This window comes from Microbacterium sp. ZW T2_14 (genome assembly GCF_044987405.1).
Lineage (GTDB): Bacteria > Actinomycetota > Actinomycetes > Actinomycetales > Microbacteriaceae > Microbacterium.
The window spans coordinates 1-51,947 of the sequence record NZ_JBJDRK010000038.1; the positions used below are offsets into that span (position 1 = coordinate 1).

The window sequence follows — 51,947 nt, forward strand, 5'->3', positions numbered from 1 at the left end:
TCCCCGGCGTCTCGTCTTCCGGCTCCTGCCCGACGCCCCCGGGCGCGGCCACATCACGGTGACCTTCACCCAGCGGCCCGTGGTCACGCCGCTCGCCGTCCTGGCACTGAGCACACCGATCGACCCGGACGACGGCGACGACGCGGGCCGCCCCGCCGGCGACACGCGGCTGGTCGCGGCATCCGTCTCCGCACCGCCGCGCAGCATCGCGGATCTCCCCACGCTCGTGATCGACGAGTCGATCTCGCGCGGCCGCTCCGAGCTGTTCATCACGGCGAAGATCGGCAGAGCCGTCGTCACCCACTCGGTGCGCCTCGACGACAAGAGGGCGTATGTCGAGGGCATCTACGCCGACCTCGCCGCGATCAGATCGGCGTATCGGCAGACCGTGCAGGATGATCCCGACGAGGCCGAGGAGGCGGCCGACACGGTCCGCCGCGACGTGCGCACCCTCGGCGCCCGGATCGCGCAGGATCTGCTGGGCGATGACGTCAACGCCCTGCTGTGGCGTCGACGCCGGAGGATCGCGCAGCTCGTGCTGCAGACGTCCGGGGAGCTCGACATCCCCTGGGAGATCGTGCACCTCGTCCCCGCGCCCCGGCAGCGGCCCGACGCGGAGCGCTACTTCCTCGGCGATCTCGGGCTGACGCGGTGGATGTACGGGACGACGCATCCCACCGTCCTCCCCGTCGACACCGGCCGGGTCGTGGCGGTGGCTCCGGAGTACGTCGATCACAACCTGACCCTGCCGCGCGCTCGGGAAGAGATCCAGACGCTCGGCGACCTGCTGACGCTCACCCCGCGCTCCGCCGCGGACCCGGCCGCGTTCCGCCAGGCGATCGCGGACGGCTTCGACTTGCTCCACTTCGCGGGGCACGGCCGTTGGCGGGATGCCGCCCCGAGCGGCCAGGAGATCGCATTCGCCGCGTTCTCGGCGGACCACGACGACGGCACCGCGTCGTACACCGACTCCGACGCGCGGCGCGACCTGCCCGAACTCGACGAGCCGCAGGCCGCGGCATCCGCACCGTTCGTGTTCCTCAGCGCGTGCGACGTCGGCCGGCTCCGATCGGGGGCAACGGGACTCGGCGGATTCGCCGAGGTGTTCCTCCGTGGCGGAGCAGGAGTGTTCATCGGGTGCTCGTGGGCCGTTCGTGACGACGTGACCGCGTTGTTCGTCCGCACCTTCTACACGCAGACGCTCGGCAAGGGCGCGACCGTCGGCGAAGCGGTGCTCGCTGCGCGGCGGGCTGCCCGGGCGTCCGGCGACCTCACCTCACTCGCCTTCACGGTCTTCGCCGACCCGCGCGCGAAGCTCGTCCCCACCGTCCGCGCCGGCGGCGCCGACCACTGACTCCATCCATCACCAGCAGACAGGACGTGACATCATGCCCGACACCACCGCGACCGCCCGTGGCGCGACGCTCAGCGCGGCGCAGCTCACGGCGCTGCGCAAGCACGTCGTCCACACCGAGGACGGACGCCTCGCCACGGCGGCGAGCGCCCGGCCGCGCACCGTCGACGACTTCAAGACCACCGCCGACGACGTCAAGCGCATGGTCGACGTCGACCTCGCCGCCTTCGTCGACCAGCTCGCGAAGAAGACGCCGGCCGGGGAGTCGACCCCGCCTGTTCCGGTGTTCATCTGGGCGCACGGCGGGCTGACCGACAAGGCCGCGGGGCTGCAGACGGCAGAGCGCCAGGTCGGGTGGTGGAAGAAGAACGGCGTCTACCCGATCCACCTGGTCTGGGAGAGCGGGTTCAAGACCACTCTCGAGGACGTCGTCCGCGGCAAGGCGGGCAAGCGCGGGTTCACCGACCTCACCGATCTCGCGGTGGAAGCGGCGGCCCGCCTGCTCGGCGGGCGGAAGTTCTGGGACGACATGAAGGTCGACTCCGCCGGCGCCTGCCTGCCGAGCGTCGACGGCGGCGATGCCGGCGGCGCCTACGTGCTCGCCGCGGCGCTCCGGGAGTACATGGCGGCCAACGCCGGTGCCATCGAACTGCACATCGCGGGGCACAGCGCCGGGTCGATCTACCACTCGCACTTCGTGCCGCGGCTGTTCGAGGGCGACGACAAGGTCGACAGTGTGAAGAGCGTGACCTTCCTCGCGCCGGCGGTGCGCGTCGACACCTTCGAGGCGACGCTGCTGCCGCTCGCCGAGACCGGCAAGATCGAGAACCTGTCGATCTTCACGATGAACGAGAACCAGGAGAAGCGCGACAACACGGCCGGGGTCTATCGCAAGTCGCTGCTGTATCTGGTCTCGCGGTCGTTCGAGGCGGAGAAGGATGCCGAGATCCTCGGTCTCGAGGAGCATCTGCGCCGCTCCGGACGGACGATGGCGTACCTCGGCGACGCCTCCGAGCGCCTCGTCCTCGGTCCGGTCGCCCGCGGCCGTCGCAGCAGCACACAGGCCACCTCGCACGGCGACTTCGACAACGACGAGGAGACGATGATGAGTCTCGCGCGGCGGGTCGTCGGCGTGCCCGACAGCGGCGAGGCCGACCACGTCGCCGTCTTCCCGAGCCGTGCGCGCGACATCAGCGAGTTCACGCCCGCGCCGCGGCCCGAGCCGACCGGCGCCCGCGGTGCGGCCCCGCGCAAGCTCGCGCTGTGCATCGGCATCGACGCCTACCCGAAGGACCCGCTGAGCGGCTGCGTGGCGGACGCCAAGGCCTGGGCCGAGGCACTCGGCAGCGCCGGCTTCACGGTGGAGTCGATCCACAACGCGGACGCCACCCGCGACGCGATCCTGCGCGCGATGCTCGACAAGGTGTCGTCGGCACGAGACGGCGACATCGTCGCGATCCAGTTCTCGGGGCACGGCACGTTCGTTCCCGACCTCGACGGCGACGAGACCGACGCCTTCGGGCCGAAGGACGAGGCCCTCTGCCCCGTCGACTTCCGAGACGGGCAGCTCATCGTCGATGACGACCTCGGCGCCGTCTGGGACGCGATCCCCGAGGGCGTCTCGGTCACGCTGTTCTTCGACTCCTGCCATTCCGGCTCGGTGAACCGGGAGATCACACCAGCCGAGTTCGAGTCGCGGAAGATCCCCGCCGGGGCGACCCCGCGCATGACGGTGCTCGACGCCGACGAGGAGGCGGCGTTCCGCCGGGAGCGTGCGGCGTCGCCGACGGACGCCTTCCGTTCGGCCGCGTGGAAGCGGGTCGTCGAGGTCGAGACCGATCGCGCCGCGGTGCCCCGGGTGCAGCGGGCGGACGGCCGGGAGGTGCTGATCAGCGCGTGCCAGCCCGACCAGGTGGCCCTCGAGACCAACGGGCACGGCGTGTTCACGTCGGCTGCCCTCCGGGTGTTCGCGCAGACGCCCGCGCTGAGCAACAGCGAGTTCGTCCGCACGGTCATCGACATCCTCGACGACACCTACGAGCAGCGGCCGCTGTTGTCGGCGGCAGGCGACCTGAACGCCCGAGGACTGCTGTCCTCGGTGCGCGACGGGCTTCCGGCCGCGGCATCCGCCGCCATCGAGACGAACGGACACCGCGCACCCGCCGAGCTGCGCACCGCCGCCATCGTGGCGATCCTCCGGGCGACGGCCGACCTGCTCGAGGCCGGCGGCAAGTGAGCCCCGTGCTCCCGCGGTCGGCGGCGCCGGCCGCGGGAGCCGTCACGCCGACGAGCGGGCGTGCCGGAACCGGATGCGGGTTCCCGGCCGGGCCTGCGCGATGAGGTCGAGCGCGGCATCCGCCACCACGGCGATCACGGGGTAGCCGCCTGTCACCGGCCCGTCGGCGAGGAGGATGGTCGGCCGGCCGCTGGGCGGGACCTGCAGGGCCCCCGGGGCCATGCCCTCGCTCGGCAGCTCGCCCGTGCGCACACGGGCCAGCTCGGGGCCGTCGAGGCGCGCGCCGACGCGGTCGGCGTGGTTCGAGACGGTCCACACGGCGTCGTACAGCGTCGACAGCGCGTCCGGGGCGAACCAGTCGGCGCGCGGGCCCGGTGCCAGTTCGAGCTCGAGCTCGTCGTCATGCGGTGCGCCCCACGCGGCGGGGGGTGCCACCGGGATGGGCACGCGTGCGTCGTCGCGGATCCCGACGACGTCACCGGCGCCGAGCGCCGCAGGTCCGAGCCCCGCGAGCAGATCGGTCGCACGAGAGCCGAGCACCGGACGCGCGTCGAGCCCGCCGCGCACCGCCACGTACGCCCGCGCGCCGTGCGAGAACCATTCCAGGTGCAGCTCGGAGCCCTCCGGCCACCGATGCGCCTCGTAGGGGTCGACCTCCCGCCCTCCGATGCGGACGACGCCCCACGCGCCCGTCACCGCCACCCACAGATCGGCCTCGGCCACGGCGCGCAGCCCGCCCATCGTGACCTCGATCGCGGCCGCTCCCTCGGCGTTGCCGAGCAGGCGGTTCGCGGTGCGGAGGGCCGTGCGATCGAGCGCTCCCGAGACGGCGACGCCGACGGATGCCGCGCCCTCGCGGCCGAGATCCTGGACCGTTGCCAGGAGGCCGGGTTCGACGATGCGGATGCTGCTACCGCCGAGGACCGGCCGATCCGCCGCCGAACGTGCGTACTGCGCCGCGGCACCTGTTCCGGGCGACTCGCCGGGAACGGCGGCACCGGCTGCGGTCACCGCACGGAACCGGACCCGCGTTCCCGGTGCGAGGAGCGCGGGGGACGCGGCATCCGGATCGAACAGTGCCGCGCTCGTCGTGCCGATGAGCCGCCAGCCGCCCGGGGTGTCGCGCGGGTAGGCGCCGGAGAATGCGCCGGCGAGCCCCACCGCCCCGGCCGGCACACGGGTGCGGGGCGAGGCCAGCCGCGGCACGTCGTACGGCCAGTCCTCGCTCACGAGGTAGCCGAAGCCCGGCGCGAAGCCCGTGAACGCGACACGCCACCCGGCCGCAACGTGACGACGCACCAGCTCGTCGACGCTCGTGCCGAGCAGGTCGGCGGTCTCGGCGAGATCGGCCCCGTCGTAGACGATGTCGAGCTCGACCAGCGGGCCCGTGGCATCGGCGTCGGGTTCGGCGTCCGTCGCCGCCGCGAGCGCCCAGGCGCGCGCGGCGGTCAGGGGGAGTCGCCCCGGATCGACGCGGACCAGCACCGTTCGGGCTGCCGGAACGAGGTCGACGACGCCCTCCGGCCGGGTGGCGGCGAGCGCCGCGTGCAGCGGCAGCACCTCGTCGAGCGCCTCGACCTCGAGGAGGAACGCCCGCTCCCCCATCGGCCGCACCCGCGGAATCAGCACGGCGACCCCACCGCCGGGCCGGCCGTGATCCGCTCGTATTCGGTGATCCGCCCGGTGTCGGCCGTTCTCGCGGCATCCGTCCGATTTCCGGTAGATCCACGGCGAGCGAGCGGATGCCGCACCTCGGCGATCCGCCGAACGTCGGACTTTCCGGCGCGAAGCGTCCGAGCGCGGGCAGATCTCCGAGTCCGAACCGTCACCACGGCGCCCGCACCTCCACGCCCGCCTCGTCCAGCGCGGCCCGCACGGCGCGTGCCATGGCCACGGCGGCCGGCGAGTCGCCGTGCACGCACAGTGACGCGGCCGCGCCGTCGAGCAGCGTCCCGTCGATCGCCTCGACCACCCCCTCGCGCGCGAGCCGCACCGCCCGCGCGGCGACCTGCGCCGGGTCATCGAGCAACGCCCCCTGCTGCCCCCGCGGCACCAGCGAGCCATCGGGAAGATAGCCGCGGTCGAGGAAGGCCTCGTGCACGAAGGGAAGACCCACGGATGCCGCGGCCGCCGCGACCTCGCCGGGCAGCCCCAGCACGGGCAGCGGCCGGCCGAGCTGCTCGGAGAATCCGGCGACGGCGCGGGCGACGGCATCCGCCTGCTCCCGGTCGTCGATGACGGCGTGGTAGAGCGCGCCGTGCGGCTTGACGTAGCGGAGGTCGGCGCCCGCGAGGTGCAGGCGCTCGAGCTGCTCGCCGACCGTCGCGGCGAGGTCGGCGGCGCTCATCACGACCGGCACGCGGCCGAAGTTCGCCGGATCGGGGTACGCGGGGTGCGCGCCCACCGCCACCCCGAACCGCTCCGCGCGCGCGACCGACGCCCGCATCGACGTGGCATCGCCCGCATGCCCGCCGCACGCGATGCTCGCGCTCGAGATGACCGCGAACATCGCCTCGTCGTCGGCCGTCGGCACGCCGCCCACCGTCTCGCCGAGGTCTGCGTTGAGGTCGATCGCCGTCACGGATCCCACGGTACGCCCGCCCGGCCCGCGCCCCCTCGCTCGTCCCGCACGTTCCGGCGAGGCGGGATCCCCTTCCCCACCAGTGTTCGTCCGTCGTATATGTACGCGAAACGGCAGGATCCGCGTACATATACGACGGACGAGCGCGGGGTGTGGGTTACGGATGCGTAAAGGCTGGGCGCCACCCGTGCACGACGGGCATGCGGCGGGGCAGGATGGAGCCCATGGCCCGAACCCATGAACGTCTCGCGGCCGGGGCGCCGCTGCTCCAGGTGCGCGACATCGCCGTCGAGTTCCAGACCATCGACGGCCCCGTGCACGCCGTCGAGGGCGTCGACCTCGACCTCGCCGCCGGTGAGACGCTCGCCATCGTCGGCGAATCGGGCTCGGGCAAGTCCACCACCGCGATGGCGATCATCGGCCTGCTGCCGGGCAACGGCAAGGTCACCCAGGGCAGCATCCTCTTCGAGGGGGAGAACCTCGTGGGCGCGCCCGAGAGCGTGCTGCGCACGATCCGCGGTCGCTCCATCGGCCTGGTGCCGCAGGACCCGATGTCGAACCTCAACCCGGTCGCCCGGATCGGCAGCCAGATCGCCGAGACGCTGCTCGCACACGGGCTCGCGACCCGGAGGGACGTCGACCGCAAGGTCGTCGAGACCCTCGCTGCGGCAGGGCTGCCCGATGCGGCCGACCGGGCCCGGCAGTACCCGCACGAGTTCTCAGGCGGCATGCGTCAGCGCGCGCTCATCGCCATCGGTCTCGCCTGCGACCCCAAGCTGCTCATCGCCGACGAGCCGACGAGCGCGCTCGATGTGACGGTGCAGAAGACCATCCTCGACCAGCTCGAGCGCATGACGAGCGAACGCGGCACCGCCGTGATGCTCATCACGCACGATCTCGGCCTCGCCGCCGAACGCGCGTCGCGCGTCGTGGTCATGAACCGCGGACGCATCGTCGAGCAGGGTCCGGCGCGGCAGATCCTCGAGGATCCGCAGCATCCGTACACCCAGGCGCTGGTGAAGGCGGCGCCGTCGGTCGCGGCGGTGCGCCTGCGTCCCGAGGTGTTCCGCACCGCGCCGTCCGAGGCGCCGCAGCCCGACATCGCGCCGGCCCCGCAGGCGTCGACGACGGAGGCGGGAGCGGATGCCGCAGCCCTCCGTCCTGCGGCGGACGCCGGCGCCGAGCCGACCGAGCTCCAGCCCGCGGCGCGCGTCGCCGAGCGGCCGGCAGCCGGGTCCGAGCCCACCGACCACGAAGGCCCGGCTCGCGACTACATCGTCGAGGCGGAGGGGCTGACCAAGGTCTACAAGGTGCGCGGCAGCAAGGAGGACTTCGCGGCCGTGCAGGACGTGTCGTTCGTGATCCCGCGCGGCGAGACTGTCGCGATCGTGGGCGAGTCCGGCTCCGGCAAGACCACGACGGCGCGGATGATGCTGAAGGTCGTCGAGCCGACCGCCGGCACCATCCGCTTCGACGGGCAGGACGTCGCGTCCCTCAAGGGCGCCGACCTCAAGCGATTCCGCCAGCGGGTGCAGCCGATCTTCCAGGACCCGTACTCGTCGCTGAACCCGATGTTCTCGATCGAGCGCATCATCTCCGAGCCCCTCGACTTCTACAAGCGCGGCTCGTCCAAGGAGCGCGCGGCGCGCGTGCGGCAGCTGCTCGACGACGTGGCGCTGCCCGAGTCGATGCTGCGGCGGTATCCGTCCGAGCTGTCGGGCGGGCAGCGCCAGCGCGTGGCGATCGCGCGCGCCCTCGCACTCTCGCCCGACCTCATCGTGTGCGACGAGCCGGTGTCTGCGCTCGACGTGCTGGTGCAGGATCAGGTGCTCACGCTCCTGCGCGACCTGCAGCGCGAGTACGGCCTGAGCTACCTCTTCATCTCGCACGACCTCGCCGTGGTGCGCCTCATCAGCGACTACGTCTGCGTCATGAAGGACGGGCAGCTGGTGGAGGCGGCATCCTCCGAGGAGATCTTCACCAACCCGCGCGACCCCTACACGCGGCGCCTGCTGGCGTCGATCCCCGGCAACGAGCTGGACATCGCCGTCTGACCGGTCGCCGCCCCGCGAGAGTGCTTCTGACGGACGAGGGGTAGGCAAGCTCCCTAGCTCTCGTCCACCAGATGCACTCTCGCGGGAGAGAACTGGCGCCGCGGGAGGGACGCCGCGGGACGGATGCCGCGGGACGGATGCCGCGGGACGGCGCTTCGGAAGGGGTCAGCGCGCCCGAGTGCGGGGGTCCATCGCCTCGCGGAGCGCCTCGCCGAGCAGCGTGAAGCCCAGCGCGGTCACGGTGATGCAGATGCCCGGCAGGATCGCGATCCAGGGGTTGACGGCCAGCTCGAGCTGCGCATACGTGAGCATGCGGCCCCACTCGGCGGTCTGCGGGACGCCGCCGCCCAGGCCGAGGTACGACAGGCCGGCGGCCTCGATGACGGCCGTCGCGAGCGACAGCGTCGCCTGCACGATGACCGGGCCCACCGCGTTGGGCAGCACGTGGCTCATCGTGATCCGTCCGCGACCCAGGCCGAGCGTCGCCGCCGACAGCACATAATCGCTGGAGCGCTGCTGCAGCATCGACGCCCGCAGCAGGCGCGCGAAGATGGGGACCTGCGCGGCACCGATGGCGATCATGATCGCGACCGGGGTCTGCCCCATGAGCGCCGCGATCGAGACCGCGAGCAGCAGCGACGGCACCGACAGCAGGATGTCGACGAAGCGCATGATGAGCGTGTCGACCCAGCCGCCGAACGTGGCGGCGATCAGGCCGAGGATCATGCCGCCGATCAGACCCACCAGCGTCGACACGATGCCGATCACCAGCGAGGCGCGCGCGCCCCAGATGAGCTTGGAGAGCATGTCGCCGCCGAAGCGGTCGAGTCCCAGCGGGAAGCCCTCGACCTCACCGGGCCCGGGGATGTGGCCGGGGGTGATGTACTGCTGACCCGGAAGCTCCTCGGGCCCGTACGGAGCCAGCCACGGGGCGAAGATCGCGACGAGCACGAAGATCCCGATGATGACGCCGCCGACCCACGCGCTCGGGTTGCGGCGCAGCCGCCGGAACACGTCGCGCCAGAATCCGCCGCCACGGGTCTTCGCGGCGAGCAGCTCCTTGTCGTCGACCGCCGTGTCGTCGACGGGTCCGCCGCTCGGGGCGGGGGGAAGCATCGCGGACGTCATGCCGCACCTCCGAAGGGTTCTCCGATGAGCCGAGTGCGCGTCATCACTGCACCCGCACTCTCGGGTCGATGAAGCTGTACGAGACGTCCACCGCGAGGTTGATGAGCGCGTAGATGACGGCGATGAAGAGAATGAACCCCTGCAGCACCGGGTAGTCGCGCGTGAAGATCGCGCGCGACAGGAACGATCCGATGCCGGGGTAGGCGAACACCGACTCGGTGAGGATCGCGCCCGACAGCAGCAGGCCGAACTGCAGGCCGATCGTGGTCACGACCGGCAGCAGCGAGTTGCGCAGGATGAACCGGCCCCGGATGGTGCCCCGCGAGATGCCCTTCGCCATGCCGGTCCGGACGTAGTCCGAGTTCTGCACCTCGAGCACCGAGGCGCGGGTGATGCGCGTGATGATCGCGAGCGGGATCGTCGCCAGCGCGATGCCGGGCAGGATCAGATGCAGGAACGCGTCCCACGCGGCATCCCACTCCCCGGTGATGATGCCGTCGAAGACGTAGAAGTTCGTGTAGTGGGTGGCGTCCAGCCGCGGGTCCTGGCGGCCGTCCGACGGGAGCCAGCCCAGCTGCACCGCGAACACCCACTTGAGGATCACGCCGAGGAAGAAGACCGGGATCGTGATGCCGATGAGGCTCGCGAAGACGGCGAAGTGATCGGCCGGCTTGCCCTGCCTCCGCGCGGCCCAGTATCCGATCGTGATGCCGACGCCCACGGCGAGGACGATCGCGAACATGGTCAGCTCGAGCGTCGCGGGGAAGCGCCGGAGGAACTCCTCGGTCACGGGCCGCTGGGTCTGGATCGACACGCCGAAGTTGCCCTGGAGCAGCTGGCCGAGCCAGGTGAAGTACTGGGCGATCAGCGGCTCGTTGAAGCCGTACAGCTCGTTGATCTCGGCGACCCGCTCGGGTGTCGCGCGTTCGCCCAGGAGGGCGACGGCGGGTCCGCCCGGGAGGGCGCGGACCCAGAAGAACAACAGGAGGGTCAGCCCGAACAGGGTCGGGATGAGCAGGAGAAGACGCCTGCCGATGGTGCGTAGCACGTGGAGATCTCCGGGGACGGCGACCGGCGGTCGCGGGCGAGGGGACGGAGGGAACCGGATGCCCCGCCCCGGCGGACGTCGCCGGGGCGGGGCATCCGATCACAGCGTCACTCGCTGAGTTCCACCATGTTGTACACCTCGTCCTGCACCGGGCTGGCCGGGTAGGACGTGACGCGCGCGTCGAACGCGAGCGTCGGCACCGGGTGCGCGAGAGGCACGCCCGGCAGGAACTCCATGATCTGCTCGTTGATCGCCGCGTAGGCGGTCTCCTGCTCCTCCTCGGTCGCGAGTCCGCGCGCCGCGGTGAGCGCGTCGAACAGCTCGGCGTTGTCGAAGCCCCACTCGTTGGTCGGCAGACCGAAGAACGTGCCCACGAAGTTGTCGGGGTCGTTGTAGTCGCCGGTCCAGCCGAGCAGGTGGATGCCGTGGTCCGTGCCGCCCTGGATCAGGTCGAGGTACTCGACCCACTCGTTCGTGACGGGGTTGAGGACGATGCCGACGGCCTCGAGCTGGCTCTGCAGGTTGGTGAAGATCTGCTCGGGGTTGGGCATGTACGGCCGCGAGATGTTCACGGGGTAGTTGAACGTGATCGTCAGCGGGTTCGCCTCCGTGTAGCCGGCCTCGGCCAGGAGCGCCTTGGCGGCCTCCGGGTCGTAGTCGTACGTGGTGACGTCCTCGTTCCAGCCGATGACGGCCTCGGGCATGAACTGGCTCGCGGCCACGGTGCCCTCGGGGAGCACCTGCGTGATGAGCGCGTCCTTGTCGATCGCGAGCGCGATCGCCTGGCGCACCTTCGGGTCCGAGAGGCCGGGTGCGGCCTGGTTCATGCCGAGGTACAGCACGTTGAACGGGTCGCGGTTCACCAGTGTGAAGCCGGCGTCCTCGAGCGACTTCAGGTCGGCGGGAGCGACGAGGTCGTAGCCGTCGATGCTGCCGGCCTCGAGCGCCTGACGGCGGGCCGTCGTGTCGCCGATCACCCGGAAGATGACCTCCTCGACGACGCCCTGCTCGCCCCAGTAGTCGGGGTTCGCCTTGAGCACCGTCTGCTCGCCGGGCGAGATCGAGTCGAACACGAAGGGGCCGGTGCCGGTGGGGTGACCCTGGCCGTACTCGCTCTGGACGGGCGCCTCCTCGGTGCCGCCGATGTCGTCGGCCCCGTACTCCTCGAGCGCGGTCGGGCTCTGGATCGAGAACGAGGGCAGCGAGAGCGCGGGGATGAAGCCGGCGAACGGCTGCTTCAGCGTGATCGTCGCCTGCGTCTCGCTGTCGGCGGTGCAGCTGTCGTAGATCGAGTCGGCACCGAAGCCGCGCATGATGACGCCCCAGTAGTACGCCATGCTCTGCGAGGCGGCGACGCCGGTGAAGGCGTTCTGGCGGTCGAAGTTGAAGCAGACGGCCTCGGCATTGAAATCGGTGCCGTCATGGAACTTCACGCCCTCTTCGAGCGTGAAGACGTACGTGGTGTCGTCGGGCTGCTCCCAGCTCTTGGCGAGGAGCGGGGCCGGGTCGGCGGTGCCGGGCACGGTGCCGACGAGTCCCTCGAACATCTGGCGGGCGACGCGGAACGTCTCGCCGTCGCTCGCGAAGGCCGGGTCGAGGCTGGCCGGGTCGCCGGACGCGCCGAACACGAAGGTCGTGTCGACGTCACCGGATGCGTCGTCCCCGTCGCCGCCGTCGTCGCGCTGGCTCGCGCAGGCGGTGAGGACGATCGCCCCGACGGCGACCGCGGCGACGCCGGTGAGCCAGCGCCTTCTCGCAGTGTGGAGCATGTGCTGTGCACCTTCCAGATCGTGTGGGCCTCGCTGCACGTCATCGTGAAGCTCGGGTGCGCTCAGCCCTCAGCAGGGTGTGATGGGTCCGACGCTACCTGCGCACGGCCACACCGTCGGTTACACCTGTGTCTCGATTCTGTTTCGGCGCGTTCGGATGCCCCGCAGTGAGCGATCTGCGAGAGGACTCCCCTTCCTCGAGGGCAGAAGTGTCAACCGGGCCGGTCGCGGTCGCGTCCATCGCGCTCCGGGAGCGCCGGACGGGCCGCATCGCTGCGCACCCGTCGCGCATTGTCACCCAGCCCGACGAAGCGTGACAGGCGAGAGCGGACGAGGGCCGGGCTAACGTGGAGCCATGGCACGCGCGCGGGAGGAGACATCCGTTCCCTCCGCGCGCCTGTCGGACGGCACCCTCGCCCGGGTGGTGCCGTCGGCCTTCGGCGGCGGCTGGGAGCTCGACGTCGACGGCACCCCGCAGTCGCACGTCGACCTCGACGATCCGACGCACCTGCACTTCGAGTACGTGGCGCGCATGGGTGCCGTGATCGACCGTCTCCGGATGCCGGGGCAGCCGCTGACCGCGATCCACCTGGGCGCCGGCGCCCTGACGATTCCGCGGTACGTCGAGGCGACCCGGCCCGGCTCGCGGCAGCAGGTCGTCGAACTCGAGCCCGCCCTCTGGGACCTCGTGCGGGAGAACCTGCCGCTGCCGCGCGGCGCCTTGATCCGGGTGCGGATCGGAGACGCCCGCGAGGCGCTGGGGCGGCTCCCCGCCGGACTGGTGGGCGCCGCCGACCTCATCGTGTCGGACGTGTACTCGGGCGCGCAGACACCCGCGCACCTCACCACCGTCGAGTTCTTCACGGCGGCCGCCCGCTTCCTCTCCCCCGACGGCGTGCTGCTGGTGAACGTCGCCGACGGCGCCGGTCTCGCCTTCGCGCGCCGTGAGGTCGCGACAGTGCAGGCGGTGCTCGAGCACGTCATCGTGCTCGCCGAGGTGCAGACGCTCAAGGGCCGGCGATTCGGCAATCTCGTGATCGCCGCGTCCCCGGCGCCGCTGCCGACCGAGTGGCTGCCGCGGCTCATGGCGGCCGGTCCGCACCCCGCCAAGGTGGCAGACGGGCGCGAGCTCGAGGACTTCGCGCGCGGCGCCCGGGTCGCCACCGACGCCGATGCGACACCGTCGCCCAAGCCCTCGGCATCCGTCTTCAGCCGCTGACCGTCACGACTCGGCGTGGCACGTCCGCGAGCATCCGGGCGGCAGGCACACTGGTAAGGCCATCCGCGCGGCGAAGGGAGTCAGACGTGAGCTACATCAGCGGGTACGATCCCGATACTCTCCGCGAACGGGTGAATCCCAGCGAGTGCCGGGAGCGTCTCGAAGAGATCGGCGAGCAGCGCAGCCTGCCGGCGCTGCTCGAGCGGGTGTGGCTCCTCAAGGTGCTCGATCGCCCGGAAGACGCCCTGGTGATCTCGGAGCAGTCCGTGCGCGTCGCGCGCATGGCGGGCACACGCAAAGACCTGCTGCGGGCCCGCATCCTGCACGCGACCGTGCTGCAGGCGCGGGGCGCGTACGCCGCCGCCGAGCAGGAGCTCACGACGTGCGCCGAAGAGGCCGAGGGGCAGGGCTGGGCCGGCATCGGCGCCTTCGCCTGCCAGCACCGCGGCAAGGTGCACTTCGACGCCGGAGACTACGAAGCCGCCCGCAAGGACTTCAAGCGGGCACTGTTCCTCCGCCAGGAGTCCGGGGCGAGCGAGGATCAGCTCGAGTCCGTTCTTCTCGCCATCGACGCCGCCGACCGGCGCCGTGCCGCGGCATCCGTCGCCAGCTGAGGCGGATGCCGGCGCCCTGACTGTCGGAGATATGTTCTAGTCTCGCATCCATGTCGGAACTGCACCGCGTACGGCACTGGGCCGAAGCCCTCATCGCCGCCCATCTCGACTCGTCGTGGACGTTCGCGTTCGACAACGCGAAGCGGCGCGCCGGGCTCTGCGACTACACGCACAAGCGCATCAGCGTCTCGCGGTATCTGGCGGCGCGCTACGACGACGATACGAACCATCAGACCCTGCTGCACGAAGTGGCGCACGCCCTCGCGGGTCCCCGTGCGGGGCACGGTGCGCGATGGAAGGCCGTCGCCCGGGAGCTCGGCTACGTGGGCGGCGCGACGCACAACGGCGAGACCGCGACCGAGCTGGCCCCGTGGATCGGCGTGTGTCCGGCGGGGCACGTCGCCTACCGGCACCGCAAGGCGACCCGTCCGACGTCGTGCGCGAGGTGCGCGCCGCAGTTCGACGAGCGCCACGCGTTCATCTGGACCCGGCGCGAGATCACCCGCGCGACGCGCCTCGCCGCGATGACCCCGCGGGACTGAGAACTGCGCCCGGCGCCCACTGCCGCTACGACGCGTTTCGTCTCGGTCGCCGGCGCTCCCTCGCTCAACGACCGGAACCCCCGTCCCGGTCGCTGAGCGACCGAGGCACGACCGAACTCTGCCCCCGGTCGCTGAGCGAGCGAGGAACGAGCGAGACGAAGCGCGTCAGTACGCGACGAACGAACCGTCGCGCAACACCGGGGCGACGGATGCCGCATCCACCGCGGCGGCGTCGAGCACCTCGTCGCGGGAGTCGCGGTCGAGCAGCTCCTGACCCGAGCCGCTGGCGGTGAGCAGGTGGCGCACGGCGCCGCGCAGGCCGCGGAACGCCTCGCACGCGGCGGCGGACTCCGGCGAGGTGTGGTCGATGCCGAGCGCGCCGAGAGCGTCGACGATCGCGCCGGCCCCGAGGTGATCCTCGACGGCGAACCGGAGCGCGGCGCCGGGCTCGCGGCCGGTCAGCTCGCCGGCGGCGATCACGGCGATGCTCGTCCGCTCTCCACGCCGGTGCTGGATGTCGAGCACGGTCCTCGCCACCGCCGCCGCGTTGCGCAGGCTCCCCAGCAGCACGACGGCCTCGGTCTCCCCCGCAGCCTTCGCGACCGCGGCGCCGTTGAGCGACACCGCGTGCGCGGCGGCGTCGAGCGGCACGCGTTCGCCCCGGGCGACGGCATCCGTCACCGTCGTCGAGAACCGCAGCACATCGACGACCACGACGACGTCGGCCGGGGCGAGGCGGCGGAGGCCCTCGACTCCCCAGTCGTGGCGGATCTGGTAGCGACGCTGGTCGAAGGGACTCTCGGGCATCCGTCCAGCGTAGGCCGCGGCATCCCGCATCGAAGCCGTCGAGCCCGGCCCCACGCGGAAGGGCGGGTGCGACACTGGAGCATGCGGATCCTGCTGAAGTTCGTGATCGACTGCGACCCCGACGCGGCCTGGCGGGCCCTGCACTCGCCGCGTGCGGTGGCCGAGCTCTACGGTCCCGTGGTGGATCTGGCGCCGCTGGTGCCGAGCGGACTTCCGACCTCGTGGACGCCCGGCGACGACGTCCCGGTGCAGCTGTCGGCGTTCGGCTCGGTGCCCATGGGGCGGCAGCTGATCCATGTCAGCGAGCGCTCGGTCGCCGAACCCGGCGGGAAGGTGCGGGTGTTCCGCGACAGCGGCATCCCGCTGACGGGACCGCTCGCGAGCCTCGACGTCTGGGACCACCAGATGGCGATCTCGCCGGCGCCGGGACAGCCGGGCAGGACGCTGTGGCGGGACCGCCTGGTCATCGGCGGTCCGAGCGCACCGTTGCTGTGGCCGGTGCTGTGGGGCGTGTGGCAGTGGCGTGCTGCGCGCGTGAAGGCCCTCGCCCCCGGGTGGGCGCACGACCCCGAGCCCGCCGACGCCTGAGCGGCGGCGAGCGCGCGGATCGCTCGCGGTCAGGCCTGCGGAATCACGGTGAGCACCCTCGCGGTGTACTCGAGGAACCTCACCATGAACGTCCGCAGGAACTCCTCGGTCGCCGCGACGGTGACCTCGCCGTCCGCCTCGATGAGGCCCGGCGTGAAGTGGATGTACGCCTCGGGTGTGGTCATCTGCCGCGCGTTGAGGAAGCTCAGCGTGCTGCGCAGCGACTGCTGGCCGACGGCCGTGCCGATCTGGCCCGCCGAGGCGCCGATGACCGCGGTCGGCTTGTCGGACCACGCGTTCTGGCCCCACGGGCGGCTCCCCCAGTCGATCGCGTTCTTCAGGGGGCCCGGCAGGGAGCGGTTGTACTCGGGCGTCACGAACAGCAGCGCGTCGGCCGAGCGCACCGCCGCCTTGAAGTCGAGCGCGACCTGCGGATAGTCCGCGTCGAGGTCCCGGTTGTACAGCGGCAGGTCGCCGTAGGGGATCTCGAAGAACTCGAGCTCGGGCGGGGCCAGCCGCTGCAGCGCCGTGGCCAGGCGCCGGTTGATGGACTCGCGCGACAGGCTGCCGACGATGACGCCGACGCGGTAAGGCGGTTCGTGCTCCACGATGTCGATCTGCATGACGCCAGCCTGCACCCGGCGCCGACCTGCACACACCCCCATTGACGGACGGATGCCGGCACCGGGCGCGGATACCGAGCCCGACCCCTATCGGTATCACCGGGGCAGGAGCATCCTCATCAACAACGGGACGGATGCCTCAGGCGAACGCCCGCGGACCGCTGGAGGTGCGACATGCCCGAGGGCATCGACTTCGCCGACGACACGGAACAGCCGCGCACCCACATGACGCTGCGCCTCATCGCACAGGACCCGACCGTGCTCGGAGAGGACAAGCAGATCCTCACCGCGAGCGTCAGAGTGCCCTGGTCCCGCACGGAGGAAGGCCCCCGTGGCGCCCGGCTGCAGGTGATCGACTACGACACCGCGACCGGCGAATACACCAGGCACGCCGCCATCGACAGCGAGGACTCGTTCGCGGACGTCCCGACGGCGAAGCTGATGACCGACAAGGCGTTCCACGCGCAGCATGTCTACGGCACGGCCGCGCGAACGCTCGCGGCGTTCGAGACCGCCCTCGGGCGCCGACTGCCCTGGGGTTTCGCCAACCACCAGCTCTCCCTCGTGCCGCATGCGTTCGCCGAGGCGAACGCGTACTACTCGCGCGAAGACGGCGCCCTGCTGTTCGGCTACGTGCCGGCGGATGCCGATCGCGAGGCCGTCTACACCTGCCTGAGCCACGACGTCGTCGTCCACGAGACGACGCACGCGGTGCTCGACGGACTGCGGCGACGCTACCTCGAGCCGGCCCTCCCCGATCAGGCCGCGTTCCACGAGGGCTTCGCCGACATCGTCGCTCTGCTGTCGGTGTTCTCCATGCGTCCGGTGATCGAGCGCGCGCTCGGGCCGGCCGACAAGAACGGCCGCATCAGGCGCGCGCGCGTCGAGCCCGAGGCGCTCCGCAAGAACATCCTCGCGAAGGTCGCCGAGCAGATCGGCGGCGTGCTCACGCAGGGCCGCGGGGCGCTCCGCGAGTCGGCGAGAAAGCCGCCGCCCGCCGATTGGGCCGACTTGTCCGAGTTCGACGAGCCGCATCGGCGCGGCGAAGTGCTCGTGGCGCTCGCGTTCGAACTGCTGGTCCAGATCTGGTGGAAGCGGCTGCAGCCGCTCTTCTCACGCCCGAATCCGGGCGACGACGTCGGTCGCGGCATCACGGTCGACCGCGCCCGGGCCGCCGAGGAGGGCGCGAGGGCGGCATCCCAGCTGCTCACCATGCTCATTCGCGGACTCGACTACCTGCCGCCCGTCGAGTTCGACTACGGCGATCTGCTCAACGCCGTCGTGCTCGCCGACACCGAGGTGGTGCCCGACGACGACCTCGGCTATCGGGACCTGCTCATCGACCGCTTCGAGGCAGCAGGGATCAAGCGTCCGCAGAACCGGGTGACGGACGTGCTCAGCTCCCGCCAGCCGCCGCACTACCTCGGGATCAACTTCGCGGGGCTCCGCAGTGACCGCGACGAGGTGTTCCGCTTCCTCTGGTTGAACGCACTCCGGCTCGGTATCAAGACGGACTACTACACCGTCATCGAGTCCGTGCTGCCGACGCAGCGCATCGGCCCGGACGGCCTCATCGTTCCCGAGTCGGTGGCCACCTACCTGCAGATGGTCAACATGACCGCGCGTGAGTTCACCGCCATTTCAGGGCTGGAGCTCTCATCGCAGATCGATCCCGCCACATCGGTGCAGCTGTTCGGAGGCGGCACTCTCGTCTTCGATCAGTTCGGACGGCTGAAGCTGCACATCTTCAAGCGCCTCACCGACTGGAAGCGCCAGCAGCGTCGTCTCGACTATCTCGCCAAGACGGGCCGCCGGGACGCGCAGCAGCGTCTGGGGTTCTCCGACGGTACGGCCCGCGGCCAGGCGTTCGCCCGGATGCACAGCAGCGACCTGAGTTCCGGGGAGGCATGGTGAGCACTCCGATCCGCGTCCGCGTCCGCATGTACCAGGTGGGCTTCGGCGACTGCTTCCTGGTCTCGGTGGAGTACGACGCTCCCCTGGCCGACGGCCGCGCCGAGCGGCACCTGCTCATCGACTTCGGCACGAGCCACTCCCCACGCGAGGGGATGGCGAGGGGCCGGATGGCAGATGTGGCCGCGCTCATCGAGACGCACACCGGCGGGCAGCTGGACGTGCTCGTGGTGACGCATCGGCACCGCGACCATCTGCGCGGCTTCGAAGTCGCCGCCGGCGGCGCCATCATGAAGAAGCTCGCGCCGAAGCTCGTGCTGCGGTCTTGGACGGAGGATCCGGAGCTGTCGGCGACCGCCGACGGGCCCGGCCGGCCGGGGCTGACCGAGGTCAGGGGTGCCGATGGAGTCGATGGGGCGCCGCAGGACGGCGGGACCGGCCCGATCAGCGCCGCATCCGTCAGGTACGCCGCTCTCATCGCGCAGGCACAGGAGCATGTCGCCCGCCTGAGCGAGCTCGTCGGCCTCGACGACGACATCCGCGCCGCGGTCGAGGACCAGCTCAAGAACGCGGATGCCGTCGCACTGCTGGACGAGCTCTCGCGCGACGGGCGCGGGCGCTACCTGTACGCCGGGATGGATGCGGGTATCGCCGACGTGATCCCGGGGCTCGAGGCGACGGTGCTCGGCCCGCCCACCGTCGACCAGGACGCCCGCGTCGCGAAGCAGCGCGAGAACGACGCCGAGTACTGGCTCACGGCACTGGACGCCTCGCTCCGCGTCGCGGGCTCGGGGGTCGGAGCCGACGCGCCGGCGCCCGTCACGCTGCCGCCCGGCCCCGTGCGCTGGCTGGTCGACCGGCTCGCCGACCAGCGGTCGCATTCGGCGGCCCGGCTGGTGCGCGACCTCGACGACGCGCTCAACAACACGAGCATCATCCTGCTCCTCGAGGTGGGCGGTCTGTCGCTGCTCTTCCCGGGCGACGCGCAGATCGAGAACTGGCAGCACACGCTCGACCAGCTGCCCCGCGACGCGAAGCTGCGCGCACGGCTGGCGGAGGTCGACCTGTACAAGGTGGGGCATCACGGCAGCCGCAACGCCACCCCGCGGTCGCTGCACGCCCTGTGGAAGGCCCGCTCCGCCGACCGACCGCGGATGACCGCGCTGCTCTCCACCCGGCAGGACGTCCACGGCGAGCGCGAAACGGCCGTCCCGCAGGAGCAGTTGCTGACGGCGCTGCGCGGGGTCGCCCAGGTGTTCTCGACCGACGAGCCCGCCACCGGCGGGGACTTCGTCGAGGTGGTCGCAGACGCGGGCCACGGTCCGTTCCGACTCGTCCCTCCCTCGGCATGACGGTTCGCGCCGCCGCGTCTCGGTCGATGTCTCCGCTGCGAAAAGACGGCTCCGGCACGCCGACACGCCGGTGACGGATGCCGCGCACCGGCGTGTCGGGCGACCGGCCCGTCTTTCGCAACTCTCTGCCGCGACGCGAGGCCAGCGCCGCGGCAGGCGTCCGGCACCCGACGGGCCTCAGTCCGACGTCAGTCCGCGAGGGCCTCGACCGGAGCCACCCGGGTCGCGAGGCGCGTCGGCACCACGGCCGCCACGAGCGTGAGCACCGCCGTCGCCACGACGATGATCGCGACCGGGAGCCACGGCACAGCGGGGGCGACGAGGGTCGGCGCCGAGAACGACGGAGGCATCGGCACGGCGCCGAGGAGCGACTGGGCGCCCGCCCACCCGTAGGCGATGCCGAGCACGAGACCGGTCACCGTGGCCGTGATCGTGATGTGGGCCGCCTCGAGCAGCACCAGGCGGCGCACCTGGCCCGTCGACACACCCAGTGCGCGCAGGAGTCCGAGCTCACGCCGCCGCTGCACGACGCCGATGGTCAGCAGGTTCACGAGGCCGACCGCGGCGATGACCGCGGAGACCGCCACCAGCCCCATCATGATGCCCGCGAACGTGTCCATGGCCGTCGTCATGTCGTCCGGCAGGGGTCCGTCGGCGGATGCCGCGAACACCGCCTTCTGGGTCTCGAGGGCGACCGCGAACATGGTCACGAGCGTCACGCCCATGACGACGCCGATGGCCATGCGGCTCGAGCGCTCGGGGTACCGCAGTGCGTTCTCGGCGGCCAGGCGCGCGGTGGCCGACCGGCCGAACAGACGGCCGACCAGCCGCAGGATCGGCGGCATCACGAGCGTCGCGCCGAGCGCCAGCCCCGTGAACGAGAAGACGCCGCCGAAGAAGGCCACGATCACGCCGAGCGGCGACACCAGCCCGATCGCGATGCCGCCCGCGAGCAGTGCGCCGCCGATCGCGAACAGTGCGATCGCCACGCCGTTGCGTCCGCCTTTGCGCACCTGCGCGTCGTGGGATGCCTCGACCGAGCCGCCGAGCGCCTGCAGCGGCGTCACCGTCAGCACGCGACGCGAGCCCGCCCAGGCGGCGACCCACGTGGTCAGCGCGACGACGACCGCGGGGATGAGGAGCACCGCCTGCGCGACCGGGTAGTCCACGCCGTCGATGCCCAGCGCCCACGTCGCCAGCACGACGCCCGCCCACGACACGAGCGTGCCGCCGACGAGTCCCAGCGCGGCGCCGATGACGCCCACGATGAGGCCCTGCCGCGCGACCTCGGACCGCTGCGAACGCGCCGAGGCGCCGATGAGGCGCAGCAGTGCGATGCGCCGCGTTCGCCCGGCGATGACCGTGGCGAACGTGTTCGCGGTGACGATCGCGGCGACGTAGACGGCGACGCCGATGAGCAGGAAGCTCATGATCCCCAGCACGACGGCGAGCATGCTGCTCAGCCCGAGATACGGGTCCGCTCGCAGCACGGCGGCGATGAAGCCGGTCGCGCTCAGCAGGATCGCGCCGAAGGCGCTCGAGATGGCGGCCACCAGGATGCTCGCGCCCATGCCGCGCTCGCGCAGCCACGCCAGGCGCGGGGTCGAGCTCGACGAGCTGGTGACGGATGCCGCGGGCCGCGGCATCCGTGGGGCTTCTGTCACGGTGCTCATGCGTGCACCTCGGCGACCGGGTGGCCGACGGCCGACGAGGCGCGGACGGGTGCGCCCGCCGTCAGCTCGGACGCGAGCATGTACGCCGAGATCTCCTCGGCGCTCTGGCGTGGCTTGTCGGCGACGATGCGGCCGTCGCCGAGGAACAGCACGCGGTCGGCGTGCGACGCGGCGACCGGATCGTGGGTGACCATCGCGATCGACTGGCCGTGCTCGCGCGTGGCGGCGGCGAGAAGCGCGAGCACCTCGCGGCCCGAGCGCGAGTCGAGGTTGCCCGTCGGCTCGTCGGCGAACACCAGATCCGGCGCCGTCGCGAGGGCGCGGGCGATCGCGACGCGCTGCTGCTGGCCGCCCGACAGCTGATGCGGGCGGTGGCCGAGGCGGCTCGTGAGGCCCAGCCGGTCGACGAGCCCATCGATGCGCGACCGCTCGAGTGCCGTGGGCCGGCGCCCGTCGAGGTCGAACGGCAGCAGGATGTTGCCCAGGGCATCGAGTGTGGGCACCAGGTTGAACGCCTGGAACACGAACCCGACACGACGGCGGCGCAGGATCGTGAGCTCGAGGTCGGAGAGGCCCGTGATGTCGGTGTCGCCGATCCACGCACGGCCGGAGCTCGGCGCGTCCAGGCCGGCCATGATGTGCATGAGCGTGGACTTGCCCGAGCCGGACGGGCCCATGATGGCGGTGAACTCGCCGCGGCGGATGCCGACGCTCACCCCGTCCAGTGCGTGCACCGTGCTCTCGCCGGTGCCGTAGGTCTTGCTGAGCTGCTGCACCCGGGCGGCGAGCCCCAGGTCGGTCGATGAGAGTTCCATGACTCCGACGGTATGGACGGCCGGGGTCCGCGCGCGTCGCCCGCACGAGGCATCCGCGTACATCTCCCGGATGATCTTCCCTGCGCCGTCTCGCAGGACTATCGTCGCGTCCAGCCCGACCCCCGCGTCTCGAGGAGCCGCCATGCCCGCTACGCCCCTGCCGCCCAGCGGCGCGCTGCCCGAAGCCCCGAAGACGTGCGACGCGAGTGGGATGGTGGAGATCCATCGCCTCTTCCGCCGCGGGTTCGGCGAGGCGCCCGATCTCATCAGACGGGTGCGCGCGGGCGACACCGTGCACGCAGCGGTCGTCGCGACGCAGCTCGAGACGCTGTCGCTCGGACTGCACGCACACCACGAAGGCGAGGACGAACGGCTCTGGCCGGCGCTCGATGAACGGGCGCCATCCTGCGCCGCGCACGTCGAGCGCATGAAGGCGCAGCACGCCGAGCTGCTCGTGCACCTGAGCGCGATGGACCGGGCGCTGCCGAGATGGCGCGCTTCGGCGAGTGCAGCGGATGCCGAGCCCGTGCTGGCCGCCCTCGACGGCGTCAATGCGGCGATCGCGGTGCACCTCCCGGACGAGGAGACCAACATCGTGCCTGTCATGGAGCACACCATCACCGAGGCCGAGGTCGAGTGGTTCTCCGAGCACGGCCGCAAGTCGATCCCGAAGGGCCAGATGTGGCAGCAGCTGGGCGAGATCCTCGCCGCGCAGCCAGACGGCGGGGACGAGTGGCTGCACAAGCACATGCCCGCGCCCGGCCGGCTCGCCTGGCGCTGGGTCGGCCGACGCAAGTACGCCGCGCACCGCGTCGCGCTCGAGGGCCGCTGACCCCCGCGAGGCACCCCCGCACATCGCAAGGATGACCAGGGGCGCGGGCGAGGAGCGAGGGGATCAGGAGGCGTCGGGGGAAGCGGCCTCGTCGGAGGTGAGGAGGATCGCGTTGCCGTCGGGGTCGTCCACGATCGCGGCGTAGGGGCCGGCGGTCTTGGTCGGGGGCATGCGACCGCGGTACCCCGCCTCGACCAGGTCGGTCCACGTGCTGTCGACGACCGCGTCGTCGCCGACGTAGAACTCCAGCAGCTGCGAATAGCCCCCGCCGGCGGGCGGGGCCCAGGTCGGGTCGTAGCGCGAGGCGAACCCGGTCGTGATCAAGAGCGTGACGCCGCTGCCCATGCGGTGTGCGGCGACGGGACGCTCGGGGTCGGGATCCGGGATGTCGAGCCCGAGCCGGCGGTAGAAGCGCACCGATGCGTCGAGATCCGCCACCTCGAGGACGACCATGCTGAGCTGCAGTTCCATGCGCCCGATTCTGCCGAACAGGGCACGAGTCCGGGCAGGAACTATGCCAGGTCGTGCTCGAAGGCGAACACGACGAGCTGCACGCGGTCGCGCAGTCCGAGCTTCGTGAGGATGCGGCTGATGTGCGTCTTCACGGTGGCCTCCGAGAGGAACTCGCGCGCCGCGATCTCGGCGTTGGAGAGCCCCCGCGCGGCGAGCGCGAAGATCTCGCGCTCGCGGTCGGTGAGGTCACCGAAAGCCGGCGGGATCGGCCGGGGCGCGGCATCCGTGAAGCGCTCGAAGAGCTCGCGGGTGGCGGATGCCGCGATCACGGCGGATCCGGCATGCACCGTGCGGATCGCCGCGAGGAGGAACTCGGGGTCGGCGTCCTTGAGGAGGAAGCCGCTCGCGCCCTGCCGGATGGCGCGGGCCGCCGCCTCGTCGAGGTCGAAAGTCGTGAGCATTACGATCCGCGGCGGGTCGGTGTCGGTGAGCAGCTCGGCGGTGGCGGCGAGGCCGTCCATGACGGGCATGCGGATGTCCATGAGCACGACGTCGGGGCGCGACTGGCGCACCGCGCCGAGCGCCTCGTGCCCATCGGCGGCCTCGGCCACGACCTCGAGGTCGGGCTGCGAATCGATGAGCATGCGGATGCCGGCGCGGAACAGCGCCTGGTCGTCCACGAGCGCGACGCGGATCATGCGAGGTCTCCGATCGGGATGTGCGCGCGCACGGTGAACGCGCCGAACTCGTGGGCGGCGTCGAGGCGACCGCCGGCGAGCTGCGCGCGTTCGCGCATGCCGATGAGGCCGTGGCCGAACCTGCCTGGCGGAGTTCCCGGCAGCATCGGGTTGCTCACGTCGAGCTCGACCCGATCGGGCAGCCAGGCGAGACGCACGTCGACGGGCCCGCCGGGCGCACCGTGGCGCAGCGCGTTGGTCAGCGCCTCCTGCAGGATCCGATAGACGGCGAGCTGAACCGCCGCGGGCGGTTCACCGGAGGCCGACGTCCGGTGCGGAGCGGGGTCGACGTCGACGCGCAGCTCCACGCCGGCGGCGCGCACCTGCGCGTACAGCTCCTCGAGGTCGGCGATGGTCGGCTGCGGCCCGTCACCCTGCTGGTGGCGGAGCTGTCCGAGCAGCAGACGCACGTCGGCGAGCGCGGAACGTGCCGTGCTCGAGATGGTCGCCAGCGCGTCGGTCGCCACCGCCGGATCGGCGGCGGCGGCATAGCGCGCGCCGTCGGCCTGCGCGATCACGACCGCGAGCGAATGGGCGACGACATCGTGCATGTCGCGGGCGATGCGCACCCGCTCCTGCTCGGCGACGGTCTCGGCCTCGGCGCGCTGCTGCGCCTCGCGGTTCTCCCGCGCGCGCACCGCCGTGCGCACGAGCGCGCCGATCGTCCACGCGAGCCCCAGGGCGAACGCGGCGGCGACGAGCACCACGAGAGCCAGCGGCAGTGTCTCCCACGACAGCCCGCCGCCCGCGAACACCGGCCCGACGAACAGGTACACCGTGATCACCAGGGCGCCGACGATCGCCGACGCGAAGCCGGCCCAGTACACCAGCCGCACGCCGTACGCCGCCGTGGCGTACAGCACGGCGAAGATCGCGAGATCCGAGAAGCTCGGCGGGCGGCCGAGCCCGATCTGGACCACGGCGCCCAGCCACGCGAGCCCGAGCGCGAGCGCCGGGGAGAGCCGCCGAACCGCGAGAGCCGCGCTGAAGATGCCGGCGACGAGCAGGGCGAACCCCGTCTGCCCGCCGTCTCCCGGCCGGAACTCCGGGCCCAACGCGCTGGGCGCCAGGACGGCCTCGATGGGCCACGCGACCAGCAGGAAGACCAGCGCGGCCGATAGATCGGCGACGAGCTGGTACGTCTTCAGGCGGCGGAACACCGTTTCACGCTACGGGAAGGGTCGCGCCGCGGCATCCGTCCTGAGATGTACGGCGGATGCCGCGGCATCCGCCTCGCGATCCATCGAAAGGTCTGCCGAACCAACCATTGCGCCGCACCGGGCCAGGCTTTACTGTCGCGTCACAGGCCGAAACCGACGGGAAACGTCGGGTCGACAGGATCGGGGTGCTGGGCCACCGCGGGAGCGGACCCCGCCGGTCCCACCCGAGGGACGAGGAACACGGCATCCGCCGGTTCACGAACGGAGAGACGATGACGACGGTACGCGCGGCGATTTCGCAGACCACCTGGACGGGCGACAAGCAGTCGATGCTCGACAAGCACGAAGGGTTCGCGCGGGACGCCGCGAGCCAGGGCGCGCAGGTGGTGTGCTTCCAGGAGCTGTTCTACGGCCCCTACTTCGGGATCACGCAGGACAAGAAGTACTACCGTTTCGCCGAGCCGGTCGACGGGCCGATCGTGCAGCGCTTCGCCGCCGTCGCCAAGGAGCTCGGCATCGTCATGGTGCTGCCGATCTACGAGGAGGCCGAGACCGGGGTGTACTACAACACCGCGGTGCTGGTCGACGCCGACGGCACGACGCTCGGCACCTACCGCAAGCACCACCTGCCGCACCTCGACCGGTTCTGGGAGAAGTTCTACTTCCGTCCCGGCAACCTCGGCTACCCGGTGTTCGAGACCGCGGTCGGACGGATCGGCATGTACATCTGCTACGACCGCCACTTCCCCGAAGGATGGCGCGAGCTCGGCCTCGCCGACGCGCACATGGTCTTCAACCCCAACGCCACGAAGCCCGGGCTCTCGAACCGGCTGTGGGAGGTCGAAGGCCCCGCCGCGGCCGTCGCCAACGGCTACTTCGTGCTGCAGCCCAACCGGGTCGGTCGCGAGGACAACGAGTACGGCGACCTCGCGGTCGACTTCTACGGCACGAGCCAGGTGATCGACCCGCGGGGCAACTTCGTCGGCGAGCGCGGCTCAGGTGAGCACGAGGAGCTGCTCGTGCGCGATCTCGATCTCGACATGGTGCGTGAGATGCGCGACGACTGGCAGTTCTACCGGGATCGCCGACCCGACTCGTACACGCGGATCGCGCAGCCGTAGGGGGCAGGACATGGCAACCACACTCATCACGGGCGGAACCCTTGTCTCCGCGACGGGTCGCGGCGAAGCTGACGTGCTCATCGACGGCGAGACCATCGCCGCCGTGCTGGCGCCGGGCTCGCACCTTCTCGGGACGGATGTCGCGGCATCCGTCGACACCGTCATCGACGCCACCGGCAAGTACGTGATCCCGGGCGGCATCGACGCGCACACGCACATGGAGCTGCCGTTCGGCGGCACGAACGCGTCCGACACGTTCGAGACCGGCACGCGCGCGGCCGCGTGGGGCGGCACGACCTCGATCATCGACTTCGCGGTGCAGCGCTACGGCGAGCGCGTGCAGGACGGCCTCGCCGCCTGGCACGAGAAGGCCGCCGGCAACTGCGCCATCGACTACGGCTTCCACCAGATCGTCGGCGGCGTCGACGACGACTCGCTCGCCGCGATGCGGGGGCTCCTCGACGAGGGGATCTCGAGCTTCAAGCTCTTCATGGCCTACCCGGGCGTGTTCTACTCCGACGACGCCCAGGTGCTGAAGGCGATGCAGGTGTCGGCCGAGACAGGCCTGCTCACGATGATGCACGCCGAGAACGGCCCGGCGATCGATGTGCTGGCGGCGCAGCTGGCGGATGCCGGCAAGAAGGCGCCGTACTACCACGGCATCGCCCGCGCCTGGCAGATGGAGGAGGAGGCCACGCACCGTGCGATCATGCTGGCGAACCTCACGGGTGCGCCCCTCTACACGGTGCACGTGAGCGCCAAGCAGGCGGTCGACCAGATCGCGTGGGCGCGCGACCAGGGCTGGAACGTCTTCGGCGAGACCTGCCCGCAGTACCTCTACCTGTCGCTGGAGGAGCAGCTCGGCGCGTTCAGCGAGGAGTGGGGGCAGTTCGAGGGCGCCAAGTGGGTGTGCTCGACGCCGCTGCGCAGCAGCAAGGACGGCCACCAGCACCACATGTGGCAGGCGCTGCGCACCAACGACATCCAGATGGTCTCGACGGACCACTGCCCGTTCTGCATGAAGGGGCAGAAGGACCTCGGCCTCGACGACTTCCGCGCGATCCCCAACGGCATCGGCTCGGTCGAACACCGCATGGACCTGATGTACCAGGGGGTCGTCACCGGCAAGATCACGCTCGAGCGGTGGGTCGAGCTCACCTCGACCACGCCCGCGCGCATGTTCGGCCTCTACGGCCGCAAGGGCGTCATCCAGCCGGGCGCCGACGGCGACGTCGTGGTCTACGACCCGAACGGTCACACCACCATCTCCGCGGCATCCCACCACATGAACATGGACCACTCGGCGTGGGAGGGATTCGAGATCGACGGGCACGTCGACACCGTGATCTCGCGCGGCAAGGTCGTGGTCGACGGCGGCACCTACCACGGCTCCAAGGGCGACGGCCGCTTCCTCAAGCGCGGCCTCTCGCAGTACCTCATCTGACCATGGCGCGTTTCGTCTCGCTCACTCACCCGGTCGTCGAGCGAGCGAGGAACGAGCGAGACGAAACGTCGCGAACCTAGGAGTGATCATGGACTTCGGAGTCGTTCTGCAGACCAACCCGCCCGCCGCGCGCACGGTGCAGCTCGCGCGGCTCGCCGAGGCGCACGGGTTCAGCCACGTGTGGACGTTCGACTCGCACCTGCTGTGGCAGGAGCCCTACGTCATCCACTCCGCGATCCTCGCCGAGACCAAGCGGGTCACGGTCGGGCCGTTCGTCACGAACCCCGCGACGCGGGACTGGACGGTCACGGCATCGGTCTTCGCCACCCTCAACGAGATGTACGGCAACCGCACGATCTGCGGCATCGGCCGCGGAGACTCGGCCGTGCGGGTCACGAACGGCAAGCCGGTGACGATGGCGGAACTGCGGGAGTCCATCCACGTGATCCGCGAGCTGGCGAACTCGCGGCCGGTCGAGTACAAGGGCGCGACCCTGCAGTTCCCGTGGAGCCGCGGTTCGCAGCTCGACGTCTGGGTGGCCGCCTACGGGCCTCTCGCACTGAAGCTGACGGGCGAGGTCGGCGACGGCTTCATCCTGCAGCTCGCGGACGTCGACATCGCCGCCTGGATGATCAAGACGGTGAAGGATGCCGCGGCCGCCGCGGGCCGCGACCCCGAGTCGCTGTCCTTCTGCGTGGCGGCGCCCATGTACATCGGCGACGACCGGGAGCACATGCGCGACCAGTGCCGGTGGTTCGGCGGGATGGTCGGCAACCACGTCGCCGACATCGTCGCCAAGTACGGCGAGCACGGGGCCGTTCCCGAGGCGCTGACCGACTACATCGCCGGCCGCCAGGGCTACGACTACAACACCCACGGCAAGGCCGACAACGACCACGTCGACTTCGTGCCCGACGAGATCGTGGAGCGCTTCTGCATCCTCGGTACCGCCGACGAGCACATCGCCAAGCTCGAGCAGCTGCGTGCGATCGGCGTCACGCAGTTCGCCGGCTATCTGCAGCACGACAACAAGGAGGAGACCCTCCGCGTGTACGGCGAGACCGTGATCCCCGCCCTCCAGACCCACGTGGCGGCCCGCTCGTGACCGTGCAGCCCGCCCTGCGCCCGGCCCCGCCCCACGCCGTCTCAACCGCGAGGATGCAGCGGGCGGACGAGAGCGTGGGAACCTGCCTATCCCTCGTCCACCAGCTGCACTCTCGCGGCAGGGCGGGGCGCGCATGAGACCCATAGGCTGGTCGGCCCGGAGGCAGGGAGAGCTCCGCGGCTGGATCGCAGCGGGCTGGGGAGCCCTCGGTGTGCTCGCCGTGCTCGTGCTGTGGGAGGGGTACAAGTTCCTCGGCCCGAGCGAGGGATTCGTGGTCGGGGCGGTGGCCGGCGAGTCGGGCTCGGGGGTCATGATCCTGCCGCGTACGCACGACCGCGCCATGCCGCACGTCTGGGACATGATCGCCCGGCTGTTCGCGCCGACGAGTGGCGGCGACACCCCGCCGCTGTGGGTCTCGGTCGCCGGCGCCGCCCTCGTGACGCTCGGCATCGCTGCCGTCGGCTGGCTGATCGGCGTCGCCGTCGGAGCGGTGCTCGGTCTCGTCATGCAGCGCTGGCGTCTGCTGGAGTGGGGCCTGCTCCCCTGGATCGTCGTCAGCCAGATCGTGCCGCTCATCGCCTTCGCCCCCGTCGTCAACGCGATCGGCAATCAGATCGACCGCGGCGGCGGCTCGTGGCCGCAGTGGCTGTCGGTCGCCGTCATCGCGTCGTACCTGGCGTTCTTCCCGGTCGCCGTCGGCGTGCTCCGCGGCCTGGGCTCACCCGACCGCATCCACCTCGATCTGATGAACAGCTACGCCGCCGGCTACTGGCCGACACTCCTGCGCCTGCGCCTGCCCGCCGCCGTGCCGCACCTGCTGCCCGCGCTCCGGCTCGCCGCCGCGAACGCCGTGCTCGGTGCGGTCGTCGCGGAGGTGTCGATCGGCATGCGCGGAGGCATCGGCCGCATGCTCATCCAGCTCGCGGGCCAGGCCTCGAGCGACCCCGCCGCGCCCTGGGGACCGACGTTCGGATCCATCGCCCTCGGCCTCATCGCCGCCGGCTCGGTCGCGCTGATCGGCCTCGGGCTCGCCAACTACCGCAGAGGAGAGGCCACCGCATGACGGACCTTGCCGTGCACGCCGCCGGAGTCGGGAAGGTGTTCCCGACGAAGACCGGGGAGGTCGTCGCGCTCACCGAGGTCGAGCTCGAGGTCGCCGCCGGCGAGTTCGTGTCGCTCATCGGCCCTTCGGGCTGCGGCAAGTCCACGCTGCTGCGCCTGATCGCCGACCTCGACCAGGCCACCGCCGGCACCCTCGAGATCTTCGGCAAGCCCGCCAAGCGCGCCCGCATAGACCAGGACTACGGCATCGCCTTCCAACAGGCGGGACTGCTGCCGTGGCGCACCGTGGCCGCCAACATCGGTCTTCCGCTCGAGCTGCACGGCTCCGGCAAGGCCGCGCGGGCGGCGCGCGTCGCCGAGCTCGCCGAGCTCGTCGGTCTCTCCGACTTCGTCGACCGGTACCCCGACCAGCTGTCGGGCGGCATGCAGCAGCGCGTCGCCATCGCGCGCGCACTCGCTGCGCGGCCGAGGCTCCTGCTCATGGACGAGCCGTTCGGCGCACTCGACGAGATGACGCGCGAACGGCTGCAGTCCGAGCTCACCCGCATCGCCGCCGAGACCTCGGCCGCCGTGGTGTTCGTCACGCACTCGATCCCGGAGGCGGTCTTCCTGTCCGACCGCGTCGTGGTGATGAGCCCGCGCCCCGGCCGCATCACCGACGTGATCGAGACGGGCCTCGGCGACCAACGCGACGAGGCGCTGCGCGAGTCGCCGGCGTTCTTCGACTGCGTCACCGCCGTCCGCGAGGCGCTGCACGGCTCGCCCGTCGCGAGGGCGAGTGAATCATGACGGATGCCGCGACCACCATGCTGCCCACCCCGCCAACGCCGGCGGGCCGGGCGCCGGCACCTGCGCCGGGCGAGCGCGAGCTTCCTGGCTGGCTGCGGTGGGTGGCGCCCGTCGTGGTCGGCATCCTGATCCTCGCGATCTGGATCTTCTGGGTCGATGTGCTCGGCACCGCGCCGCGGATGCTGCCGAGCCCGGTCGCGATCGCCGAGGAGTTCGTCCGCCGGTTCCCGATCATCCTCGACGACATGAAGATCACGGCCACGAACGCGCTGATCGGCCTCGTCGTCGGATCGCTCCTCGCGCTGCTGTTCGCGGGGCTGGCGGCGGCCGCCCGACCCGTCGACGGCATGCTGGCTCCCCTGGTGTCGGCGCTCGCGGTCATCCCGATCGTCGCCGTCACGCCGATCCTCAACACCATGTTCGGCGCGTCCAGCCAGTTCGGCCGGCAGGCTGTGGCCACGATCGCCGCCTTCATCCCGGTGTTCGTCAACGTCCTGCGGGGCCTCCGCCAGACCCGGCCCGTGCATCGCGATCTGCTGCGCTCGTCGGCGGCATCCGGCTTCCAGACGTTCCGGGTGCTCACCCTGCCGACCGCGCTCCCCTACCTGATGACGGGCCTGCGCATCGCCAGCTCGCTCGCCGTGATCGCCGCCCTGGTCGCCGAGTACTTCGGCGGTCCGGCAGACGGCATCGGCACCGCCATCGCGACCTACGCGAAATCGGGGCGCGCCGCCCTCGCATGGGCGTACGTCCTCGGGGGCATCATCATCGGCCTCGTGTTCTTCCTCGTGACCTCGCTGCTCGAGCGGCTGGCGACGAGGCGGTCGCCGGTCTGACCGGCGGGTTTCGACAGACTCAACCACCACGAAGACGCACCACACGAAAGGAACGCAATGAGACACAGCAACTCACGCAGCGTAGGCATCCGACGCGCGCTGGCCGCGGCATCCGTCGCCACCATCGCGGCTCTCGCCCTCGCCGCCTGTTCCGGAGCGAGCGACGAGAACGGAGGCGACACCGGCGAGGACTTCGAACCCCTCAGTGAGATCAAGCTGCAGCTGCAGTGGCTTCCGCAGGCGCAGTTCGCGGGGTACTACGTCGCCCAGGAGAAGGGCTACTTCGAGGAGGAGGGCTTCGACGACGTCGAGATCGTGCCCTCGGGCGGTGACATCGTGCCGCAGGATGCGCTCGTCGCGGGCGACGTCGACTTCGCGATCGCCTGGGTGCCCAAGGTGCTCGGCACGCTCGAGGCGACGGGCGTCGAGCTCACCGACATCGCGCAGGTCTTCCAGAAGTCGGGCACCCTGCAGGTCGCATGGAAGGGCGACGGCATCTCGTCGGTCTCGGACTTCGAAGGCAAGCGGATCGGCTCGTGGGGCTTCGGCAACGAGTGGGAGATCTTCGCGGCGATGGCCGCAGAGGACCTCGACTCCACCTCGGTGTCGATCACCACGCAGGACTTCTCGATGAACGCCCTGCTGGACCGTGACGTCGACGCCGCCCAGGCGATGACCTACAACGAGTGGGCGCAGATCCTCGAGGTCGTGAACCCGGAGACCGGCGAGCTCTACCAGCCTGAGGACTTCGACGTCATCTCGTATGAGGACACCGAGGGCGCCATGCTGCAGGATGCGATCTGGGCCGACACGCAGCGCCTCGAGGAAGAACCTGCCTATGCCGATGCGGCCGTCCGCTTCCTGAAGGCCGTGACCAAAGGCTGGATCTACGCGCGCGACAACCCCGAGGAGGCGGCGTCCATCGTCTACGACATCGCGTCCAACGCCGAGGCCGCGTTCCCGGTAGGCCCGGTGCACCAGCAGTGGATGATGAACGAGGTCAACAAGCTCATCTGGACCGGTGCCGACTTCGGGCTCGTCGACGAGGCCGCGTGGGACAAGACCGTCGCGGGAGCGCTGTCGGCCAAGAACCAGGACGACCTCGAGCTCATCACCACCGAGCCCGCCGACTCGGCCTACTCCAACGAGTACATCGAGAAGGCGCTGGCCGAGCTGAAGGACGAGGGCGTCGAGGTCGCCGGCGAGTACACGCCGATCGACGTCACCCTCACCGAGGGCGGCCAGTAGATCTGGGCGCGTTTCGTCTCGCTCGTTCCTCGCTCGCTCAACGACCGGGTTCTCGGTCGTTGAGCGAGCGGGCAGCGCGGTCGTTGAGCGAGCGGGCAGCGCGGTCGTTGAGCGAGCGAAGCGAGACGAAACGCCCTTGACCCGCCGTCGGAGAACAGGAAGCGTGGCCGCATGACCGAAGACCTCGACGCCCTCGCGAAGCAGCTCGACCGCGAGCACGTGTTCCACTCCTGGTCGGCGCAGGCCGGGCTCGACCTCCCCGTCATCGCCGGCGGTTCCGGGACGGTGGTGTGGGATCACGCCGGCCGGCGCATGCTCGACTTCTCGAGCCAGTTGGTCAACGTCAACATCGGGCACCAGCATCCTGCCGTCGTCGCAGCCATCCGTGCACAGGCCGAGGAGCTCGCCACGATCGGCCCCGCCACCGCCAACCTCGTCCGCGGTCGCGCGGCGCAGCGCATCCTCGACAAGGCGCCGGACGGGTTCGCGAAGGTCTTCTTCACCAACGGGGGCGCCGACGCGATCGAGAACGCGATCCGCATGGCGCGCCTTCACACCGGTCGCGACACGGTCCTGTCGACGTACCGGTCGTACCACGGCAACACGGGCGCGGCGATCGTCGCGACCGGCGACTGGCGACGGATGCCGAACCAGTACGCCCGCGGACACGTGCACTTCTTCGGCCCGTACCTGTACCGCTCCGAGTTCTGGGCGACGACGCCCGAGGAGGAGTCAGAGCGGGCGCTGCACCACCTCGAGCGCGTCATCCAGTCCGAGGGCCCCTCGACGATCGCGGCGCTGCTGCTCGAGTCGATCCCCGGCACCGCGGGCATCCTGCTGCCGCCGCCCGGCTACCTCGCCGGCGTGCGCGCGCTGGCCGACAAGTACGACATCGTCCTGATTCTCGACGAGGTCATGGCCGGCTTCGGCCGCACCGGGCGCTGGTTCGCGTTCCAGGGGTACGACGTCGTGCCCGACCTCATCACCTTCGCGAAGGGCGTGAACTCCGGCTACGTCCCGGTGGGCGGCGTCCTCATCTCGGACGCCATCTCGGCGACCTTCGACGACCGCGTCTTCCCCGGCGGCCTCACCTACTCCGGGCACCCGCTGGCCGCGGCATCCATCGTCGCCTCCATCGACGCGATGGAGGCCGAGGGGATCGTCGACAACGCCCGCCGCGTGGGCGAGGACGCGATAGGTCCGGGGCTCCGCGACCTCGGCACGCGGCATCCGCTCATCGGCGAAGTGCGCGGCGAAGGCGTCTTCTGGGCGCTCGAGCTCGTGTCGGACCGCGAGTCGCGCGAGCCGGTGGGCGCCGACGTGATCGGCCGGCTCAAGAAGGAGCTCACCTCGCGCGGCCTGCTGCCGTTCGCCGCCGACAACCGCATCCACGTCGTTCCGCCCTGCGTCGTCACCGACGGGGAGGTGCAGGAGGCGATCGCGATCTACGATGAAGCCCTGACGAGCGTCGAGGACGACCTCTTCTGACGCGTGCATCCCGCACTGCTGGGCGATCACGAATCGCTCAGGCGGATTCCAAAGGAGGAACACGACAATGACGGACACGATGGAGCACACCGAGACGGTGGGTGCCGAGACGACTGTCCTGGATCACTGGGTGAACGGCGCCCCCTGGGCGGGGTCATCCGATCGCACCGGACAGGTGTTCAATCCGGCACTCGGCGTCGTGCAGAAGCAGGTGCGGTTCGCATCGCGCGCGGATGTGGGCGAGGCGGTCGATGCCGCCTCGGCGGCGTGGGCGCTGTGGCGCGACGCGTCGATCGCGAAGCGCCAGGCGGTGCTGTTCAACTTCCGCGAGCTGCTGAACCAGCGCAAGCAGGAGCTCGCCGAGATCCTCACGGCCGAGCACGGCAAGGTGCTCTCCGACGCGCTCGGCGAGATCGCCCGCGGCATGGAGGTCGTCGAGTTCGCGTGCGGCGTCGGGCACCTCACCAAGGGCGCCTACTCCGAGAACGTCTCGACCGGCATCGACGTGTACACGCTCCGCCAGCCGCTGGGCGTCGTGGGCATCATCAGCCCCTTCAACTTCCCGGCGATGGTGCCGCTGTGGTTCTTCTCCGTGGCGCTCGCCGCCGGCAACGCCGTGGTGCTGAAGCCCAGCGAGAAGGACCCGACGGCCGCCAACTGGATGGCGGCGCTGCTGACCGAGGCGGGCCTGCCGGAGGGCGTCTTCAACGTCGTCCACGGCGACAAGGAGGCCGTCGACGCGCTCCTCGAGCACCCGGACGTGCGCGGGATCTCGTTCGTCGGCTCGACGCCGATCGCCAAGTACGTCTACGAGACCGCGACCGCGCACGGCAAGCGCGTGCAGGCGTTCGGCGGCGCGAAGAACCACATGCTGGTGCTGCCGGATGCCGACCTCGACCTCGCCGCGGATGCCGCCGTGAACGCGGGCTTCGGCTCGGCGGGCGAGCGCTGCATGGCGATCTCGGTCGTCCTGGCGGTCGACACGGTCGCCGACGAGTTCGTGAAAAAAGTGTCGGAGCGGATGAAGACGCTCCGCACCGGTGACGGCATGCGCGGATGCGACATGGGCCCACTCATCACCGGGCAGCACCGCGACAAGGTCACCTCGTACATCGACGTGGCGGCGTCCGACGGCGCCTCGGTGGTCGTCGACGGTCGCGACGTCGACATCGACGGCGACCCGAACGGCTTCTGGCTCGGCCCGACCCTCATCGACAACGTGCCGACGACCTCTTCGGTGTACGCCGACGAGGTGTTCGGACCGGTGCTTTCCGTCGTGAGGGTCGAGGGCTACGAAGACGGCCTCGACATCATCAACTCGAGCCCGTACGGCAACGGCACCGCCATCTTCACGAACGACGGCGGCGCGGCTCGGCGGTTCCAGCACGAGGCGACGGTGGGCATGATCGGCATCAACGTGCCGATCCCCGTACCCGTCGCGTACCACTCGTTCGGCGGCTGGAAGGCGTCTCACTTCGGTGACACGAAGGCGTACGGCCCGCACGCGTTCGAGTTCTTCACCGCCGAGAAGGCCGTCACGTCGCGCTGGCTCGATCCCTCGCACGGCGGGATCAACCTGGGCTTCCCGCAGCACGACTGACGTGTTTCGTCGCTCCTCGTTCGCTCAGTGGCCGATATCCGGTCGTTGAGCGAGCGAGATCCGGTCGTTGAGCGAGCGACTGAGGAACGAGCGATATCCGGTCGTTGAGCGAGCGAGGAACGAGCGCTATCCGGTCGTTGAGCGAGCGAGGAACGAGCGAGACGAAACGCCCTGGGCGGACGTGCGACGTCGGCTGAGCGCGTTTCGTCTCGCTCCCTCGCTCAACGACCGGGCAGCGGCGGCGCGAACACCGTCACCGCGCGCGGAATGGCGACGCAGCGCAGCGTGAAGCCTCCGGGCGCCCGCTCTTCGAGCTCGCCGTCGTGGACGAAGACCGAGGGATGCCCGTCCTCCAGGCGCACCGTCATCGCGAACTCCGCCACGACCAGACGCTCGACGTCGGAGCGCGGCGGCATGAATCTCACGGCCCGCAGCACGGCGGCAGTCCGCCGACCGAACGCGAGCGACGCCATCGCGCGCAGCCGTGTGCCCCGCGCGTGGTGGATGCGGACGTCGAGCGTCGACTCGACGAGCGTCTCGCGCTGCATCGTCGCGACGCGCTGCGGGTCGTTCCGTCCGATGCCGACGAACACCGACCACACCTGAGCGCGCCGGCCCTCGCGCACGATCGTCAGCGACTCCGCCGATCTGAGCGTCCGCCAGGCCGCCACGACCCCGCCCAGCCACTTGCCGAGCGAGGCCCGGCGCCGATCCCGTTCGTCGATCAGCTCGGGGTAGGTGCCCACCGACACCGCGTTGAGCGCCAGGATCGGCTCGCCGTCGTCGGCCCGTGCCTCGATCGCGCTGACGTCGATCGTCGTGCCGCCCTCGAGGGCGTCGATGGCGGTGTCGACGTCGTCGAGGCCGGCCGAGCGGGCGAAGTGATTGAAGGTGCCGCCGGGCATCACGAGGAGCGGGCGCTTGTGCTGGCGGGCGAGCGCGGCCATCCGCGACACGGAGCCGTCGCCGCCGTAGACGCCGAGCACCGCGGGCGGCTCGTCCGACCGCATCGCACCGGCGACGACCTCGGCGAGGTCCTCGCCCTCGGCGAGTTCGTGGATGGTGGCCGCGGGCAGTCGCGCCGCGAAGGTGCCAGCGGGGTCCGCGCGCACGACGGCGGTGCCGGAGGCGGCGTTGCGCACGATGAAGACGCCCCGGCCGTCGGTGAACGCGGGCGGCTCGGATGAGGGGGGCATGTTCCTGAGGCTACCTGCGTGGTCAGGCCGGGAGGACCGGCCGGTTCTCGTAGAAGGTCTGCAGGACGACCGTGGTGCGTGTGTTGACCGATGCGGCGGAGCGGATGTCGCGGATCAGCGTCTCGAGATGACGCGGCGATGCGACCCGCACCAGCAGCATGTAGCTCGCGTCGCCGGCGATCGAGTGGCATGCCTCGATCTCGGACAGGTGCTCGAGCAGCTCCGGCGCGTTGTCGGGCTGCCCGGGATCGAGCGGCGTGATCTCGACGAAAGCGGCGAGCGGCTTGCCGACGGCTTCGGCGTCGACGAGGGCGCGATAGCCGGTGATGACGCCGCGCGCCTCCAGCCGGCGCAGCCGCGTCTGCACCGCCGAGACCGAGAGTCCGACGGCCGCCGAGAGCTCGGCGAGCGTCGCGCGCGCGTTGCGCGACACCGCGCGCACGATGCCCGCGTCGATCTCGTCGTCGAGGCGTCCGGGGCCGTCTTCGCTCATGGCGCGAGACTACCAGCGACCTCTGACCGCCACAGGAAGCTTTCCGGTCAAACGTTCATCTCACCGGAACATATCCCGTAGACTCGGTGCGAGATCATCCTCGACTCGCAGATCGGAGGTTCATCATGCCCATCCCCGCCCGCAGCACGCAGGTCATCGTCGGCGAACCCGAGGTCGTCGAGGACGCCGGCCTCGCGGAGGGCAGCGGCGCCTGGCTCCAGCTCAAGCACGCCGCGACGGCGATTCAGGCGCTGCAGGTGCAGGACGGCTCGATTCCGGATGCCGCGTCCCACGCCGAGGCGCGCAGTCACGTTTCGGCGATCATCGCCGGCATCCGTGCGCTCGCCCCCGCCTTCCCACATGACGCCGACTACCTCGCGGCCTCGGTGCGCGACTTCGAGCGCTGGGAGGACGAGGGCTTCGGCATCCCCGACTTCCTCGATTCACTGCAGGCGTTCCAGCCGCAGCAGGACCGTGCCGACGGTATCCGTCATCTCGTCGTCTTCCCGATGTACACGCAGAACGGCTCGAGCGATCGCCGCGTGGAGGCGGTGCTCGTCGAGGTGATCTGGCCCGAGTTCATCGCGCGGCTCGAGGCGGGCGACTACGGCAACAAGCTGTTCGTCTCGCTGCGCTTCCTCGACTTCACACCGGGCTACGACACCAACAGCGCGGTGCTCTTTCCCGAGACTGTCGCGATGCGCGAGATCCCCCGGTTCACGTGGGGCGCGATCTTCCAGGACCGCGAGGCGGCGCGCTATCGGCGGGTCGTCAGGGCGGCCGCCGAGATCACGAGGCTCGAACTGCCGACCGACGCCGCGCGCATGCTCGATGACCAGGCGCTCACCGAGAAGACGTTCGTGATGTGGGACATCATCCACGACCGCACCCACATGCGGGGCGACCTGCCGTTCGATCCCTTCATGATCAAGCAGCGGATGCCGTACTTCCTGTATTCGCTGGAGGAGCTGCGGTGCGACCTCACGGCGTTCCGCGAGTGCGTCGCCATCGAGCGTCGGCTGACCGCCAGATCGGTTGCTGAGCCTGTCGAAGCACTTTCGCCCGCCGAGGCCGAGATGCTCGAGCACGCGAAGCTCGTGCAGTACGCGGTGATCTTCGACCGGATCTTCCGCTTCGCGATCACCGGATCCCGCGTGCGCAACTACGACGGACTCGGCGGCCAGCTGCTGTTCGCCTGGCTGCACCAGCGGGGCGTGCTGCACTGGACCGACACGGCTCTGTCGTTCGACTGGGAGAACGTGCCCGCCGCCGTCGTCGCGCTCGGTGAGGCGATCGACGAGCTCTACTGGCGCTCGATCGACCGGCCCAAGACCGCGCACTGGCTCGCGGCCTACGACCTCGTGCGCGCCACGCTGACGCCCAACCCGGCGTCGCACTGGGCCCGCGGGCTCCCGGACGAGATCCTCGCCGGCCCGCCGAAGGGCTACACCGATGCGGTGCTGAACGACGAGTTCCCGCTCTCCATGTTCTTCGAGGCGCTCGACAAGAAGATGAAGCCGGTCATCGAGTCGACGGCCGGCATCACCGGCTGAGCCGCGCATCGCCGCTCCTCTGTCACCGGCCACCGGTCCTCGGCGAGATCCCACGATCTCGCCGAGAACGCCGGTCGCCGGCGCCGAGGACATGGTCGTTCGGCGAGACCGCACGATCTCGACGTGGAAGGGTAGGAGCATGAGCGTCGAAGGCAGACTCGTCGTGATCGCCGGCGCGACCAGCGCGTCGGGCCTCGCGGCCGCACGCGCCCTGATCGCCGACGGCGCGCGCGTCGTAGCCGTCGGGCGCGACGAGGGCCGGCTGCGCGAACTCGAGAAGGCCGTCCGGTCGGATGCCGGGCTCCTGACGCAAGACGCGGAGGCGCTGCGCACTGAGGTGTGCGACCTCACCGACGAAGCTTCCGTCACGACGCTGGCGGAGCGGGTGCACGCGGCCGATGGCACGATCGACGGCGTGCTGCACCTGGTGGGGGGCTGGCGCGGCGGCGGTGGGCTTGCCGGGCAAAGCGACGAGGACTACCGCTTCCTCGAGCGCTCCTTCACCGCGCTGCGTCACGTCAGCCGGGCCTTCGACGCCGACCTGCGTGCGTCCGACGCCGGGCGTCTCGCGGTCGTGTCATCCACCGCGGTGACGCGTCCGCTCGCGGGCGGCGCGAACTACGCCTCGGTCAAGGCCGCGACCGAGGCCTGGACGCGCGCGGTCGCGCAGGGCTTCGCCAAGGACGCCCGGGATGCCGGCAAGCCGCTGGCCGCGGCATCCGTCGTCTTCCGCGTGAAGAGCCTCTCGGGACTCGAAGAGGCGCTCGCACAGAGATTCACCGACCTCTGGGCCACTCCCGCCGACGAGACCAACGACACGGTCGTCGAGCTCACCGACCCGTCGCTCTGACGGCAGGCCTGAACCCCGCCGCGCGGCGCGCCGCGGCGCGCGAAGTAGATTGGACACCCGTGACCACGATCCACGACACCAACCTGCGGGGCTTCGCCTCGGACAACTACTCCGGCATCCACCCGGAGGTGCTCGCCGCCATCGCGGCAGCCAACGACGGCCACCAGGTCGCGTACGGCGAGGACGTGTACACCGAGCGACTGCAGTCCGTGATGGCGCAGCACTTCGGCGAGGGGATCGAGGCGTACCCGGTCTTCAACGGCACCGGCGCGAACGTGGTCGGCCTGCAGTCGATGCTCCCCCGCTGGGGCGCGGTGATCGCGGCGACCACCGCTCACATCAACGTCGACGAGGGCGGCGCCCCCGAGCGCGTCGGCGGCATCAAGATCCTCAACGTGCCGACGGACGACGGCAAGCTCACGCCCGAGCTCATCGACCGCGAGGCGTGGGGCTGGGGCGACGAGCACCGCGCTCAGCCGCTCGTGGTGTCGATCACGCAGTCCACCGAGCTCGGCACGCTCTACACCCCGGACGAGCTCCGGACGATCGCCGAGCACGTGCACGGCCACGGCATGCACCTGCACATGGATGGTTCCCGCATCTCGAATGCCGCCGCATCCCTCGGACTTCCCCTGCGCGCCATCACGCGCGACGTGGGCGTCGACGTGCTGAGCTTCGGCGGCACGAAGAACGGGGCGATGCTCGGCGAGGCGATCGTCGTGCTGAACCCGGACGCGTCCCGCGGCCTGACGTACCTGCGCAAGCTCGACATGCAGCTCTCGTCCAAGATGCGCTTCGTGTCGGCGCAGCTGGTCGCGCTGCTCGACGGCGATCTGTGGCTGCGCAACGCGTCGCACTCCAACGCGATGGCGCAGCGCCTGCGCGCGGGCGTGGAGGCAGGGCTTGCCGACGGGTCGATCCGCGGGGTCGCGTTCACGCAGCCGACGCAGGCGAACGGCGTCTTCGCCACCCTGCCCGAGGGTGTCGCCGATCGCCTCCGTGCCTCGTTCCGCTTCTACGACTGGGATGCCGCGAAGAACGAGGTCCGCTGGATGTGCGCGTTCGACACCTCGGAGAACGACATCGACGCGTTCATCGCGGCCATCGCCCGCGAGACCTCCGCCGCCTGAGTATGTCGGCGGCCCTCGGTCGTCGAGCGAGCGAGACGAAACGCCCCTCCTGGTGCCGCGGTCGTTGAGCGAGCGAGGAACGAGCGAGACGAAACGCCCCCCTGGTGCCGCGGTCGTTGAGCGAGCGAGGAACGAGCGAGACGAAACGCTCCTCCTGGTGCCGCGGTCGTTGAGCGAGCGAGGAACGAGCGAGACGAAACGCTCCTCCTGGTGCCCGGTCGTTGAGCGAGCGAGGAACGAGCGAGACGAAACGGCCCGCACCCCGGTGCAGAAGCCGGGTCCGGGGCGTTTCGTCTCGGGCGCGAGAGCGCCCTTCGCTCAACGACCGGAGTCAGTCGTCGCGTGACTCCTCGCGGTCCGCGACATCCTCGCCCTGCTCGTCGACCGTGATCTCGCTCTCTTCGCCGTCCTTCGCCTCGGCCTCGGAGGGGTCGGCGTCGGAGATCTCGGCGTCGGCGTCGGCGTCGGCGTCGGCGTCGGCCGGCTCTTCGGATTGCTCGGCGACATCGGCCGTCTGTTCGGCGCCATCGGATCCGCCGGCGTCGGCGTCCTCGACCTCGGCAGCCTCGACCTCCGCGACCTCGACCTCGGCAGCCTCGGGCTCGGCCGGCGCGCCGGGCGCGGCATCCGTCCCCTCCTGATCGGGGGATGCGACCAGCGCCGCACCCTCAACAGCGGAGGACGTGACCGCCGTCTCGGGGCGGATGAGCTCCTTCACCTCGGCCATGAAGCTCATCAGCTGGTGCTGCTGCCAGCGGAGCGTGCGCGTGCGGTCCTCGGCGTCGCGCAGCACGGACTGGGAGTGCGTCGTCACCAGGTCGATGATGCGCTCCGCCTTCACGTGCGCCCGCTCGAGGTGCTCGCGCGCACGCAGCTGCGCGTCGGCCTCGATCTGCTGGGACTGGGCCCGCATCAGCCGCTCGAAGTCCTCGGCCTTCACCGACACGCGCTGCGCGTGATCGAGCGACGCGGCGACCTGGTCGTTGGCGTCCTGCGTGATGCGCTCGGCGTGCGCCACCGCCTGGTTGTGCAGCACGAGGAACTCCTGGTGCGCATCGTCCTGACGACGGGTGAGGGATGCTTCGAACTCGAGTGCGCGCAGCCGCAGCTCGCGCACCGCCTCCTCGGCCTCGGACCGGTCGCGCGCCGTCTCTCGCGCGACACTCGAGCGGAGTACGGCCGCGCCCTTCTCGGCCTCGGAGCGGATGGCCGCGGCCTCGCGCTCGGCCTGCGACACCTTCTCGGCCGCGTGCGCCGCCTCGCGTTCGATGCGGGCCTCGTGCGCCGTCAGCTCGGTGTCGATCTTGAGTCGCACCTGCTGGGCCTCGTGCTGCGCCTGCGAGACGATGCCCTCGGCCTCGGCCTGTGCCGACGACCGGCGGTTCGCGATCTCTTCGCGGGCCGCCTCCAGCAGGCGGTCGCCCTGGATGCTCGCGTTGCGGATGAGCAGGCTCGCCTGGTCCTCGGCGACGCGCAGCACCTCTTCGAACTGCTGACGATTCGGCGACTCCGTGGTCGCCCCGACGAGCTCGTCGCTCAGGGTCTGCACGCGCTGCTCGGCGTCGGCGATCTTGGCGTTCGCGAGCTCGAGCTCGCCGCGCAGGCGCGCGACGACGTCGCCCTCTTCCTCACGGGCGGCGGATGCCTCGGATGCGACCCGCTCGACCTCCGCGCGACGGCTCTCCTCGGCGTCGGCGAGCGCCGCCTCCAGCCGTTCGATCTCCGCCTGCTTGGCCTCGAGCGCGGCGTCGAGCTCCGCGCGCCGGGCGGCGATCGCCGCGTCGATCTCGGCCTGGCGCTTCTCCGCAGCGGCCTGCAGCTCTGCCTCCAGCCGTTCCGCCTTGGCACGGCTCTGCGCGACCGCGGCACCGGCGCGGCGCTGGTGCTGCTTGAGCTGCGCCACCTCGTCGTGCGCCGCACGTACGCGGGCGTCCAGTCCGGCGATCGCGGCGTCGACCTCTTCCTTGTCGTACCCGCGGAAGGTCGTCGTGAACCCCGACCCGAAGGAGGTCGTCGCCCCGCCGCCGCCGATGAGGTTGTCGAACGGCGTCGGGTCATCCTGGCCCGGGTTTCCGGTGTTGACGGCGTGGTCGGACATCGGTGCGTCTCCGCTTCTGGCTTGCTGTGTCGGCGAGTGCTCTCGGCGGAGGCGTGCGTGCCGTGCCACGGCGCCGGCGAACATGTCGCCTCGCGCGCGAGCAGCGGTGGCCGCACCGTCCTCGACGACACCGGGGGGTTGTGTCGCAGGTGGCTGCGCAGGGGGTAGGTGAACCCTACATCGCTCGACTGTCTGCAGGAAACCTCAGGAGCCGGCGAGCCACTCCCGGTACGCGTCGAACGACGACGGACGCCCGAGGAAGCCCTCGACGAGGTCGTTCGCGTCACGCGATCCGCCGCGTTCGAGCACCTCGGCGCGGTAGCGGCGGCCGGCCGCGGCATCCATCAGTCCCCCGCTGAAGCCGCTCAGCAGATCGCGTGCGATCACGAGACTCCACTGGTAGGTGTAATAGCATGCGCCGTACCCGGTGAGGTGGCCGAACCCCGCGTAGGAGTGCAGTCCCGGCAGGGGCTGCACCGGGCTGGCGGCGGCGTAGAGCCGTTCGGTCTCGGCCTGCAGGTCCGCCGGCCGGTCGACGTGCAGGTGGTACGAGACGTTCGCGTGCCCCAGCTGCCGCCGCACCTCCAGGGCACGACCGAAGGCGTCGGCCGTACGCATGCGCGCCACGAGGTCGGCGGGGATGGGCTCGCCCTCCGCGTTGCCGCTGAACGAGGCAAGCACACCGGCATCCCACGCCCACTCCTCGAGCAGCTGGCTCGGCGCCTCGACGAAGTCCCACTCCGTCGCCACTCCGCTGAACCGGGCGAAGCGCTGGCGTCCGCCGAGGATGTCGTGCACGAGGTGGCCGAACTCGTGGAAGAACGTCAGCACCTCGTCGTGCTCGAGAAGGCCACGGGAGAAGTTGCAGAGCAGCGCCGCCTCGGGCAGCACACGGTCCACGACGCCCGGTGCGAGCGGGAAGCAGGCGGCGTGGCTGAACTTGCCTTCTCGCGGGTGCAGGTCGAGGTGGATGCGTCCGAGCCGCTCACCCCCGCGCGTCACGTCGAACGACTGCACGTCGTCGTGCCAGGCGGGCGAATCCACCCGGACGTACTCGACGTCGAGCAGACGGCCGGTGACGTCGAGCACGCCCGCCACGACCCGCTCGAACGGGAAGTACGAGCGGACGAGCTGGGCATCCACGTCGTACTGCTCCCGCTTGATCGCGCCCAGCAGGTACCAGAAGTCGGCGATGGTCACGACCTGCGCGTCGGGCACATCGTGCCGCAGACGCTCGAGCAGCTGCGGATACTCGGCCTCCGCCGCCGAGCGCGAGGCGTCGTCGAGCCGCGCCAGGAAAGCCGGGATCGCCGCGCCGGAGCCGATCATGCGGGTCTCGGTCTCGTAGTCCGCCCAGTCGGGATAGCCCAGCAGCCGGGCGCGCTCCGCGCGGACCTCGAGCAACTCCGCGAGGATCGCGTCGTTGGTGGGCCACGCGAGGTCGTTGTAGGCGCTCACCAGGGCGATGCGTGTCTCCCTGTCGCGGGCGTAATCGCGCACGGGCATGAGATCGGGGTAGTCGGTCGACAGCGTCACGCGGCCGTGCTCATCGGCGGGGTGGGAATCGAGGAAGTCCTGGGGCATGCCGCCCAGTCCGTCGACGGGGACGGTGATCTCGCGACGCCCGTCGCGGATGTTCCGAGAGAAAGCCAGCGACAGCTCGGTGTCGCGGTCCGCCAGCTGCCGGGCTCGCTCGCGGTCGGCGTCGTCGAGTTGCACGCCGGCGCGGCGGAAGTCGCGCAGCAGGTGGTCGAGCAGGCGGGCCTGATCGTCGTCCAGGCCGGTGGTCGCGGCATCCGCGAAAGCCGTCCACAGGTCGCGGTCGAGCAGCCGCGCCGCCGACAGCGACTCGACGGCCTGCACCTGCGCCTCTGCGCGGTCGCGCACCGCTGCTTCGGGGTGCGACTCACTCAGCAGATACGACTCGCTCAGCGCCTCGCTCAGTGCGAGGTCGGCGTCGTTCCAGAGCTCCAGACGCTCGGCGGTGGTGAGCGCCGGCTCGGTCTTCAACCGCTCGTCGATCTCGTTCACGCGTGCGATGCGGGCGGCGGGCCGCTCGTCGACGAAGGCCGCCCAGCCGGCGGCGTCGGACGGGAAGGGCAGGGGTTCCGGGGTCACCCTGCGAGCCTATGTGCCCGCTCCGACAGCGCGCGAGGCGATTCCGCGCCGAGCGGACTGCTCAGCGCAGCGCCCCGACGCTGGCCAGTGCGAGACGTACGAGGGTGCCCCGTCCGCCTTCCATCTCGGCCGAGAGGGCATCGGATGCCGCCTCATCGGGCGTCAGCCACGTGACCTCGAGCGCATCCTGGCGCGGCTCGCAGGTGCCTGTGACGGGCACGACGAACGCGAGCGACACGGCGTGCTGACGATCGTCGTGGTACGCGCTCACGCCCGGGAGCGGGAAGTACTCGGCCACCGTGAAGGGCGTCGGCTGCGGGGGAAGCATCGGGAAGGCCATCGGCCCGAGGTCGTTCTCGAGGTGGCGGAAGAGCGCGTCGCGGACCGTCTCGCCGTAGCGGACGCGGCCCGAGACGATGGTGCGCGAGATCTCGCCGACCGGCGTCGCGCGCAGCAGGATCCCGACCTGCGTGACCTGTCCCATCCCGTCGGTGCGCACCGGCACACCCTCGACGTAGAGCATCGGCAGGCGTCGGCGGGCCTCCTCGAGCTCGATGTCGCTCAGCCAGGCAGGGTTCGAGATGTTCCCCGCAGGCGGGCCGAACGGCTCGTCGCCCGCAGGTTCGGGGTCGGGAGTGCGCACGGACATGCCTCCTGTATACCCGCTCCGTCCCGTTTCCACCGCGCGTCCTCGCCGCTGAGGCCGACGCGTCAATAGTCTGAGGGCATCGTTTCCGGGAGGACGCCATGGCAGTGGACCCGCCTCAGACGCGCATCAGCCGTATCCAGGACATCGTCGGCGTGTTCGTGCTGTCGATCACCGCGGTGCTCACCGCGTGGTGCGGCTTCGAGTCGTCGAAGTGGGGCGGCGAGATGTCGATCGCGTTCAGCGAGGCGTCGGGCGCCCGCATCCAGGCCGCGAGTGCCGAGAACGAGGCGCGGGCGGCTCAGCAGTTCGACCTGTCCGTCTACGCGCAGTGGGTGCTGGCCGAGGGCGAAGGCGACGAAGAGCTGGCGCAGTACATCCAAGATCGCTTCCAGCCGTGGTTCGCGGTCGCCTTCGACGCATGGCAGGCCGACGGCATGCAGGAGAATGCCCCCTTCATCCGCGAGGAGTACGTGCCACCCGGCGAGGTGGAGGCGGTGGAGCTCAACGAGCGCGCCGACGCCAAGTTCGCCGAGGCTCTCGAGAGCAACCAGCGCGGCGACAACTATTCGCTCCTCACGGTGCTGTTCGCCCTCGTGCTCTTCCTGACGGCGATGTCGCAACGCGACGTGCGGACCTGGATCGGTCGGGTGCTGCTGGGGCTCGCGCTCGTCGTGATGACAGTGGGAGTCGGCATCCTGCTCACCTTCCCCATCAAGATCTGACCCGCGTACCCCGGATACGCGCCGGGTTGCCGAGGCCTGATGCCGGCGTCGCCGGTCGGTGGCAGGATGTCGGCATGCCGGAAGCGCTCGTCCTCGATGCCGACGCCGTGCTGTGGTCGACCGACCGGTCCGGCCTCCACGGCCGGCACCTGCTGCTGCTCCTGCACGGCTACGGCGCCGACGAGCACGACCTCTACCCGCTCCGCCAGTACCTGCCCGACACGTTCGTCGTGGCGAGCCTCGCGGCGCCGCTCGCGCCGCCGTGGCCGGCACCCGGCCGATCCTGGTATCCGATCGAAGGACTTGAAGGGCGCGATGCCTCGCACGTGACCCGCGCGGCCCGGGCCGTGATCGCGTGGATCGACGAGCATGCGGCGGGCGCGGCATCCGTCGGTCTCCTCGGCTTCTCGCAGGGCGGTGCCGTCTCGCTGCAGGCGATGCGCCTCGACCCGCCGCGCTTCGCGTACGCCGTCAACCTGTCGGGCTACGCCACGCCGGGCGATGTGCCGGGAGACGCCGAGCTCGCCGAGCTGCGCCCACCGGTGTTCTGGGGACGGGGGACGAACGACGACGTCATCCCCGAGTTCGTGGTCACCCACACGACGCAATGGCTGCCCGAGCACGCCGACCTGAGCGGCCGGGTCTACCCGGGGCTGACGCACAGCGTCTCGGAGCAGGAGATCGCCGACGTCGCGGCCTTCCTCGACAAGCGGCTGACCGCGCTCGACGGCGCCCGCGGACTCTGACGATTCCGGCACCTCCCCGCAATCCCGCCCGGCGCTAGCGATCGCCGGCAGGCGGTTCCTGACGGGCCGCCGAGGTGCCACGGCGTCGGGCGCTCGCGGCGGCGAACACTCCCGCGAACACCGCACCGAGGGCGAACCCGAGTGCGATCCCGACCGCCACGTTCCCGAGGGCGACCCCCAGCGAGGTGCCGAACGCCACGCCCATGCCGATGCCGCCCGCGAGGGCGACGACCCATGCCCGGGCAGCGGACCGAGGGATGCGGGGGGACGGCGTCGAGTCGCTCATGGCTCCCACGCTACGGTCGGGCGCGAGCGGCGTACTCCCCCGCGCGACGGAGATCTCCTCACCCATCTCTCCGCGTCATCCGCTATGGTGTCTCTCGGCCTTTGTCCCCTCGGTGAGGAACTCCCTTGAAGCTGATCGACGCTCGCGCGCTGTAATCGCGCTGCTCCGTCGACCCTCGACGTCTCGCAGCGCCTGAAGATTCCGCGCTGCACGTCGACCACCGCTTCCCCGCCGTTCTCGGGCTCTTCTGCGCCCCCGGCATTCCGGGCGGATCCGCGGTCCGCGGTGTCAGCGCATGACCGACACAGGAGGCCTCATGCCCGCACACACCCTCACACCCGTCATCATCCTCGACCGGGTCTCGTTCACCTGGGCCGACGGCACCGTCGCCCTCGCCGACGTCTCCGGATCGTTCGGCACCGGCCACACCGGCCTCGTCGGGCGCAACGGCTCCGGCAAGTCCACGCTGCTGCGCCTGATCGCCGGAGACCTGACACCCTCCGCGGGGCACATCTCGCGGACAGCGGATGCCGCGTACCTGCCGCAGCGGCTGACGCTCGAGGTCGACCGGCCCGTCGCCGACCTGCTCGGCGTGGGCGACACGCTCCGCGCGCTGCGCGCCATCGAATCCGGCGACGCCGATCCCCGTCACTTCGACGCGGTCGGCTCCGACTGGGACATCGAGGCGCGCGCACACGCCGCACTCGCCGAGGCCGGACTCGCACCCGACATGCTGGACCGCAACGTCGGTCAGCTGTCGGGGGGCGAGGCGGTGCTCACCGCGATCGCCGGCATCCGGCTGCGCGGTCCCGAGATCGCCCTCCTCGACGAGCCGACCAACAACCTCGACCGCGACGCCCGCGCGCGCCTGTACGACATGGTGCGCTCGTGGCGGGGCGCCCTCGTCGTGGTGAGCCACGACACGGCGCTGCTCGAGCTGATGGACGACACCGCCGAGCTGTACGCGAACGAGCTGTCGGTGTTCGGCGGCCCGTACTCGCAGTGGCGGGCCTGGCTGGATGCCGAGCAGGGCGCCGCCCGCGACGCCGAGCGCGCGGCGCGCCAGGCCGTCAAGCGCGAGAAGCGCCAGCGCATCGAGGCCGAGACGACGATCTCGCGCCGCGCCGCGATGGGGCAGAAGGCGTTCGACGAGAAGCGCGTGCCGAAGATCGTCGCGAACGGACGCCGGATGGCGGCCCAGGTCTCGGCGGGCAAGCTGCGCGGCGAGAAGGCCGACCGCGAGGCATCCGCTCGAGAAGCCCTCGATGTCGCCGAGCGCCGCGTGCGCGACGACGACATCGTGAAGATCGACCTGCCCGACCCCGGCGTTCCCGCGGGGCGCCGCATCGCCACGCTCGGCGACGGCGAGCGCACGTGGGTGATCCAGGGACCCGAGCGGGTCGCGCTGATCGGCCCCAACGGCGCCGGAAAGACGACCCTGCTGGAGCGCCTTGTGGGACCGGCGCGCGCCGACGCTGTACCGTTCTCAGGATCGGCCGCGGGCCACGCCGATGACAGCCCCGGAAATCCGGGATCGGCGGCGGCCGCAGGCCCGGATGTCCTGAGAACGGTACGCGGGGAGCTGCACACCGACCGCATCGGGTACCTGCCGCAGCGTGTCGACGGCCTCGACGACGCGGCGTCGGTGCTCGACAACGTCGTTCCCTCGGCGCCCGGTGTGACGATCGTCGAGCTGCGCAACCGGCTGGCGAGGTTCCTCATCCGAGGAGCAGCGGTCGAGCGCCCGGTGGGGACGCTGTCGGGCGGCGAGCGCTTCCGGGTGGCTCTCGCCCGGCTCATGCTCGCCGATCCGCCGCCGCAGCTGCTGGTGTTCGACGAGCCGACGAACAACCTCGACCTCGACACGGTCGACCAGCTCGTCGACGCGATCGCCGCCTACCGGGGTGCGGTGCTCGTGGTGAGCCACGACGACGCATTCCTCGAGCGCATCGGCGTCAGCCTCGTGCTGGAGCTCGACCGCGACGGCAGCCTGACGGAGCGCTGACCCGGGGCTGCGGCATCCGTCCCGCTCGTGTGGGGACGGATGCCGCGGCGCGGGGTCCTGCCCGACCCCGGCCTGCTCCCCTCGCGCTCCGGGGGCCAGCACCCGTGCGTCGCCGGCCCGGCTCGCGGATGATGAAGACATGAACGCACTCGTCAGACCTCAGCAGGGCCGATGGATCGCCGGCGTCTGCGCCGCCGTCGCCAACCGCTTCGGGTGGAACGTGACCCTGATCCGGATCCTCACCGTCATCGCCGTCGTCTTCTTCGGCCTGTCGCTGTGGGCCTACATCCTGCTCTGGATCCTGGTCCCCTCCGAGCACTGAGATCCCGCGGCGGTCAGCGCCAGTCGGACGCCGCCGCGTACGCGAGGGCGATCGCGGCGTCGTCCGCCGACCACGGCGCATCCGTCGAGATGTACGCCGTGAGGCTGTTCACGCCGTCGGTCAGCACGTAGCTGGCAGTCGGCGTCGACTGGGCGGGGGCCTCACGCCAGGCGGTGATCCCGGGTACACCGGTGTCGAAGGGCTCATTCTCGGTCGCGGTCGGCAGTCCCCACGCCTGGCCGGCGGCGGAGTACACCTCGATCGTGTGCGCGCCGTCGCCGAGGTAGCAGTTCGACCAGTTCGATGCGTGAGCCGCCATCAGCACGCCGGGCAGCGGCGGATCGATGTACCCGCCGGTGTCCCCGGTCAACATCGCATCGAGAAGGCCGGACATCGTGTCACCGAGGGCCGCGCAGTCCAACTCGGACCACCACCCCGCACGGTCGCGCGTCCACGGCTCGCTGTCGGCCGCACGGACGTTCTCGACGACGACGTTCGCGAGCGCCGACGTCCAGGCGTCGATCTCGGCGCGATCCATTCCGGGGAAGTACTCGAACGACGCGCTGAACCAGAGGTCCTCCGTCTCCGCACGCCCGGAGCAGACCCAGTCCGGGTCGCACTCCTCGAAGTAGTACGGCACCTGATCCGCCGGGAACCGGGCACCATCGAGTCCGGCAGCAGGGAGGATCTCGACCACCACTCCTGAACTCCCTCCACTCCAGCGGCAACCGAGTCCACCCGCGTTCCCGACGTCGCCGTCGCTGTGAGAGGACGTGAGCTGCAGCTCAGCGCCGGTGACCGAGCGCAGGTCCGCGGGAGTGAGCGCGGCAGCGCAGTCGCCCTCGAGCAAGACGGGTGGTTTTTCGCCGGGGCCGACGACGAGAGGCTGCGCGCTCGGCGTCGGCGACGGCGTCGCATGCGCGGTCGGCGTGGCTGTCGCTTCCGGCTGCTGTTCCGCCGGCGCGCACGCGGTGAGGGCGCCGAGAACAGCGAGCGCGGCGAGGGCAAGGGCGAAGGATCGTCGCACAGCATCTCCATCGAGGGGGGTCACGCGACTCTATCGACGGCGAACCGCAGGGGACGCACGGATTCCGCAACGATTCGGACACACGGCCGCGGTCGTCCTGCGGCTGCGGGCCGGCGTCCTGCGCTGGATCCCAGCCCCTCCGACCCCCGCGCTCCGCGGCAGCCGTTCGCCGGGGCCCTGGCGGGCCCCCGTCCGGCGCGCCATGATGAACCCATGCACCGCCTGGTCCGTCCCCGACGGGGACGCATGATCGCCGGGGTCTGCCAAGGCATCGCGGACCGCTTCGGCTGCAGCGTGGTGCCGGTGCGCGTGCTCACGGTCGCGTCGACGGTGTTCTTCGGCGTTTCGATCCTGATGTACCTGCTGCTGTGGATCCTCCTGCCGGAGGAGGGCTGACGCCGGCGAGGGACGAGTCGCCCGCAGGCCGGCCTTCTGAGCGCGGTGGCAGCGAGCACGCCCGCCGATCAGGGCTTCTTCGGCTCCTTCGTGCGTCCTGGGGCGGTGCCGCTGTTGCCTGGACCACTCGGCGGCTCGGCCTCCGCGGTCGGCGGCGGGGTGGGAAC

Annotated in this window: 46 protein-coding genes; 27 read left to right on the forward strand and 19 right to left on the reverse strand. The window is 71.0% G+C overall.

The window, feature by feature from the left end:
* The coding region (locus ACI3KY_RS13375; RefSeq protein WP_404930657.1) for a CHAT domain-containing protein at nt 1-1,354 on the forward strand (1,354 nt) is incomplete at its 5' end.
* Nucleotides 1,355-1,388: 34 nt separating this feature from the next.
* Entirely contained in the window at nt 1,389-3,590 is a 2,202-nt protein-coding gene (locus ACI3KY_RS13380) for a caspase domain-containing protein (protein WP_404930658.1), read from the forward strand.
* A gap of 42 nt (nt 3,591-3,632) precedes the next feature.
* Here the strand turns inward: ACI3KY_RS13380 and ACI3KY_RS13385 are convergent, their stop codons facing one another.
* Both ACI3KY_RS13385 and ACI3KY_RS13390 read right to left on the reverse strand, forming a co-directional pair.
* Complete coding sequence (locus ACI3KY_RS13385) at nt 3,633-5,219, reverse strand: 5-oxoprolinase/urea amidolyase family protein (RefSeq protein WP_404930659.1); 1,587 nt, start codon at nt 5,217-5,219, stop codon at nt 3,633-3,635.
* A 196-nt stretch (nt 5,220-5,415) separates the two neighbouring features.
* The gene (locus ACI3KY_RS13390) at nt 5,416-6,171 is read right to left on the reverse strand and encodes a 5-oxoprolinase subunit PxpA (protein WP_404930660.1); all 756 of its coding nucleotides are present in this window, start codon (nt 6,169-6,171) and stop codon (nt 5,416-5,418) included.
* 224 nt (nt 6,172-6,395) lie between these two features.
* On the opposite strand from ACI3KY_RS13390, the gene ACI3KY_RS13395 reads away from it, so the two are divergent.
* A complete protein-coding gene (locus ACI3KY_RS13395) occupies nt 6,396-8,225 on the forward strand; it encodes a dipeptide ABC transporter ATP-binding protein (RefSeq protein WP_404930661.1) in 1,830 nt (609 codons plus the stop codon).
* Between the two features lie 165 nt (nt 8,226-8,390).
* Here the strand turns inward: ACI3KY_RS13395 and ACI3KY_RS13400 are convergent, their stop codons facing one another.
* The 3 genes from ACI3KY_RS13400 to ACI3KY_RS13410 form a co-directional block, all read right to left on the reverse strand.
* Complete coding sequence (locus ACI3KY_RS13400; protein WP_404930662.1) at nt 8,391-9,353, reverse strand: ABC transporter permease; 963 nt, start codon at nt 9,351-9,353, stop codon at nt 8,391-8,393.
* A gap of 43 nt (nt 9,354-9,396) precedes the next feature.
* Nucleotides 9,397-10,401: an ABC transporter permease gene (locus tag ACI3KY_RS13405; RefSeq protein WP_404930663.1), complete on the reverse strand. Its 1,005-nt coding sequence runs from the start codon at nt 10,399-10,401 to the stop codon at nt 9,397-9,399.
* A gap of 107 nt (nt 10,402-10,508) precedes the next feature.
* The gene (locus ACI3KY_RS13410; protein WP_404930664.1) at nt 10,509-12,170 is read right to left on the reverse strand and encodes an ABC transporter substrate-binding protein; all 1,662 of its coding nucleotides are present in this window, start codon (nt 12,168-12,170) and stop codon (nt 10,509-10,511) included.
* A 355-nt stretch (nt 12,171-12,525) separates the two neighbouring features.
* Here ACI3KY_RS13410 and ACI3KY_RS13415 point away from each other — a divergent pair, with 355 nt between their 5' ends.
* From ACI3KY_RS13415 to ACI3KY_RS13425, 3 genes are all read left to right on the forward strand, one after another.
* On the forward strand, nt 12,526-13,389 hold the full coding sequence (locus tag ACI3KY_RS13415) for a spermidine synthase (protein WP_404930665.1): 864 nt from the start codon (nt 12,526-12,528) through the stop codon (nt 13,387-13,389).
* 86 nt (nt 13,390-13,475) lie between these two features.
* Nucleotides 13,476-14,003 carry a hypothetical protein gene (locus ACI3KY_RS13420; RefSeq protein WP_194414545.1) on the forward strand — a complete coding sequence of 176 codons (528 nt, stop codon included), beginning with the start codon at nt 13,476-13,478 and terminating at the stop codon, nt 14,001-14,003.
* A gap of 50 nt (nt 14,004-14,053) precedes the next feature.
* Nucleotides 14,054-14,545, forward strand: a complete 492-nt coding sequence (locus ACI3KY_RS13425) for a SprT-like domain-containing protein (protein WP_404930666.1) — start codon at nt 14,054-14,056, stop codon at nt 14,543-14,545.
* Between the two features lie 165 nt (nt 14,546-14,710).
* Here the strand turns inward: ACI3KY_RS13425 and ACI3KY_RS13430 are convergent, their stop codons facing one another.
* On the reverse strand, nt 14,711-15,352 hold the full coding sequence (locus tag ACI3KY_RS13430; RefSeq protein ID WP_404930667.1) for a 2-phosphosulfolactate phosphatase: 642 nt from the start codon (nt 15,350-15,352) through the stop codon (nt 14,711-14,713).
* 81 nt (nt 15,353-15,433) lie between these two features.
* Here ACI3KY_RS13430 and ACI3KY_RS13435 point away from each other — a divergent pair, with 81 nt between their 5' ends.
* On the forward strand, nt 15,434-15,940 hold the full coding sequence (locus ACI3KY_RS13435) for a hypothetical protein (RefSeq protein ID WP_404930668.1): 507 nt from the start codon (nt 15,434-15,436) through the stop codon (nt 15,938-15,940).
* Nucleotides 15,941-15,969: 29 nt separating this feature from the next.
* On the opposite strand, the gene ACI3KY_RS13440 is transcribed toward ACI3KY_RS13435, so the two are convergent.
* Nucleotides 15,970-16,563, reverse strand: coding sequence for an NADPH-dependent FMN reductase (locus tag ACI3KY_RS13440; protein ID WP_404930669.1), 594 nt, complete (start codon nt 16,561-16,563; stop codon nt 15,970-15,972).
* A 174-nt stretch (nt 16,564-16,737) separates the two neighbouring features.
* Here ACI3KY_RS13440 and ACI3KY_RS13445 point away from each other — a divergent pair, with 174 nt between their 5' ends.
* Together ACI3KY_RS13445 and ACI3KY_RS13450 are read left to right on the forward strand one after the other, a co-directional pair.
* Nucleotides 16,738-18,477: a hypothetical protein gene (locus ACI3KY_RS13445; RefSeq protein ID WP_404930670.1), complete on the forward strand. Its 1,740-nt coding sequence runs from the start codon at nt 16,738-16,740 to the stop codon at nt 18,475-18,477.
* Entirely contained in the window at nt 18,474-19,826 is a 1,353-nt protein-coding gene (locus ACI3KY_RS13450; protein ID WP_404930671.1) for a hypothetical protein, read from the forward strand. Before ACI3KY_RS13445 ends, ACI3KY_RS13450 begins: the two co-directional genes overlap by 4 nt.
* Before the next feature lie 188 nt (nt 19,827-20,014).
* Here the strand turns inward: ACI3KY_RS13450 and ACI3KY_RS13455 are convergent, their stop codons facing one another.
* Nucleotides 20,015-21,499 carry an FtsX-like permease family protein gene (locus tag ACI3KY_RS13455; RefSeq protein WP_404930672.1) on the reverse strand — a complete coding sequence of 495 codons (1,485 nt, stop codon included), beginning with the start codon at nt 21,497-21,499 and terminating at the stop codon, nt 20,015-20,017.
* Entirely contained in the window at nt 21,496-22,314 is an 819-nt protein-coding gene (locus ACI3KY_RS13460; RefSeq protein ID WP_404930673.1) for an ABC transporter ATP-binding protein, read from the reverse strand. Before ACI3KY_RS13460 ends, ACI3KY_RS13455 begins: the two co-directional genes overlap by 4 nt.
* A gap of 142 nt (nt 22,315-22,456) precedes the next feature.
* On the opposite strand from ACI3KY_RS13460, the gene ACI3KY_RS13465 reads away from it, so the two are divergent.
* Nucleotides 22,457-23,146 (forward strand): hemerythrin domain-containing protein, encoded by a 690-nt coding sequence (locus ACI3KY_RS13465; protein WP_404930674.1) that lies wholly within the window; start codon nt 22,457-22,459, stop codon nt 23,144-23,146.
* A gap of 63 nt (nt 23,147-23,209) precedes the next feature.
* On the opposite strand, the gene ACI3KY_RS13470 is transcribed toward ACI3KY_RS13465, so the two are convergent.
* Genes ACI3KY_RS13470 through ACI3KY_RS13480 form a run of 3 tightly spaced genes read right to left on the reverse strand, consistent with a single transcriptional unit; the run spans nt 23,210 to nt 25,496 of the window.
* Nucleotides 23,210-23,617, reverse strand: coding sequence for a VOC family protein (locus tag ACI3KY_RS13470; RefSeq protein ID WP_404930675.1), 408 nt, complete (start codon nt 23,615-23,617; stop codon nt 23,210-23,212).
* A 41-nt stretch (nt 23,618-23,658) separates the two neighbouring features.
* Entirely contained in the window at nt 23,659-24,297 is a 639-nt protein-coding gene (locus tag ACI3KY_RS13475) for a response regulator (protein WP_404930676.1), read from the reverse strand.
* On the reverse strand, nt 24,294-25,496 hold the full coding sequence (locus ACI3KY_RS13480) for a sensor histidine kinase (RefSeq protein ID WP_404930677.1): 1,203 nt from the start codon (nt 25,494-25,496) through the stop codon (nt 24,294-24,296). The genes ACI3KY_RS13475 and ACI3KY_RS13480 overlap by 4 nt, the downstream gene beginning before the upstream one ends.
* Nucleotides 25,497-25,768: 272 nt before the next feature.
* Between ACI3KY_RS13480 and ACI3KY_RS13485 the strand changes: the two genes are divergently transcribed.
* From ACI3KY_RS13485 to ACI3KY_RS13525, 9 genes are all read left to right on the forward strand, one after another.
* On the forward strand, nt 25,769-26,617 hold the full coding sequence (locus ACI3KY_RS13485) for a nitrilase-related carbon-nitrogen hydrolase (RefSeq protein WP_404930678.1): 849 nt from the start codon (nt 25,769-25,771) through the stop codon (nt 26,615-26,617).
* Between the two features lie 10 nt (nt 26,618-26,627).
* Entirely contained in the window at nt 26,628-28,061 is a 1,434-nt protein-coding gene (hydA, locus tag ACI3KY_RS13490; RefSeq protein ID WP_404930679.1) for a dihydropyrimidinase, read from the forward strand.
* An 88-nt stretch (nt 28,062-28,149) separates the two neighbouring features.
* Nucleotides 28,150-29,166, forward strand: a complete 1,017-nt coding sequence (locus tag ACI3KY_RS13495; RefSeq protein WP_404930680.1) for a TIGR03842 family LLM class F420-dependent oxidoreductase — start codon at nt 28,150-28,152, stop codon at nt 29,164-29,166.
* A 133-nt stretch (nt 29,167-29,299) separates the two neighbouring features.
* On the forward strand, nt 29,300-30,229 hold the full coding sequence (locus ACI3KY_RS13500; RefSeq protein ID WP_404930681.1) for an ABC transporter permease: 930 nt from the start codon (nt 29,300-29,302) through the stop codon (nt 30,227-30,229).
* Nucleotides 30,226-31,017: an ABC transporter ATP-binding protein gene (locus ACI3KY_RS13505; RefSeq protein WP_404930682.1), complete on the forward strand. Its 792-nt coding sequence runs from the start codon at nt 30,226-30,228 to the stop codon at nt 31,015-31,017. The genes ACI3KY_RS13500 and ACI3KY_RS13505 overlap by 4 nt, the downstream gene beginning before the upstream one ends.
* Nucleotides 31,014-31,853, forward strand: coding sequence for an ABC transporter permease (locus ACI3KY_RS13510; RefSeq protein WP_404930683.1), 840 nt, complete (start codon nt 31,014-31,016; stop codon nt 31,851-31,853). Before ACI3KY_RS13505 ends, ACI3KY_RS13510 begins: the two co-directional genes overlap by 4 nt.
* Before the next feature lie 57 nt (nt 31,854-31,910).
* Nucleotides 31,911-33,101: an ABC transporter substrate-binding protein gene (locus tag ACI3KY_RS13515; protein ID WP_404930684.1), complete on the forward strand. Its 1,191-nt coding sequence runs from the start codon at nt 31,911-31,913 to the stop codon at nt 33,099-33,101.
* Nucleotides 33,102-33,272: 171 nt separating this feature from the next.
* On the forward strand, nt 33,273-34,589 hold the full coding sequence (locus ACI3KY_RS13520) for an aspartate aminotransferase family protein (RefSeq protein ID WP_404930685.1): 1,317 nt from the start codon (nt 33,273-33,275) through the stop codon (nt 34,587-34,589).
* Nucleotides 34,590-34,656: 67 nt separating this feature from the next.
* Entirely contained in the window at nt 34,657-36,189 is a 1,533-nt protein-coding gene (locus tag ACI3KY_RS13525; protein WP_404930686.1) for a CoA-acylating methylmalonate-semialdehyde dehydrogenase, read from the forward strand.
* A gap of 221 nt (nt 36,190-36,410) precedes the next feature.
* Here the strand turns inward: ACI3KY_RS13525 and ACI3KY_RS13530 are convergent, their stop codons facing one another.
* Nucleotides 36,411-37,385, reverse strand: a complete 975-nt coding sequence (locus ACI3KY_RS13530; RefSeq protein ID WP_404930687.1) for a diacylglycerol/lipid kinase family protein — start codon at nt 37,383-37,385, stop codon at nt 36,411-36,413.
* Between the two features lie 22 nt (nt 37,386-37,407).
* Nucleotides 37,408-37,878: an Lrp/AsnC family transcriptional regulator gene (locus ACI3KY_RS13535; RefSeq protein ID WP_404930688.1), complete on the reverse strand. Its 471-nt coding sequence runs from the start codon at nt 37,876-37,878 to the stop codon at nt 37,408-37,410.
* A 125-nt stretch (nt 37,879-38,003) separates the two neighbouring features.
* On the opposite strand from ACI3KY_RS13535, the gene ACI3KY_RS13540 reads away from it, so the two are divergent.
* The 3 genes from ACI3KY_RS13540 to ACI3KY_RS13550 all read left to right on the forward strand — a co-directional run bounded on the left by ACI3KY_RS13540 (nt 38,004) and on the right by ACI3KY_RS13550 (nt 41,411).
* Nucleotides 38,004-39,431 (forward strand): DUF6421 family protein, encoded by a 1,428-nt coding sequence (locus tag ACI3KY_RS13540; RefSeq protein WP_404930689.1) that lies wholly within the window; start codon nt 38,004-38,006, stop codon nt 39,429-39,431.
* A gap of 139 nt (nt 39,432-39,570) precedes the next feature.
* The gene (locus ACI3KY_RS13545) at nt 39,571-40,281 is read left to right on the forward strand and encodes an SDR family NAD(P)-dependent oxidoreductase (protein ID WP_404930690.1); all 711 of its coding nucleotides are present in this window, start codon (nt 39,571-39,573) and stop codon (nt 40,279-40,281) included.
* A 59-nt stretch (nt 40,282-40,340) separates the two neighbouring features.
* Nucleotides 40,341-41,411 carry a threonine aldolase family protein gene (locus tag ACI3KY_RS13550; RefSeq protein ID WP_404930691.1) on the forward strand — a complete coding sequence of 357 codons (1,071 nt, stop codon included), beginning with the start codon at nt 40,341-40,343 and terminating at the stop codon, nt 41,409-41,411.
* 331 nt (nt 41,412-41,742) lie between these two features.
* On the opposite strand, the gene ACI3KY_RS13555 is transcribed toward ACI3KY_RS13550, so the two are convergent.
* The 3 genes from ACI3KY_RS13555 to ACI3KY_RS13565 all read right to left on the reverse strand — a co-directional run bounded on the left by ACI3KY_RS13555 (nt 41,743) and on the right by ACI3KY_RS13565 (nt 46,276).
* The gene (locus ACI3KY_RS13555) at nt 41,743-43,509 is read right to left on the reverse strand and encodes a hypothetical protein (RefSeq protein WP_404930692.1); all 1,767 of its coding nucleotides are present in this window, start codon (nt 43,507-43,509) and stop codon (nt 41,743-41,745) included.
* Nucleotides 43,510-43,713: 204 nt separating this feature from the next.
* Nucleotides 43,714-45,627: a M3 family metallopeptidase gene (locus ACI3KY_RS13560; RefSeq protein ID WP_404930693.1), complete on the reverse strand. Its 1,914-nt coding sequence runs from the start codon at nt 45,625-45,627 to the stop codon at nt 43,714-43,716.
* 61 nt (nt 45,628-45,688) lie between these two features.
* Complete coding sequence (locus ACI3KY_RS13565; protein WP_404930694.1) at nt 45,689-46,276, reverse strand: NUDIX hydrolase family protein; 588 nt, start codon at nt 46,274-46,276, stop codon at nt 45,689-45,691.
* A 98-nt stretch (nt 46,277-46,374) separates the two neighbouring features.
* Here ACI3KY_RS13565 and ACI3KY_RS13570 point away from each other — a divergent pair, with 98 nt between their 5' ends.
* On the forward strand, nt 46,375-46,998 hold the full coding sequence (locus ACI3KY_RS13570; RefSeq protein ID WP_404930695.1) for a hypothetical protein: 624 nt from the start codon (nt 46,375-46,377) through the stop codon (nt 46,996-46,998).
* Between the two features lie 74 nt (nt 46,999-47,072).
* Nucleotides 47,073-47,744: an alpha/beta hydrolase gene (locus ACI3KY_RS13575; RefSeq protein WP_404930696.1), complete on the forward strand. Its 672-nt coding sequence runs from the start codon at nt 47,073-47,075 to the stop codon at nt 47,742-47,744.
* Nucleotides 47,745-47,778: 34 nt separating this feature from the next.
* Here ACI3KY_RS13575 and ACI3KY_RS13580 read toward each other — a convergent pair whose 3' ends face one another.
* A complete protein-coding gene (locus ACI3KY_RS13580) occupies nt 47,779-48,030 on the reverse strand; it encodes a hypothetical protein (protein ID WP_404930697.1) in 252 nt (83 codons plus the stop codon).
* Between the two features lie 316 nt (nt 48,031-48,346).
* Between ACI3KY_RS13580 and ACI3KY_RS13585 the strand changes: the two genes are divergently transcribed.
* Together ACI3KY_RS13585 and ACI3KY_RS13590 are read left to right on the forward strand one after the other, a co-directional pair.
* Nucleotides 48,347-50,035, forward strand: coding sequence for an ABC-F family ATP-binding cassette domain-containing protein (locus ACI3KY_RS13585; RefSeq protein WP_404930698.1), 1,689 nt, complete (start codon nt 48,347-48,349; stop codon nt 50,033-50,035).
* Nucleotides 50,036-50,174: 139 nt separating this feature from the next.
* Complete coding sequence (locus ACI3KY_RS13590) at nt 50,175-50,357, forward strand: PspC domain-containing protein (RefSeq protein ID WP_194414577.1); 183 nt, start codon at nt 50,175-50,177, stop codon at nt 50,355-50,357.
* A 13-nt stretch (nt 50,358-50,370) separates the two neighbouring features.
* On the opposite strand, the gene ACI3KY_RS13595 is transcribed toward ACI3KY_RS13590, so the two are convergent.
* Nucleotides 50,371-51,408 carry a hypothetical protein gene (locus ACI3KY_RS13595; protein WP_404930699.1) on the reverse strand — a complete coding sequence of 346 codons (1,038 nt, stop codon included), beginning with the start codon at nt 51,406-51,408 and terminating at the stop codon, nt 50,371-50,373.
* 189 nt (nt 51,409-51,597) lie between these two features.
* Between ACI3KY_RS13595 and ACI3KY_RS13600 the strand changes: the two genes are divergently transcribed.
* A complete protein-coding gene (locus ACI3KY_RS13600) occupies nt 51,598-51,780 on the forward strand; it encodes a PspC domain-containing protein (RefSeq protein ID WP_404930700.1) in 183 nt (60 codons plus the stop codon).
* Nucleotides 51,781-51,947: the final 167 nt, after the last annotated feature.

Bases quoted from the DNA above. Each gene is read 5' to 3' on its own strand.
- ACI3KY_RS13435 (WP_404930668.1), top strand. From the start codon at position 15,434: ATGCGGATCCTGCTGAAGTTCGTGATCGACTGCGACCCCGACGCGGCC.
- ACI3KY_RS13455 (WP_404930672.1), bottom strand. From the start codon at position 21,499: ATGAGCACCGTGACAGAAGCCCCACGGATGCCGCGGCCCGCGGCATCC.
- ACI3KY_RS13500 (WP_404930681.1), top strand. From the start codon at position 29,300: ATGAGACCCATAGGCTGGTCGGCCCGGAGGCAGGGAGAGCTCCGCGGC.
- ACI3KY_RS13585 (WP_404930698.1), top strand. From the start codon at position 48,347: ATGCCCGCACACACCCTCACACCCGTCATCATCCTCGACCGGGTCTCG.
- ACI3KY_RS13445 (WP_404930670.1), top strand. From the start codon at position 16,738: ATGCCCGAGGGCATCGACTTCGCCGACGACACGGAACAGCCGCGCACC.
- ACI3KY_RS13515 (WP_404930684.1), top strand. From the start codon at position 31,911: ATGAGACACAGCAACTCACGCAGCGTAGGCATCCGACGCGCGCTGGCC.
- hydA (WP_404930679.1), top strand. From the start codon at position 26,628: ATGGCAACCACACTCATCACGGGCGGAACCCTTGTCTCCGCGACGGGT.
- ACI3KY_RS13395 (WP_404930661.1), top strand. From the start codon at position 6,396: ATGGCCCGAACCCATGAACGTCTCGCGGCCGGGGCGCCGCTGCTCCAG.
- ACI3KY_RS13540 (WP_404930689.1), top strand. From the start codon at position 38,004: ATGCCCATCCCCGCCCGCAGCACGCAGGTCATCGTCGGCGAACCCGAG.
- ACI3KY_RS13520 (WP_404930685.1), top strand. From the start codon at position 33,273: ATGACCGAAGACCTCGACGCCCTCGCGAAGCAGCTCGACCGCGAGCAC.
- ACI3KY_RS13400 (WP_404930662.1), bottom strand. From the start codon at position 9,353: ATGACGTCCGCGATGCTTCCCCCCGCCCCGAGCGGCGGACCCGTCGAC.
- ACI3KY_RS13505 (WP_404930682.1), top strand. From the start codon at position 30,226: ATGACGGACCTTGCCGTGCACGCCGCCGGAGTCGGGAAGGTGTTCCCG.
- ACI3KY_RS13565 (WP_404930694.1), bottom strand. From the start codon at position 46,276: ATGTCCGTGCGCACTCCCGACCCCGAACCTGCGGGCGACGAGCCGTTC.
- ACI3KY_RS13555 (WP_404930692.1), bottom strand. From the start codon at position 43,509: ATGTCCGACCACGCCGTCAACACCGGAAACCCGGGCCAGGATGACCCG.
- ACI3KY_RS13425 (WP_404930666.1), top strand. From the start codon at position 14,054: ATGTCGGAACTGCACCGCGTACGGCACTGGGCCGAAGCCCTCATCGCC.
- ACI3KY_RS13410 (WP_404930664.1), bottom strand. From the start codon at position 12,170: ATGCTCCACACTGCGAGAAGGCGCTGGCTCACCGGCGTCGCCGCGGTC.
- ACI3KY_RS13430 (WP_404930667.1), bottom strand. From the start codon at position 15,352: ATGCCCGAGAGTCCCTTCGACCAGCGTCGCTACCAGATCCGCCACGAC.
- ACI3KY_RS13460 (WP_404930673.1), bottom strand. From the start codon at position 22,314: ATGGAACTCTCATCGACCGACCTGGGGCTCGCCGCCCGGGTGCAGCAG.
- ACI3KY_RS13525 (WP_404930686.1), top strand. From the start codon at position 34,657: ATGACGGACACGATGGAGCACACCGAGACGGTGGGTGCCGAGACGACT.
- ACI3KY_RS13600 (WP_404930700.1), top strand. From the start codon at position 51,598: ATGCACCGCCTGGTCCGTCCCCGACGGGGACGCATGATCGCCGGGGTC.
- ACI3KY_RS13575 (WP_404930696.1), top strand. From the start codon at position 47,073: ATGCCGGAAGCGCTCGTCCTCGATGCCGACGCCGTGCTGTGGTCGACC.
- ACI3KY_RS13415 (WP_404930665.1), top strand. From the start codon at position 12,526: ATGGCACGCGCGCGGGAGGAGACATCCGTTCCCTCCGCGCGCCTGTCG.
- ACI3KY_RS13470 (WP_404930675.1), bottom strand. From the start codon at position 23,617: ATGGAACTGCAGCTCAGCATGGTCGTCCTCGAGGTGGCGGATCTCGAC.
- ACI3KY_RS13590 (WP_194414577.1), top strand. From the start codon at position 50,175: ATGAACGCACTCGTCAGACCTCAGCAGGGCCGATGGATCGCCGGCGTC.
- ACI3KY_RS13465 (WP_404930674.1), top strand. From the start codon at position 22,457: ATGCCCGCTACGCCCCTGCCGCCCAGCGGCGCGCTGCCCGAAGCCCCG.
- ACI3KY_RS13495 (WP_404930680.1), top strand. From the start codon at position 28,150: ATGGACTTCGGAGTCGTTCTGCAGACCAACCCGCCCGCCGCGCGCACG.
- ACI3KY_RS13580 (WP_404930697.1), bottom strand. From the start codon at position 48,030: ATGAGCGACTCGACGCCGTCCCCCCGCATCCCTCGGTCCGCTGCCCGG.
- ACI3KY_RS13510 (WP_404930683.1), top strand. From the start codon at position 31,014: ATGACGGATGCCGCGACCACCATGCTGCCCACCCCGCCAACGCCGGCG.
- ACI3KY_RS13545 (WP_404930690.1), top strand. From the start codon at position 39,571: ATGAGCGTCGAAGGCAGACTCGTCGTGATCGCCGGCGCGACCAGCGCG.
- ACI3KY_RS13570 (WP_404930695.1), top strand. From the start codon at position 46,375: ATGGCAGTGGACCCGCCTCAGACGCGCATCAGCCGTATCCAGGACATC.
- ACI3KY_RS13535 (WP_404930688.1), bottom strand. From the start codon at position 37,878: ATGAGCGAAGACGGCCCCGGACGCCTCGACGACGAGATCGACGCGGGC.
- ACI3KY_RS13475 (WP_404930676.1), bottom strand. From the start codon at position 24,297: ATGATCCGCGTCGCGCTCGTGGACGACCAGGCGCTGTTCCGCGCCGGC.
- ACI3KY_RS13440 (WP_404930669.1), bottom strand. From the start codon at position 16,563: ATGCAGATCGACATCGTGGAGCACGAACCGCCTTACCGCGTCGGCGTC.
- ACI3KY_RS13530 (WP_404930687.1), bottom strand. From the start codon at position 37,385: ATGCCCCCCTCATCCGAGCCGCCCGCGTTCACCGACGGCCGGGGCGTC.
- ACI3KY_RS13380 (WP_404930658.1), top strand. From the start codon at position 1,389: ATGCCCGACACCACCGCGACCGCCCGTGGCGCGACGCTCAGCGCGGCG.
- ACI3KY_RS13485 (WP_404930678.1), top strand. From the start codon at position 25,769: ATGACGACGGTACGCGCGGCGATTTCGCAGACCACCTGGACGGGCGAC.